The following is a 56,426-nucleotide window of genomic DNA, read 5'->3' as shown; positions in this document are numbered from 1 at the left end:
ATGTTGACCCCCGTGCGGCCGGGGATGTTGTAGAGGATGACGGGCAGCGGCGAGTGCTCCGAGACGGTGCGGAAGTGCTGGTAGAGCCCCTCCTGCGAGGGTTTGTTGTAGTAGGGCGTCACGCTCAGGATGGCGTCGGCGCCCCGCAGGTCGAATTCGCGCAGCTGGTCGAGCACCTCCGAGGTGGAGTTGCCGCCGCAGCCCATCACCAGCGGCACGCGGCCGCGGATGTGGTCGGTGATGTACATGGCGATGACGGCCCGTTCGGGCATGTAGAGCGTCGGCGTCTCGGCCGTGGTGCCCAGGGCCACGATGTAGTCGACGCCCCCCTCGATGACGTAGTCGAGCATGCGGGCCAGAGCCTGGTAGTCCACCCGTCTGTCGGGCGTAAAGGGGGTTATCATGGCGGCGCCTGCGCCGGCCAGTTTGTTCTGTAACATGGTTTGTTCGCTGTTTAGGGTTTATGGTTTGCGGGCCTCGGACCGGTTACCGGTCGTGCCCCTGTTCATGGTGCTGATGGTTGTCTGCGGCCGAGCCGCTGGGCCGGAGCCGCCGCCCCGGTTGAGTTCGGCTGGAGCCGCGCCCCGGGAGTGTTCGGTCGGAGCTGCCGTCCGGAAACATTCGGCCGGAGCCGTCGCGGAAGTGCCGCCCCGGAGCCGCCGCATCCCGGAAGTGCCGCCCCGGAGCCGCCGCATCCCGGAAGCGTTGGGCCGGAGCCGCCGCGGGAGTGTTGGGCCGGACCCGCCGCGCCTCAGAAGAGTTCGCCCTGCCGCGCCGCGCCGTCGCTGCCGGGTCTCGCTCCGGCGTCGGGTGCCGCGCCTGCCTCGGGCTTCGGTTCTGCTTCGGGTTTCGCGCCTGCCTCGGGCTTCGCACCGGTTTCGGCCTGCTCCCCGGTCGGGCTGGCTGCCGGTTCCGTTTCGGTCGGAGTCTCCTCCGCCGCTTCGGGTGCCGCGCTTGTTTCGGGGGCCGCTCCTTCCTTGGGCTCTGCTCCTGCTTCGGGCACTGCCTCGGGCGAGTCGGCCTCGGCCAGCATGGCGTCGAACTCCTCCTCGGAGATTATCTTCAACCCCAGCTTCTCGGCCTTCTTGAGCTTCGCCGGGCCCATCTTCTCGCCCGCCACGATGTAGTCGACGTTGGCCGAGACGGCCGAGAGGTTGCGCCCGCCGTGCAGCTCGATGAGCTCCTTCAGCTCGTCGCGGCTGTGGTTCAGGAAACGTCCCGAGATGACGAAGCTCTTGCCCGCCAGACGGTTCGAGGCGAGCGTGCGGGCCCGGGCCTCCAGCTGCACCCCGGCTCTGCGCAGGCGGTCGATGATGCGCAGGTTCTCCTCGTCGGCGAAGTATTCGCGGATGGCGTCGGCGATGCGGCCGCCCACCTCGTCGGCCTCGACCAGCTCCTCGCGCGAGGCCTTCATCACGGCGTCGAGCGAACCGAAGTGGCCCGCCAGATACTTGGCCGTCGTCTCGCCCACGAAGCGGATGCCCAGCGCGAAGAGCACCCGCGCGAAGGGCACCTCCGTCGAGCGGCGGATGGAGCGGATGATGTTCTCGGCCGACCGCTCGCCCAGCCGCGGCAGCGGGGCCAGCTGTTCGGCGCGCAGGTCGTAGAGGTCGGCGACGTTGCGCACCAGCGCGTTGTCGTAGAGCAGCTCGACGGTCTCCTCGCCCAGCCCCTCGATGTCCATCGCCTTGCGGCCGATGAAGTGGATGATGCGGCCGAGAATCTGCGGGCGGCAGCCGTCCGCATTGGGGCAGTAGTGCTTCGCCTCGCCCTCGTAGCGCACCAGCGGCGTGTGGCAGACGGGGCACTCGGTGATGTAGGTGAAGGGGCGGCTGTCGGCCGGGCGCATCGAGAGCTCGACGCCCGTGATTTTCGGGATAATCTCGCCCCCCTTCTCGACATAGACCATGTCGCCCGGGCGGATGTCGAGCAGCGCCATCTGCTCGGCGTTGTGGAGCGTCGCCCGGCGGACCGTGGTGCCGGCCAGCAGCACCGGTTCGAGGTTGGCCACCGGCGTGATGGCCCCCGTGCGCCCCACCTGGAAGTCGACGCTTGTGAGCCGCGTGAGGGCCTGCTCGGCCTTGAACTTGTAGGCGACGGCCCACTTCGGCGCCTTGGCCGTGAAGCCCAGCTGGCGCCGAAGGGCGAAGTCGTTGACCTTGATGACCACGCCGTCGGTCGGGAAGGGCAGCTCGCGCCGCGCCGTATCCCAGTGGTCGATGAAGGCGTCGACCTCGGCCCGCGTGTGGCAGATGCGCATCGCGTCGGATACCTTGAAGCCCCACGTGCGCGCCTGCTGCAGGCTCTCCCAGTGGTTCGTGAAGGGGAGGTTGTCGCCCGCCAGCTGGTAGAGCGTGCAGTCCAGCCCGCGGTGGGCCACCACCGACGAGGCCTGCTGCTTGAGCGTCCCGGCCGCCGCATTGCGCGGATTGGCCAGCAGCGGCTCGCCCGCCGCCTCGCGCTCGGCGTTCAGCCGGTCGAACGAGGCGTAGGGCATCAGCACCTCGCCGCGGATTTCGAACAGCTCGGGCCACCCCTCGCCGTGCAGATGCAGCGGCACGGAGCGGATGGTGCGGACGTTGGCCGTCACGTCGTCGCCCTCGACACCGTCGCCGCGCGTCGCGGCCAGCACCAGCGCGCCGTGTTCGTAGGTGAGCGAGATGGCCGTGCCGTCGAACTTCAGCTCGCAGACCAGGTCGGCGGCCCCCACCTCCCGCTCGATGCGGTCGATGAACTCGTGCAGCTCGTCGAGCGAGTAGGTGTTGCCCAGCGAGAGCATCGGGAAGCGGTGGCGGACGGTCCGAAAGTCGGAGGTCAGGTCGCTGCCCACGCGCACCGACGGCGAGTTGGGGTCGGCATACTGGGGATACTCCCGCTCGAGGTCGATGAGCTCGCGCATCATCGTGTCGAACTCGAAGTCGGAGATTTCGGGGGCGTTTTCGACGTAATATTTATAGTTGTGGCGGTCGAGCTCCCGGCGGAGCTCCTCGATTCGTTCCTGGGGTGTCATCGTGTTTGTCCGTTTGCCGCCCGGTGCCGAGTGGGGCGGGGCGGCGGCCCGTCGCGGCGGCGCCGTCCGGCGAAGAGGCCGGCGCGGGCAGCCCGTGGGGGCATTAAATATATGTATTGTTGTGTAAAGGTACGCAATTTGTTCAGAACATCATCGAAATTCGAAAAAAATGCAATAAAAAATATTCCGGGGTGGTGCGGTTTGCAAATTTTGCGTATACTTGCAGAAAATTTTTACACGTTAGTTTTACGCTGTACCATGACCAAACAGAATAGCACGAAGAAACATATCGTTGCGAGTCTCCACAACCTCAGCCCCGAACTTCAGGAAGCCGTGCGGGAGAAGTATCCCCTCGGATTCACCGACGCCATGATGCGTGTCGACAAGCCCAACGGCGACTTCTTCTACGCCGTACCGTTCGATACGGACGAGGTTGCCTATCTGGTGAAAATCGACGTGAAGGTCGACGACCACGCCCAGGATGACGACGACAAGGACTACTACGACGACGAAATCAAGGGCGCCGACGAGATTCAGGACGACGGCGGCTCGGAGGGGCTCGAAGAGACCGACGACGATATCGACATCTGACCTGTAAAAGACTCAATTTCAACAACATCATCATAGAACATGCGCCGTGCCCTTTCATCGCTTCTCGTGCTGCTCTGCACCTCGTGCGGACTGCTCGATGACGGGTACGACGACGCGGCGCGGACCGAATACCTGCGCTTTACCGACCCCGCCTTCGAGCGCTACTGCCTCGAGACGCTCGACCTGAACGACGACGGGCGCATCTCGCGCTACGAGGCCGAGCGCATCGTGCGGATGGACTGCTCGGGGTGCGGCATCGCCTCGCTCGACGAAATCTCCGACTTCCGCAACCTGCAGCGGCTCGACTGCAGCGACAACGACCTCACGCGGCTCGACCTCTCGTCGTGCCCGCGGCTCGTGGAGGTCAACTGTGCCCGCAACCGCATCTCGTGGCTCGATGTCGAGCGGCTCGCGATACTTGCGACGCTCGACTGCAGCGGCAACCTGCTCTCCTCGCTCGATTTGAGGGGCGATACGGCCCTCTCGACGCTCGTCTGCGGCGGCAACGCCCTGCGGACGCTCGACGTGAGCGGCTGCTCTACCGTCATGGAGCGGGTCGATACGCAGTCGAGTCCCGAGCTGGAGACGCTCTACGTAAGCTCGACGCAGGAGATTCGCCAGTTGCAGGTGGACGGCCATACTGACGTGGTGGTGCTGTGACCCCGGCGGCGGAGGGGGCGAGCAGCAGGGACGGCAAGTTCCGGGCTGCGGACGGCCGAGACCCCGGACGGCTGAGAACTGTGACCCCGGCGGCTGAGAACTGTGACCCGGGCGGCGGGCGGAGGCTTTCACGGGGGGCTACCCGGACGGCTGAGATTCCGGCGGCCAGGCGGCTGAGCCCCGACCGGCGGGCGGCTGAGCGGCTGAGGCTCCGGATGGCGGAGGCTTTCACGGCTGTGACCCCCGACCGACGGGCAGACCGAAATCGAAGGCAGGCGGGCTGTTGCAGGAGGACATGCTGCCGGAAGTCTCCCGCAAAAGAGACGGGCTCCCGGAGTGCGGAGCCGTTGTCGTGCGGCAGGGTGTATCGGACGAGCATCCCGGAGCAGAAGCCCGTAGAGTAGCAGAGTAGTGTAGCAGAAATAGAAGTGAACGGACCGAGGTCCGTTTTTTTTGTGCCCGTATGTGTTCGGGCGGCGGCGCACCTTCCCCTCGGAACACTTTTTTTGCGTCCTGGCGGCGGGCGCATCTTCCCTTCGGAACACTTTTTTTGCGACCCGGCGGCGGGTCCGTCCCGTCTGCACCTCTGAACTCCCCGTCCCGCCCCTATCCCGCGCCGCTGAACACGCTGGCCCTCTCCCGGTTGGGGCCCCGGAAACCTCCCCCGAAGGGCCGCAACACGCCCCCGAAAGCCCTTTTCGGGGCCATTTGTCGAAAAGTCGCCCCCGGAGTTGGGTATTTCGTGGAATATTTCGTACCTTTGGATGCAAATGAATGCAAAAAATGTCTTTTGCAGCCAATAACATAATTCGGATATCATGAAAAAAGTAGACGTCATTCTCGGCCTGCAGTGGGGCGACGAGGGTAAAGGCAAGGTTGTGGACGTGCTGACGCCCCACTATGAGGTGGTGGCGCGTTTCCAGGGCGGACCCAACGCCGGTCACACGCTGGAATTCAACGGCGAGAAATACGTACTGAGGTCGATTCCCTCGGGCATCTTCCAGGGCGGAAAGACCAACATCATCGGCAACGGCGTAGTGCTCGACGCCGTTCTTTTTCGTGCCGAAGCCGAGGAGCTGGCCCGCAGCGGCCACGACCTCACGCGGCAGCTCTGCATCTCGAAGAAGGCGCATCTGATTCTGCCGACGCACCGGATTCTCGACGCGGCCTACGAGGCTGCCAAGGGCAGCTCGAAAATCGGCACCACCGGTAAGGGCATCGGCCCGACCTATACGGACAAGGTGAGCCGCAACGGCATGCGCGTGGGCGACCTGCTGAGCCCCGACTTCCGCGCGATTTACGCCCGCGCAAAGGCACGCCACGAGCAGATTCTCCGCTCGCTGAACTATTCGTACGACATCACGGAGCTCGAGGCGCAGTGGTTCGAGGCGGTCGAGTACCTCAAGCGCTTCCGCATCATCGACAGCGAGTATGAAATCAACGCGCTGCTCGACAACGACAAGGCCATTCTGGCCGAGGGCGCCCAGGGCACGCTGCTCGACGTCGACTTCGGCTCCTATCCCTTCGTCACCTCCTCCAATACGGTCTGCGCCGGCGTCTGCACCGGTCTGGGCGTCGCTCCCCGCCGCATCGGCGAGGTCTACGGCATCTTCAAGGCCTACTGCACCCGTGTCGGAAGCGGCCCCTTCCCCACGGAGCTCTTCGACCAGACGGGCGAGCAGCTCTGCTCCATCGGCCACGAGTTCGGCGCCGTCACGGGCCGCCGCCGCCGCTGCGGATGGCTCGACCTGGTGGCACTCAAGTATTCGATTATGATTAACGGCGTCACGCAGCTCATCATGATGAAGTCCGACGTGATGAACGACTTCGATACCGTGAAGGTGGCCGTCGCCTACGAAATCGGCGGCGAGCGCACGACGCGCTTCCCCTTCGAGACCGAGGCCGACATCAAGCCCGTCTACCGCGAATTCCCGGGCTGGAAGTCCGACCTGCGCAAGGTGACCCGCTACGAGGAGTTCCCCGAGGCGTTCCGCAACTACGTCGAGTTCATCGAGCAGCAGACGGGCGTCCCCGTGAAGATTATCTCGATTGGCCCCGACCGCGGCGAGACCATCGTCCGTTAGCATCGACCCCGACGCCGCGCGGCGGCCGTTTCGTGAAGAGGCGGCCGCCGCACGGTGACCGACCGCAATGAAAGAACCGAAAACAAATCTTACAACAGATAGACAACCTATGAAACAACCGCTTAAAATCGTTGTGCTGGCAAAGCAGGTACCCGATACCCGCAATGTGGGCAAGGATGCGATGACCCCCGAAGGAACGGTCAACCGCGCTGCGCTGCCGGCCATCTTCAACCCGGAGGACCTCAATGCACTCGAAATGGCGCTCAATCTGAAGGACCGCATGCCGGGTGCTACGGTGCACATCCTCACGATGGGCCCGCAGCGTGCCGCCGACATCATCCGCGACGCGATGTTCCGCGGTGCCGACGGAGGATACCTGCTCTCGGGCCGCGAGTTCGCCGGCTCGGATACGCTGGCCACCTCCTACGCCCTCTCGTGCGCGCTGCGCAAGATTGGTCCCGACGTCATCTTCGCCGGCCGTCAGGCCATCGACGGCGATACGGCCCAGGTAGGCCCCCAGGTGGCCGAGAAGCTCGGCCTGCCGCAGGTGACCTATGCCGAGCAGATTGTCGAGGTCAAGGAGCAGTCGCTGGTTATCAAGCGCCGCATCACGGGCGGCATCGAGGTGGTCGAGTGTCCCGTTCCGGCCGTCATCACGGTCAACGAGTCGGCCGCCGAGTGCCGTCCGCGCAATGCCAAGCGCGTGATGAAGTACAAGGGTGCGCTCGCCGCATCGGAGATTGCCGCCGCTCCCGAATCGGCCGCCGCACGGCGCGCACAGGAGCATGACTACCTCCGCATCACGGAGTGGGGTGCCGCCGCCGTCGAGCCCGACATGCAGCAGCTCGGTCTGCAGGGCTCGCCCACGAAGGTCAAGAAAATCGAGAACGTCGTCTTCGCAGCCAAGGAGGCCAAGCGCCTGACGGCCGCCGACGAGGACATTAACTCCCTGATGGTCGAACTTATTGCGAGCCACACGCTCGGTTAATCCGGATTGAAAGAGATGAACAACATATTCGTATACATCGAGACCGAGAAAGGCGTTGTGGCCGACGTGAGTCTCGAACTGCTGACCAAAGGCCGTGAACTGGCCGCGACGCTCGGCGTGAAGCTCGAGGCGGTCGTCATCGGTGAAAATCTTGCCGGCATGGAGAAGGAGCTGGCACGCTACGGCGCCGACACCGTATGGGTGGCCGACGACAAGGAGCTGGCCCCCTTCCGCACGCTGCCCCATACGGCCGTCATGTGCGGCCTCATCGAACAGGAGAAGCCCCAGATTGTCCTCTTCGGCGCCACCTGCATCGGCCGCGACTTCGCTCCGCGCGTCTCGTCGGCGCTGCACAGCGGTCTGACGGCCGACTGCACGCAGCTGGTCATCGGCGACCACCGCGACGCCAAGAGCGGCAAGGAGTACAAGAACCTGCTCTACCAGATTCGTCCCGCCTTCGGCGGCAACATCATCGCCACGATTGTCAACCCGGACCACCGTCCGCAGATGGCCACCGTGCGCGAGGGCGTCATGCGCAAGGAGTACGCCGCACACCCCGCCGCCGGCGAGGTGAAGTTCATCGACTGGAAGCGCTATGTCAAGGACAGCGACCTGGCGGTGAAGATTGTCGAGCGTCAGATTGAGGAGCGCAAGATTGACATCAAGGGTGCCAACATCATCGTGGCCGGCGGCTACGGCATGGGCTCGAAGGAGAACTTCCGTCTGGTGCACGAGCTGGCCGAGGTGCTGGGCGCCGAGGTGGGCGCCAGCCGTGCGGCCGTCGATGCCGGCTTCACGGAGCCCGAACGGCAGGTGGGCCAGACCGGCGTCACGGTGCGTCCGAAGCTCTACATCGCCTGCGGCATTTCGGGCCAGATTCAGCATACGGCCGGCATGGACCAGTCGTCGATGGTCATCTCCATCAACACCGACCCCGAGGCTCCCATCAACAAGATTGCCGACTATGCGATTGTGGGCGACGTGAACGAGATTATCCCCAAGATGATTAAGTACTACAAACAAAATTCGAAGTAATGGCTAATTTCTTTTCAGATAACAAGGATTTGCAGTTCCACCTCCAGCATCCGATGATGCGCAAGATTGTGGAGCTCAAGGAGCGCGGATTTGCCGAGAAGGACCTCTACGACTATGCGCCGCAGGATTTCGACGACGCGATGGACTCCTACCGCCGGGTGCTCGAAATCGCCGGCGAGGTCTGCGGCGAGGTCATTGCTCCGAATGCCGAGGGCGTCGACCACGAAGGTCCCCGCGTGGTGAACGACCATGTGGAGTATGCCTCGGGTACGGTCGAGAACCTCAAGGCGATTGTCGATGCCGGACTGAGCGGCCTGACGCTCCCGCGCAAGTACGACGGTCTGAACTTCCCGCTGGTCTGCTTCGTGATGGCCAACGAGATGGTGGCGCGCGCCGACGCCGGATTCGAGAACATCTGGGGTCTGCAGGACTGCGCCGAGACGCTCAACGAGTTCGCCTCGGAGGAGCTCAAGCAGAAGTATCTGCCGTGGGTATCGGCCGGCGCCACCTGCGCCATGGACCTCACGGAGCCCGATGCCGGTTCGGACCTGGGCGCCGTCATGCTGAAGGCCACCTGGTCGGAGGAGCGCCAGACGTGGCTGCTCAACGGCGTGAAGCGCTTCATCACCAACGGTGACGGCGACATCTCGCTCGTGCTGGCCCGCACCGAGGAGGGTACGACCGACGCACGCGGTCTGTCGATGCTCGTCTACGACAAGCGCGACGGCGGCGTGAAGGTGCGCCGCATCGAGAACAAGATGGGTATCAAGGGTTCGCCCACCTGCGAGCTGGTCTTCACGAACGCTCCGGCGCAGCTGGTCGGCGACCGCAAGATGGGTCTTATCAAGTACGTGATGTCGCTGATGAACGCCGCCCGTCTGGGTATCGGCGCGCAGTCGGTCGGCACGTGCGAGGCGGCCTACCGCGAGGCGCTGAAGTATGCCCACGAGCGTGAGCAGTTCGGCAAGCCGATTGTCAAGTTCGCCGCCGTGGCCGAGATGCTCTCCAACATGAAGGCCAAGCTGCAGGGCGCCCGCGCGCTGCTCTACGAGACCACGCGCTTCGTCGAAATCTACAAGCAGTACACCCACATCTCGCACGAGCGTCCGCTCGAGGGCGCGGAGCGTCAGGAGATGAAGTTCTACAACCGCCTGGCCGACGGCTTCACGCCGCTGGTGAAGCTCTTCTCGTCGGAGTATGCCAACCAGCTGGCCTACGACGCGATTCAGATTCACGGCGGTTCGGGCTTCATGAAGGATTATCCCTGCGAGCGTCTCTACCGCGATGCGCGCATCATGAACATCTACGAGGGCACCTCGCAGCTGCAGGTCGTGGCGGCCATCAACGCCGTGACGAAGGGCACCTTCATGGAGCAGATTGAGCGCTATGCCGCCGCCGAGTATTCGGAGGCGATGCAGCCGATTGTGGCCCGTCTGGCCGAGCTGAAGGGCCGTCTGGCCGAGATGATTGCCCACGTCGAGGAGGGTGAGAAGCAGGCTGCCGGCTTCAAGGACTTCCATGCCCGCCGTCTGGTCGAGACCGCCGGACATATCATCATCACCTACCTGCTGGCCCGTCAGGCCGGCGAGTCGGAGGAGTATGTCAACTCGGCCCGCATCTATGCGAAGCTGGCCGACGGCAAGGTTTCCGAGGCATATGACTACGTGATGAAGTCCGATGTGAGCGACGTGGAGCTCTTCCACGCCGTCGAGCAGGATTGCTGATAGGGTCGTTGACCGCAAAAGAGAGCGGGCCGGCTGCGCAGTGCAGCCGGCCCGCTTCGTTTTTCCCGCCGGTGGGCGGGGCCGGGCCCTTGTTCTCGGGTCGGAACCGTTGTTTGTCCGCCGGTGGGCGGAGCGCCGGGGCCCTTTCCCGGATGGAGCGGGGCGCCGGGGCCCTTGTTTTCGGGTCGGGCCGTCGTTTTCCCGCCGGTGGGGCGGGGGGACGTCCTCTCCACCCGGGCCCCGTTCAGGCGACCGATTCCGGTACGGCCGTGATGCAGCGGTCGGGGTTGAAGATGTTGAGGTTGAGGCGGTCCATGACGAACTTCAGCGCCAGCTGCGCCTTGACCGAGTTGCCCGAGGCGTCGAGCGGCGGCGCAAACGAGGCGATGCCCATGACCCCCGGAATAACCCCCACGATGCCTCCGCCGACTCCCGACTTGGCGGGCAGCCCCGTGGTGTAGAGCCAGTCGCCCGTATGCTCGTAGAAGCCCACGGTGGCCATCAGCGAGACGATTTTCGGGGTGAGCTCCGTGCGGAAGATTTGCTTGCGCGTCACCGGGTTGCGGCCGCCGAAGGCTATCGTCGCACCCAGAATCGAGAGCTGACGCGCCGTGATGCCGAGCGAGCACTGCCGCGTGTAGAGGTCGAGCGACATCTCGGGGTCGTCGTAGATGCGGTTGTAGTTCCTGAGCAGCCAGGTGATGGAGCGGTTGTTGAAGTTGGTGGCCGACTCCGAGCGGTAGAGCTCGTCGATGAGCGTCACCTCGGAGCCCGCAAGCCCCTCGATGAAGTCGACGATGGCCTTCCACTTCCCCTCGGCATCGCCCACGGGCTTGACCATCGAGCAGGCGCTGATGGCGCCGGCGTTGACCAGCGGCGTCGAGGGGTGGTCCTTCTCGAGCAGGATGGCGATGATGGAGTTGAAGGGGAGGCCCGTGGCGTCGGCGCCGATGCGGTTCATCACCTTCTGGGGCCCGTACTGCTCCATGACGAGCAGCGCCGTGGGCACCTTCGAGACCGATTCGATGCCGAAGGCGCAGTCGGTGTCGCCCACGGTGATGACCTCGCCGTCGGGCAGGCAGGCCGAGATGCCGAAGAGCTCCGAGGGAACCTTCGCCAGGTAGGGGATGTAGTCCGCATTCTTGCCCGAGTTGGTCTCGCGGGTGCATTCGTAGGCCTGCTGCAGCGCGTTGCGGACGGTGGTTTTGTCGATTCGATGTAACATGGTGGTAACGTGTGTGTTGGTTATTGTTTCGGGGTGTGGCCGCCCTTGTTTCCCGCGGCGGAGGAGCCGGTCGGGGCGGACGGCGTGCTCTTCGGAGCGGCGGAGGGGGCCTTCGGAGCCGTTGGTGCGGCAGCCGGAGCGGCTTTCGAGGCCGGGGCTGCGGCAGGGGTTGCGGTCGAAGTGGTCCTCGGGGCGGTCGCTGCGGCCGGAGCGGCTTTCGAAGTCGTTGCGGCGGCCTCCCAGTGGAAGGGCGCGAAGTCGGCCGCGGCCTGCGGGTCACGCCACGAGGGCTTGCGCAGGGCGTAAATCACGAAGGGTGCCGCCACCACCACGATGCAGCCGACGATGAGCACCGAGTACCAGACGGCGCTGCTTCCCGTCTGAATCTGGGCGGGCGGGATGAAGCTCAGCACGAAGGCGAGCAGCGCACCGCAGAAGCCGAGTGCCCCGAGCAGCCACATCAGGCCGTTGCCCCGGCCCAGACGGAACGGGCGCGGCGTGTCGCGGAGCTTGTAGCGCAGCACGATGGCTGCCGAGAACATCAGCATGTACATGATGAGGTAGAGCAGCACGGTGAGCTGCGAGAGAATCTGGTAGAAGGACTGCACCGAGGGCATGACGACGAAGAGCAGCGCCAGCAGCGTGACCACGCCTCCCTGCACGAGCAGGATGTTGCGCTGCACGCCGATGCGGTTGGCCTTCTGGAAGAAGGGGGGCAGGTAGCCCGCCTTGCCCACGGCGTAGATACCCTTCGAGGGGCCGGCCACCCAGGTGAGCACGCCGGCCAGCACGCCGAACATCAGCGCCACGGCGATGACGGGCGAGGCCCACGACATGTGCAGGTAGCGGAAGTAGTTGTCGAAGCCGATGAGCAGCGACTGCGTCAGGCTGATGTCCTTGGCCGGGATGATGAAGCCCAGCGAGAAGGTGCCCAGCACGAAGATGCAGACCGTGATGAGCGAGCCGATGATGATGGCGCGCGGGTAGTTGCGCGACGGATTGCGCACCTCCATCACGTGGATGCCCATCATCTCCATGCCGGCGTAGAAGAGGAAGATGCCGCTGGCGAGCACCAGGTTGTCGAGCTTCGTCAGGTCGGGGAAGAAGCCCTGCGACATGTCCATGTTGTTGTGGCCGCCCGAGGCGATGTAGACGATGCCCAGCACGATGAGCAGTCCGGCGGGGATGATGGTGCCTATCATGCCGCCCCACTTGCTGATTTTGCCCACCCAGTCGAGCCCCTTGAGCGAGATGAAGGTGGCCAGCCAGTAGATGGCCAGCACGATGACCAGCGTGAAGAGCTTGTTCGAGGCGAGCGTCATGTCGTGGGCCTCGTTGACCCCGATGAAGGCAATCGAGACCGCCCCGAAGGTGAGCACCGTGGGGTACCAGATGGTCGATTCAATCCATTGCAGCCAGATGGCCAGAAAGCCCGTCCGTGCGCCGTAGGCTTCGCCCACCCAGCGGAAGACGCCGCCCTGCTTGTCGGCGAACATGGCGGCCAGCTCGGCGGCCACGAGCGCCGTGGGGATGAGGAAGACGATGGCGGCAAAGAGGTAGTAGAAGGCCGAAGAGGGTCCGTAGACCGCCTCGGCAGGGAGTCCGCGCAGGCTGACGACCGCCGTCACGTTCATGATGGCCAGCGTCATGACACTCAGCTTGAACCCCGTACCCGATGTTTTTTTTGCATCCATAGAATTTCGGTTCTTTTGTGAATTTGACGCTTGCGCCAGGTGCAACTACCGTGCAAAAAACGTCGCCGCACGCTTTTTGCCCCCTCCGTGCGCGGAAAGTTGCCGGAAAAGACCTATATTTGTTTCTCACAAGAACGTTACACAGCCATGAACATGAAGACGTCGCTGAAGATGCTCCTCCTTGCGGCCGTGGCCGCCCTCGCCCTCTCGTGCGGCGGCCGCCGCGCACGGCAACAGCAGCAGGCCGTGGCCGAAGCCGCCGCCGGGATGAAGGTCTTCCTTCCCCCCATCGCCCCCTCGGGCCTCGCCCCCGCCGAGCAGCGCGACTACCTGCGGTGCCACTACTGGGACCGCTTCGACTTCTCGGACACGCTCTTCGTCCACAAGGCCGACACGCTCTCGATGCTTGAGGCCTTCGCCTCCTACGTCTCGCTGCTCTCGGAACATCCGACGGACGGTGCGCCGATGGATTCGCTCATGCGCCGCGCTTCGGCCTCGGCACCCATGCTGCGCTACTTCTCGATGCTGGCCGAGCGGGTGCTGCGCGACCCCAACTCGCCGCTGCGCAACGGCGAGTTCTACATCCCGGTGCTCCGCGCGCAGCTTGCGAGCCCCTATCTGGACCAGTACGAGAAGCTGGGGCCCGAGTACGACCTGCAGATAGCGCTGCAGAACCGCCTCGGGCAGCCGGCCAACGACTTCCGCTATACGCTCGCCTCGGGTGCCACGGGGCGCCTCTACGACATCCGCGCGGAGTATGTGCTGCTCTTCATCAACAATCCGGGCTGTCCGATGTGCCGTCAGATTCGCGAGGCGATAGTCTCCTCGCCGATGCTCTCCGAGATGCAGGAGCGTGGTCGGCTGAAGGTGCTGGCGCTCTATCCCGACGAGGATTTGGCCGAGTGGCGCGCCTACCGCGACCAGATTCCCGCCGCGTGGATTAACGGCTACGACGACGGCTGCGTCATCCGCGAGACGGGGAGCTACGACCTGGAGGCCATTCCGGCGCTCTACCTGCTCGACAGCCGCAAGCGCGTGCTGGTGAAGGATTCGACCGACGTACCCTACATCGAGGAGGTCATCGACCGCCGCGAATAGGCGGGACTTCCCCGGGCGGCGAGGACGGCTCCCGGGCGGCACGAATAGGTGGGGCTCGCTGCGAATCGGTCCGCCTCCGCAGACCCTCTCCGGTTGCCGCGGACAGAACCCCTGCCGGTCGCCGCGGACAGAACCCCTGCCGGGCGGCGCGGACAGGTTCCCGGACGGCGAGGATAGGTCTCTCGGGCCTCCGCGAACACCCCGGCCCGTCTTGGACCGCCCCCGGTCGCCGCGGCTGGCTTCCCCGGTCGCCGCGGACACTCTCCCCGGGCGGCGCGCACAGACCCTCGGGCGGCACGAACACCTCCCTCCGCCGCGGCGCCCCCCGTTCCCGACCGCTGCGAACACCCCCGGGCAACCCCTCCGGGCTCGGCTATAGACACGGCTTATCGCTCCATAAAAAAAGACAATAGGTCTTTTATAGGATTTCCGCAAAGAATTCTTACCTTTGTCGTGCAAACCAATGCAAACAGTTCCAAAATTACAAACACACTAACTTAACATCGATACAGTTATGGCAAAGAAATGGCGTTGTACCGTATGTGGATATATCCACGAAGGTCCCGAGGCACCCGAGCAGTGCCCGCTCTGCAAGGCAGGCAAGGATAAGTTCGTAGAGGTCGTAGAGGAGGAGGGCAACCTCGACTTCGTGACCGTTCACAAGCTGGGCGACGGCAAGGGTGCCAGCCCCGAGCTCTGGGAGGGTCTCCAGAACCACTTCATGGGCGAGTGCACTGAGGTGGGCATGTACCTGGCCATGAGCCGTCAGGCCGACCGTGAGGGCTATCCCGAAATCGCCGAGGCCTACAAGCGCTACGCATGGGAGGAGGCCGAGCACGCTTCGAAGTTCGCCGAGCTGATTGGCGAGGTGGTATGGGATACGAAGACCAACCTCTACAAGCGCATGAACGCCGAGTGCGGTGCCTGCGAGGACAAGATGCGTCTGGCCCGTCTGGCCAAGGAGCAGAACCTCGATGCCGTACACGACACGGTTCACGAGATGGCCAAGGACGAGGCTCGTCACGGCAAGGGCTTCGAGGGTCTCTACAAGCGCTACTTCGGCAAATAGTCGACCGAGACGCCCTCAGGGGTGTTGAACAAAAAACCGATACCGGTTATCCGGTATCGGTTTTTTTTGTGCGCGGCGGCGAGGAAGGGGCTCCGGCGGCTGCTCACGGTGGCAGCGGCGGGGAGGCGTGGCTGCGGCTGGACGGGACGTGGTCCCGGCGCGGGTGCTTTCAACCGCGGGCGGCTCCCGGCCCCCGGCACTCCTACTCCCGACGCAGTGCGTCGCCGAGGCGGCTGAGAAGCGCGACCTTAGAGGCGAGCCACTCGTAGCCGCTGCGGGCGGCTCGCGCCACCTCGTAGACCGTTTCGGCACGGGCGCGCAGCCGCTCCACCTCCTCGCGGAGCGCCGCCAGGTAGACTACCGCCGCCATGAGGGCGAAGAAGCCTCCCAGAATCAGCGTCGAGGCGATGAACGACCCCGTGAGGAGCGAGAGCCCCACCACGGCGGCCGTGAGCAGAAGCAGCAGCGCCAGGATGGCTGTCGTGACGAAGAGCAGCACGACGAGCAGCAGGCGCCCGCTGCCTCTCCCCGTCTCCGGCGCGCCGCCCGGCGTGCGGTGCCTTTCTTGCGCTTCCATCGGCAACGAGGGGTCGGTTAGTCGTCGCACTTGCAGCGCGCCTGCTCGATTTGCTCCTCGACCTCGTTGAGCTTCTCCTTCATGCGGTCGATTTCGTCGCCGAGCGACTCCTTGATTTTGCGGCGCAGTTCGGGACCCGACTGCGGCGTGAAGAGCATCGTGAGGGCCGAGCCGATAATCAGGCCGCCCACCAGCGATACGATGGCAATACCGGTGTTTTTCATGGTTGCTTGTTTTTTTGGTTTGACTCGGCATGAACTCTTGCAAAGTCCGCGCCAAAGGCGTATCTTTGGTCTACGATGGAGACAAACCTGCATGCGGCCTTTACGGGCCATCGCACCTACGACGGGCGGGGCGACGCCGCGCTTCGGGCGCTGCTCGACGCGATGTACGCCCGCGGATTCCGCACCTTTCTGAGCGGCATGGCCGTGGGTTTCGACCTGGCGGCGGCCGAGGCGGTGCTCGCGTTGCGGAGCCGCTGTTCCGACGTGCGTCTGGTGGCCGTTATCCCCTTTGCGGGGCAGGAGCGCTTCTCCGCGCCCCGCGACCGGGCTCGCTATGCGGAGACGGTCGCCCGGGCCGACGAGCGGGTGGTGCTCCGTCCGGCCTACGGCCCCGGCTGCTACCGGGTGCGCAACGACTTTCTGGTGGAGCATGCCGACGAGGTGGTGGCCTGGTACGACGGCAGCACGGGCGGCACCCGCTATACGGTCGGCCGCGCCCTGCGCCTCGGCCTTCGGGTCCGCAACCTCTGCCCCGAGGGCCCCGTCCTGTCCGCGCCGGCGCCCGCGCCTGTGCCGACGCTCTTCTGAGCCCCACGGCGATTTGTTTCCCCCCCCCTCGCCCTTCACGTCCTTCTGTCCCCGCGCCTGCACCTGCGCCTGCACCCGGCTTACACCGACGCTCTTCTGAGCCCTGCAGCGACACTTTTCTGAGCCCCGCATCGGCACTCTTCTGACCCCACGCCCCGCGCCCGCGCCCGCGCCTGCACCTGCACCTGCACCTGCACTGACACTCTTCTGCGCCCCCGCACCTGCACTGACACTCTTCTAACCCCGTGCACCTTCGCGCCCGCCGATACCCCCGCGTCGGCTCCTCTTCGCTCCTTCGCTCCTCTTCGCTCCTTCGCTCCTCTTCGCTCCTTCGCCCCGCATCCCGCACCCTGCACCTCCGTACCCGCGCACCGCGTTTCTGTGGAGGCTGCCCGTGGCGCGCCGGCTCCTGCCACTGCATGATTTCTGTCGCTGATGCCCTCGTTTTTTTGGAAATCGTACGCTTTTCGCTATCTTTGTCTTGAAATGATATTTGCCGCTGTTCGCCCGTAACTGAAAACGACCAATTAGATGTATGTCGGGGAACGGATGTTGCGGATACACTCCGTTTGGGGTGTGTTCCCATGTTCTGTTGCGATACATACGGGTGCTTGGTCGTACCTCAGTTAGTCGGAGCGGGAGCGGGGATGCACCTTTTTTATTGTGCATACGCGGATATCTTGTGGCTGATTGACATGCGATAAGCCCAGGCGGCCTCTTCTGGCGTGCTCTGCCGATTTCTCCTGACTGAAAACGACCTGTACATTCAACCGTATGTAGAGAACGGACGGCGGTTCCTCCCTCCCGGGGGCATCATCCGCGTTCTTCACGACGACGAAGAAACCTGCGGATGCATCCACTCCGTCGCCCCGGGAACAGAGGATTCCGAAAATCTGCAAGAGAGTAGGAGCAATTCAAAACAAACCCAAACAACATGAAAAAGTTTTTGATGTGTGCGGCCGCACTGCTGATGGCCGTGACGGCGGTCTCGGCTCAGACGCCCGAGGAGAAGGAGGCTTCGGCCAAGCGGGTCGAGCAGTTGAAGAGCGAGGCCCCCAAGGCCTGCGGCGTGGCTGAAATCGACGACGCTGCCAAAACGGCCGAGACGGTGGCTGCCGCCACGGTCGAGGTGGCCGACTTTACGGCCCTGCTCGACGGTGCGACCCCCAGCGCCGAGCAGATTCTGCGGGCAACCGAGCTGCTGCAGCGCATCGAGGGGACCTCGGGTGAGCTGAAGCAGCTGACTGAAGCGTTGGGCAAGGCGACCTCGTCGCTCAAGTCGCTCAAGAACCCCATGAAGGTGAAGTCGGCGACCCGCTCGGTCTCCTATGTGAAGACCGTGCTCGAGAATGCAACGCCCGAGCTGCCCTACCAGGCGAAGCTCCTCGGAGCAATCGTCTCGGGGAAGTAGCCCCTCCGCACGGCATCAAGCAGAAAGCCCCGGCCGAATGCATCGGCCGGGGCTTTTGTGCAAAGCAACCGGATGGATTACTTCCAGTTGAGAATCTTGTAGAAGTCGTACTCCTCGGGGTTGGCGACATACTTCTTCGCTGCCTCGTAGTCCTTCGGCTCGATGGCGTTGAGGATGTTGTCCACTACCGACTTGAACTTGTCCGAGGTGATGTCGACCAGACGGGGCGGAATCTTGCCCGTCGTCGGGTCCTGAAGGTCCTTCAGGTAGAGCGGCGATACGTTGCCCTCCGAATCCACATAGACCATGCAGCCGGTCTTGCCCTCCGAGTAGAGCTTGTGTACGCCGATACCCAGCTCCGAGCAGTAGGTCAGGTCGTAGGCAATCGGGGTCTGGCAGCGGATTTCGTAACCCAGCTCCACGGGACGGCTCTTCACCTTGATGCCCAGGGCCTTGAGCTTGTTCTCAATCATCTCGTTGAAGATGTGGGCCTTCGAAACCTTGCCCAGCTCGGGGTGTCCGTGCTCGTCGTAGGTGAAGTGAACGCCGCTCTTGCGGATTTCCTCGTTCGACAGTGCGTGGAATACGCCCTCCGAGATGATGGCGGCGCCGTAGTCCATGCCCATAATCTTGCGCTTGATAATCGACGAGATGACCAGGTTGACAATCTTCTCGACCGTGATTTCGGTCTTGTTGAACATCTCGGGGATGACAATCATCGGGTAGTGGCAGGCCTCGCCGATACCGAATGCGAGGTGGCCGGCCGAACGACCCATGGCAGCCAGTACGAACCAGTTGCCGCTCGTGCGGGCGTCGACATAGACGGCGCGGCCGATGACGGCACCCTTGTCCTTGGCCGACTCGTAACCGAAGGTCGGCGTGCCGTTGGGCAGCGGCAGGTCGTTGTCGATGGTCTTCGGAACGTGGATGTTGGCGATGGGGTACTTCTTGGCCTCGAGGAACTTGGCGATGCGGTTTGCCGTCGATGCGGTGTCGTCGCCGCCCACCGTTACGAGCAGCTTCACGTTGTTGTCGGTGAAGAACTTGAGGTTGAAGTTATTCTCGAAATCGGCATCCGTGGGCTTGAAACGGCTCATCTGCAGGAACGAACCGCCCTGGTTGAAGATACCGTCGGCCATGGGATAGTCGATGTCCACCGTGCGGGGCGAGGGGTTGAACAGTCCCGTATAACCCTCGTGGAGGCCGATTACACGATAACCCTTGCGCAGGAACGTCTTGGCGACGCTGCCTACGACGGTGTTCATGCCGGGAGCCGGTCCGCCGCCGGTCAGAATAGCGATTGCTTCTTTCATGGTTTTTTGGTTTTTATTGTGAATTAACCGTTATGGTCTGCTCTGTATTGGCGGCCCAAAATTACGATTATTTTTTCAAACGGGCAAAAAGAGTGTGCGAAAACTCGCGTGCGTGCGCGCAGCGCGCGTGTACGTGAGAAGAGGAGCGGCGGGGCGTGCCCGGGGGGGGGGGTGGCTCTTTGTCTCTTTTTCACATCTCCGCGCCCCCGAGACCCGACTCTGGCTCCTTTACACATTTCCGAGCCCCCGACCATACATTCTTCACCTTGTCTCTACATGTCCCTNCCCGGGGGGGGAGGGTGAAGGCGACATGCCCGGGGCCCGGGCGGCGGGTGCAAAAACAAAAACGGGCGCAAAACGCAAAAAAAACAGGCGCAAAACGCAAAAAAAAACAGGCGCAAAACGCAAAGGCGCAAAAAAAGAGAAGCGGCGTTCCGCTTCTCCCATACTGTGCCGGATGGACTCCGGGTGTTCCGATATGTCGGTTTGTGTTGTGTCGTTGTGGAATCGGACGCGCGGCTTAGCCGATGACCTTCACGTTGACGGCCTGCTCGCCCTTGGTGCCGTTGCCGAGCTCGAACTCCACCTTCTGGCCTTCGTTGAGCGACTTGAAGCCCTCCGACAAAATGCCCGAGAAGTGAACGAAAACCTCCTTGCCGTTCTCGGCGATAATGAATCCGTAGCCTTTCTTGCTATCGAACCATTTTACTGTTCCTGTCATAAAATTGCGGATTAAGTGTTAATGTGTTTTGCAAAGAAACGGAAAAAACGGTGGTTTTCAAAACTTTTTACGCTATATTTTCGTATCAGGAATCAATTTTGTATATTTGTTCCTGACATTGGAACCAACAGAATGAATATGAATCGCAAAATCAATCTGACGCTGCTGGCACTGCTGGGCTTCTCGACGGGCTGCTCGTCGGTGAAAAATACCCCGCGTGAGGGCAAGGCGGAGCAGGAGCCCGTGACCGAGGAGCAGACGCCCGCCATCCAGGTGATGTACGGCGTACGCCAGCCCGTCGGCCCCGAATTCGTGAACAAGGCCTATCCCCTCGAGGAGACCGATTCGCTCGGAAGCGCCGCACAGCCCGCAGCCGGTCAGCCGGCCGAATCCGCTGCCGAACCTGCCGCCGAATCCGCCGCAGATGGGCAGAAGTAATCCAATCCATGAGCGGAAACTGTAAACCGAGCCTGCGCAAACGCCTCGGGCTTCGCCTCTTCGCATCGCTGCACGACCGCTCGGTGGCCGAGCACAAGCTGCGTACGCTCTTCTGGGAGTGCACGTTGCGCTGCAACCTCGCCTGCCGGCACTGCGGCAGCGACTGCCGGGTCGACCCCGGGGTGCGCGACATGCCGCTCGAGGACTTCCTGCGCGTGCTCGACGAGGAGGTGACGCCGCATGTCGACCCGCGGCAGGTGCTCGTGATATTCTCGGGCGGCGAGGTGCTCGTCCGCGAGGATTTGGAGCGTGCCGGCGCCGAGGTGACGCGCCGCGGATATCCGTGGGGCATGGTCACCAACGGCATGGCGCTCACCCCCGAGCGGTTGGACAGCCTGCTCCGTGCGGGGCTGCGCTCCGTCTCGGTGAGCCTCGACGGATTCGAGCAGACGCACAACTACATCCGCCGCAATCCGCTCAGCTATGCGCGTGCGCTCGACGCCGCGCGCCGCATCGCCCGCGTGCCGGGGCTGGCCTACGACGTCATCACCTGCGTCACGGGGCCGCTGGTACCCCGCCTCGAGGAGTTCAAGGAGATGCTCATCGCCGAGGGCATCCGCTACTGGCGGATTTTCTCGATTTTCCCGATGGGGCGCGCCAAGGAGGACCCCACGCTGCGGGTGAGCGACGAGGAGTTCCGCGAGGTGCTGGAGTTCATCCGCCGCACGCGCCGCGAGGGGCGCATCGAGGTGAGCTACGCCTGCGAGGGATTTCTGGGCAACTACGAGATGGAGGTGCGCGACCACTTCTACCTCTGTGCGGCCGGAGTTTCGGTGGCCTCGATACGGGTCGACGGCTCCATTTCGGGCTGCACGAGCATCCGCGCCAACTTCCACCAGGGCAACATCTACCGCGACCGCTTCTGGGATGTGTGGCAGAACCGCTTCGAGCCCTTCCGCGACCGCGCGTGGGCGCGTCGCGGGGAGTGCGCCTCCTGTTCGATGTTCCGCTACTGCCTGGGCGGGGGCATGCACCTGCACGACGACAACGGCGACCTGCTCTATTGCCACTACCACCGGCTTCCGGGAACGACGCGGTAGCGGGCAGCGGCCGACCGACCGCCGGGGGAGCATCTGAGGAAGGGGCGCACCGACCCGGGGAGGTTCTTCGGCCCGGGGAGCGTACCGGAAGGCGTGACCATCCGGTCCGAGGGCGCGCCGGTTGAGAGGCCTGCCTGTGGAAGCGTGTGCTGGCGGGGACGTTTTTTTTGGTCGGAGAGTGCACCGGACGACGAGACCATCCGGCCCGGGGGCGCACCGGACGGAGCGATTTTTCGGTTCGGGGATGCCGGCCGGGGCAGTTTTTTCGGCTTGGGGAGCGTACCGGACGGGGCATTTTTTTTCGGCCTATGTGCGCCGAACGGGTTGTTTTTTGGACCGGGGCGCATCAGTGGGCGAAACCATCCGGCCCGAGGGTAAGCGCGCAAAAGAATTAAAGGCCAAGCAGGGAGAAAGTCCCGCTGAAAAAGAGTAAAAAGCTCCGGAGTTCGACTCCGGAGCTTTTTTTGTTGCATGTCGGCGGCCTGCAGCGTTGCCTCAAGTCGAAACGTGATAGGGGCGTGGCTCGGATTTGCGGCCTTTCCCCTGTCTGGAGGCGGCCTGTTCCCTGCTGGCTGCAATAACGAAAAAGAGGTTATCGAAGTTCGATAACCTCTTTCCGTGTCGGGGAGACTGGATTCGAACCAGCGACCTCCAACTCCCGAAGCTGGCGCGCTAACCGGACTGCGCTACACCCCGAACAGAGCTCGTTTTATCTTTAAGAGCGCACAAAGATACGTCTAAAATCCGAATCGGCAAAATAATTTTCAAAAAAAATGCATCCGCCCGTCAACTTGCCCCCGCCGTGCGGGCCGCTCTGCGGTTGGAGGGAGGGACGTGCGAGCCGTTCCGGGTCGCTCCGCCGCCGGGTGCAAGGCGTGTGGGAGTGCGATTCGTGCGCGCACATCGTGCGCGTGCGTCCAGTGGCGTACCTCGCGTGCGCATGCGGGCGCGTCGAGCCAGAGACCTGCCCTGTCGGACAGCTCCGGATATGCCTTGCCCCCGGCAATCTCAATCACCAGTCGTCGGATTGCTGCTCGTCGTCGCTTTTGAGGATGAACGAGTTCGAGAACGAGTAGTCGAAGACCTCGCAGGCGAACTGCCGGGCCCTGGCGCCCCGGCTTCAATTCATAGATGAGCGTCCCGGAGAACTTCTCGCCGTTTCTGAAGAAAATCGGCAGGGAGAAAAGCCTCGGCTCCGGCTCCATCGTCGCATAGTTCAGCAGGACATTTTCGACCCGCCCGACAATCATCGTGGAGTCGTTCCGCTGGATGTCGCTGAATATCCCCGAGGCGATGATGCGGTCGCGCATTGCGGAGGGGGTACCCCGGTATTCGACCACGCGCTGCCAGTAGAAGTTGTGCGGTTCGATGTGCGCTTGGGCAAAGGCTCCTCCGGATGCGAAGAGCGCCGCCGCGAGGATGAGTGTTGCTGAAAGTCTTTTCATTGGAGTATCAGTCTGTTATGCTTTTTTTCGTAAAATGTGGAATCATCGGGCGCAAATCGTTCGTATCTTTCGGAATCAAACGGCCGCTGCGCCTGCCCGTGCAGGGCCTTCGGCATGCGCCGTCATGGCTGTCGGCGGTCTTGCCGCAGCCGGCATGAAGCGCTTCCATCCGTTTTTTGTACTTTTGTCATAACCGGGAAGTTATCCGTTCATTATTCTTTTGTAGTCCGGGTCTGTTTCGTCAACCTCTGGAAGATATACTTTCCCGTAGAATTTTAGTTCATCTCTGTCGTTTCTGAATTGGCCGATGAACCCACGACATTGCATAACCGGATTTTCGGGATTGGCCTTCATCAGCAGTTTGTGCCAGAACCTGTTCAAGTCTCGGTCAAGGTAGCCAGCGAGTCTCCCGCGTCCGTTGTAAATCTCAACGGCGTATTTGTCCTCTTTGACCTCTTTGGTCGCTTTCAGGTAGAAATTTTCGGAGTATCCGATGTCCTTTTTGGAAAGGTCCCGGTGGTTGGTCCCGATAATTTTGTATTCGACCTCGTCGTCTTCGGGCTTGACATCATCGAACAGGGTCTCTCCCTGTTCTGTTGTGTATCCGTATTCTTCGGGGTTCACGTCCGATTCATTGCTTGTTGTGGCGGAATTTCCTTGATAGTAGCCCCTTCTCTGGTGACGTTTTATCAGCCTGGAGACATTGATGGCAACGACAATAATGCAAAATACGAGGAAGAGATAAAATAGGTTCCCGCTGCTTGATTCCGGGGCAATAGGAGTTGCTTGTAAAATGGGTATCATTATAGTCTGTTTTTTGAGTTCCGGCCCTTGACCCGGCAGCGGCGAGGGCGTCCGGATGATGACTGGCCCGCTCGTTCGGAAGGGGCGGTCTGCGTATCTTCGGCTGGTGCTCATCCATGCATTCCTGGCTTGGGCAGGTCTCGTTTCGTATGCGCATCGCCCGACCCGTCGCATACAAAATACGGGGTAGCGGAGATTTCGAACGGGTCAAAGATTTACAAAAATCGGACAAAAACAAACGACGGATGAATTTTAAGCGACGGAAGCCCGAAAACGCCTTCGGATGGCGCATGCGGGGTTTCACCTGTTTTGAAGTACGATGACTATGGAGGGATGGATTAAGATACACCGCGGGCTGCTCGACTGGGAGTGGTATTCCGACACGAACTGTGTGCGGCTGGCGCTGCACCTGCTCCTGAAGGCGAATTTTCAGACCCGTCGCTGGCGGGGAATCACCGTCGAGCGGGGGCAGCTCGTCACGAGCCGCGCTGCGCTGGCCCGCGAAACGGGACTCTCGGAGCGTGAGGTGCGGACGGCTGTTTCGAAACTCGAGCGGTCGGATTTTCTGACCTGCCGGGCGACCAGCTCCTACACGGTCGTAACGATTTGCAATTACGAACGATATCAGTCTACGGACAGCACGGAGCGACCAGCCGTCGGACCGGCTGATGACCGGGCGAAGACCAGCTGCCGACCAACTCCCGACCAGCGAGCGACCACAACGGAAGAAAGTAAGAAGGAAAGAAGTAATAAGAAGGAAAGAAGGAAGAGCACACACACGGTAAGTTCAGAAGAAAAGGGGGTTGCAGGGGGAAAACCGGCCGGGCCGTCGGCGGAGCTGACCGGGCCGTCGGGGGAGTTGACCGGGGCGGCCGATGTGCTGCTGTCATGGATAGGGGAGCGCTTCCCGCAGGTAGCCGCGATGGAGGAGCCCTTCACGCGGCAGCAGCTGGTGTGGATGCTCCGCAAGTACGACGTCGAGGACATCCGGCGCCTGGTGGCTGCGATGGACAACAAGGGGGCGTGGAAGAACCGGAGCGCCTTCTGCACCTTCACCTCCTACGCCGCCCGGGACCATGAGCTGCTGACGCGGCGGCAGGCGGAGGCCGCATGCGGACGTTTGTACACCTACCAGCAGATGGTGCAGCTACTCCCGACGAACGGGGGCAACTACCGTGCGGAGGATTTCGAGACGGTGCAGACGCCGCAGGGGGTTCGGTGGCGCATCCGCACGCGGCGAGACTGACCGCCCGGGGGATGCGGGGCTTCCGGGTGGCGGAGGTTCTGCGGCGGCAGAGGGAGCGCGGCGGGTCTGCCGGGCCTCGGGTCGGCTAAGGCTTCTGCGGCGGCGAGGTTCCGGGGTGGCGAGGTTTTCGGGACGTTGGAGGAAGAGCGGCGGGGCGGCGGTGGTTTCGGGGCAACTAAGGCTTCAGCGGCGGCGGGGTTCCGGAGAGCGGAGGGCGCGCGGCGGGTCCCCCGGGTTGGTGGTGACACGGATTGGTGGTGACACGGATTGGTGGTGGCTCGGGTCGCGAGGGCTCTGCGGCGGTGGGGGCTCCCGGGTCGATGGTGCTTCGGGGCGTCTGTTTCCCGGAGGCGTGTGGAGGAGGTTCTTTGACGTGATTGAGGCCGCGCAGGCGAGCTATACGCAAGCGGGCGGAAATCGGCTTTTGCGGGGAGCCTGCCTTGATGCAGCCGGGAAATCCGGCTTTTGCGGGGGCCAATCCTAATGCAGCCGGGAAATCCGGCTTTTGCGGGGGCCAATCCTAATGCAGCCGGAAAATCCGGCTTTTGCGGGGGCCAATCCTAATGCAGCCGGAAAATCCGGCTTTTGCGGGGACCAATCCTAATGCAGCCGGAAAATCTCCGATTTTGCGTGTAAATTGTGTGCCTCCGGCCCCAATAAACAACCACCTGCGTTGCCGCAAGTGGTTGATTGTCAATAGTCGGGGAGACTGGATTCGAACCAGCGACCCCCTGCTCCCAAAGCAGGTGCGCTAACCGGACTGCGCTACACCCCGTCTGTTCCCTCCTTCCGTTACTGCCGCCGTCGCTGCAGGTTGGCGGCGCCGTTTGCGTTCCAAAACAGCCAAAACCGTCTGCTGCATTATGCCGCTGCCAACCGCTGCCGACTGCTGGCCCGTCGTTGCCGACCGTCGACCGTCGCCACTGGCCCCTCGCTGCCGCCCGCCCTGGCGGGCCGGGCATCTTTCGGAAGTCCGGGGTGCAAAGATAACGGCTTTTTCGGTGCCCACCAACTTTTCGCTTCGAAATCTTTCTCCGGCCCGAAGGGTCATCACCGCCGAAGGAACCGCCGCCCGGAGGACTGCCGCCCGGAAGCCCGCAGAATCGCCGCACTCCCGCTGCCGCGGAGGCATCACGCCCGGAGGGGCATCACCGCCGAAGGAACCGCCCGCTCTCAGGTATTGCGTCCGGAGGAGCATCGCACTTCTGCAGCAGACCGTCGAAACTGCCAGCCCGTCGAAGTTGCCCGCTATCGCGTCAGACCGTCGAGGCGGCACGCTATCGCAGCGGCCCGTCGCGTCTGCCCGCTATCGCAGCAGACCGTCGAACAGGTGGCTGAAATCCTCGTGCGGCGCCGGCTTGTAGACCTGGAAGCCCAGCGCGCGGGCCGCCGTGACGTTGCGCTCCGAGTCGTCGATGAAGAGCGTCCGGGCGGGCTCCATGCCGCTGTCGGCAATCATCTTGCGGAAGATGGCCTCCGAGGGCTTCAGCTCGCGGAGCTCGTAGGAGAGGTAGACCCGGTCGAAGAGCCGCTCCATCGGGCAGCCCGCCTCGGCGAACATGCGGCGAATCAGCTCCATCGACGAGGGGTTGTTGTTCGAGAGGACGTAGGTCCTCACGCCGCGGCGGCGCAGCGCCTCGATGAGGCGGACCTTGGCGGCCGGCACGCCGACCAGAAACTCGCCGTAGGCCTCGCCAATCTGGCGGTCGGTCACCTCGCGGCGGCCGCTGGCGGCGCGCATCCGCTCGCACGCCTCGTGGAACGTGATGAGGCCGTGCTCCATCTCGCCAATCATCGCCGCCGGGTGGTAGGGGTTGATGAGTTCGGCAATCTGCGGCATGCCGAGGCGTCGGAAGGCGTCGATGCAGCGCTCGGCGTCGAGGTCGACCAGCACGCCGCCGAGGTCGAAGACCACGCTGTCAATCTCCTCCATGGGGTGCGGCGCTGTTTGGGGTATCGTTGGGGTATTCAAGGTGTCGTTATTTCTGGAATTTCATGGTAAATCGCCGGATTGGGCGGATGAGGCACATCGGCAGCAGCTTGCAGAGGGGTATCCAGAGCCGGTTCCACCAGTCGGGGACCGTGCAGCGCTGCCCGTGCCAGAGGGCCCACAGCCCGCGCCGGGCACAGCAGTCGGCCGAAATCAGCACGCCCATGCGCAGCCCGATGCGCTGCCAGCGCGGCGTGAGGCCGTAGAGGTCGGTCGCCACGCCGGCCGGGCAGACGGCCGTCACGCGGATGCCCGCCTCGCGGACCTCCTTGGCGAAGGCGACCGAGAAGCACTTCAGGTAGGCCTTCGAGGCGCTGTAGAGCGTCAGCCCCGGGAAGGGCATCCACAGCGAGTAGGAGGCCATGTTGAGGATGTGGAAGCGGCGCCGCGGGGCCGGCGAAGTTGCCGGTGCGGTGCCGGTGGTAGTCGGCGCGGAACCTGCCGCCGCACTTGCCGCCGGTGCCGAGCCTTTTGCCGCCGGCGCGGAGCAGGTCTCCGGTGCATCGCCGGTGGTTGCCGGTTCGTTGCCGGTTGCCGCCGGTGCATCGCCCTCCGGCGTCGGCTCCATTGCGTTGTCTCCCTCCTGCCCGGGCTCCGCCGCAAAGCCGTTGCGGGCGGCCATCTCGCGGGCGACGAGGCGGCAGAGCTGCGTGGCCGTGAGGCAGTGGAGCATGATGACGCGCTCGATGCGCTCGGCCGGCGTGCGGATGATGTCGCGGAACGAGAAGATGCCCGCATTGTTGATGAGCACGTCGACGGCGATGCCGGCCGCACGCAGCCTGTCGTAGAGCTCCTGCGCCGCCTCGGCGCGGGCCAGGTCGCAGGAGATGATGCGCACCTCGGCGGCGTCGAGCGCCCGGAGCTCGGCGCGCACGCACTCGAGCTTGCGCAGGTCGTTGCCCACCAGCACGAGCCGGTAGCCCAGCCGGGCGAGCCGCAGCGCGAAGCAGCGCCCGATGCCCGAACCGGCCCCGGTGACCAGCGCCCAGGCGCTGCCCTTGGTTACCTCTCCCCGTTTCATGGCAGTTTGGCGAGCTCTTCGACGATTTTGCGCGGCAGGTTGTCGCAATGCTTGCAGCACTTCATGTCGACGGAGTACATCCGCGCGATGCAGTAGTTGCGGTGGTCGCACTCGCTGCGCGTCGAGGCGTCGCCCGCACGCAGTTTGTTGACGAAGGCCGGGTCGTTGACCAGTGCGCGGGCCATCTGCACCAGCTCGAAGCCGGCCCCCAGCGCCCGCTCGATGCCCTCGCGGCTGACCAGTCCGCCCACGTAGACGAGCGGGCACTTCAGCGCGGCGCGGAACTTCACGGCATCCTCCAGGAAGTAGCACTCCTCGAAGGGGAACTGCCGAATCATGTAGGGGCCGCACCAGCGGATGAAGTAGCGGAGCCACCAGGGGGAGTAGTAGCTCATCGTATAGAGCGGGATGAGGCCGCGCATGACGGCCATCGGCGCCTTCGAGACGAAGCCCCCCGAGAGGACGATGCCGTTGACGCCGAAGCGCTCGATTTCGCGGGCGATTTCGATGCTTTCGGGAATCTCGATGCCCCCCTTGAAGCCGTCGTACATGTTGTGCTTGACCAGCACGGCCATGTTGCGGCGTGCGGCCGCCTCCATCACCTCGGTCAGGCACATGCGCATGAAGCGCATGCGGTTCTCGAGCGAGCCGCCGTATTCGTCGCGGCGGTGGTTCGTATAGGGCGAGAGGAACTGCGAAATGAGGTATCCGTGGCCGGCGTGCACCTCCACCGAGTCGAATCCGGCATCGGCCGCCGTGTGGACGGCGCGGCCGAAGTCGCGCGCCACCTCCTCGATTTCGCTCCGGCGCATTCCCCGCACGGGGGTGTAGGCGTAGAGGTTGAAGCCCGTCGAGGCGCCGATGGGTATCTGCCCGGCGGTGGAGTAGTGGGTCATGTTGCCGCAGTGGCCGATTTGGATGCCGGCGGCGGCACCCTCGGCGTGGATGGCGTCGGTGATGTCGCGCAGCGCGGGGACAATCGCCGGGCGCAGCCACAGCTGCTTGTTGAACGAGAGGCCGCTGCGGCTGACGGCCGCATAGGCCAGCGTGGTCATGCCGATGCCGCCGCGCGCCACGCTCACGTGGTACTGCTTGAGCTGCTCGGTGGGGCCGAAGTCCTTGCCCATCGACTCGAAGGCGGCCGAACGGATGGTCCGGTTGCGGAGCGTCACGGGGCCCAGCTTATAGGGGGTGAAGAGTTTGGATTCCATCGTGGAAGCTGTTTTGGGTTCGTGTCAGTAGATGAAGGGGATGATGCGCTTGCGGCCCAGGCGGGTGAACTCCTCGCCGAACTCCTGCTCGTAGCGGCGGTAGAGCGACGCCGAGCGGGGGGCCAGGTTGGCGAAGGTCCACCAGGCGAAGACGGCGCCGGCCCATGACCACGAGGCGATGGCGAAGCCCGTCCATTCGAGCAGCTCGCCGAAGTAGTTGGCCGACGAGACGTAACGGAACATGCCGCCGTGCGGGATGTAGTGGCGCGTGTCGCCCGGACGGCGCAGGTGGCGGATGATGTAGTCCGAGTGGAGGTTGATGGCCATGCCGGCCACGAAGAGCGCTCCGCCCACGTAGATGAAGGGGCGCGAGAACCACCCGTCGTAGTAGCCCTCGGGCGAGACGTAGAAAATCCATCCGCCCTGCATCAGGGCGTTGAGCGTGTTGAAGAGCATCCCCATGAGGACGATGCCCAGCGGCATCTTCGACTTGCCGCGCATGAGCAGCGGGAAGATGAACGAGCGCTGGAAGTAGTGCGCCTCGAAGAGCAGGAAGAGGACGAGCGGCGCGGCCTCCCACATCCTCGGCGAGAGGGCCCACAGGACGGCCATGGCGATGAAGACGGGCGACTCCATGAGCACCCATCCGACCTTGTTCGGAACGGGAGGTCCGTAGCGGGGGTTGAACAGATAGCCGTACCCCGCCTCGAAGAAGTGCAGGGCGATGAAGACAATCAGGGCCAGGAAGGCCATGACGAGCAGGAAGATGTTGAAGGCTGCGGTCATGCGCAAAAGGGTATTTTCGGAGCCGTAAAGTTACGAAACAATTCGCATCGGGACAACCCGCTCCGTCGCTTTTGTTCATCGAAAGGGAGCCGCTCGTCGCCCGATGTGGCATAATTCGTGCACCGGAACGGGCGTCAACCAACAAAACTCGAAGAACATGTTTATGAAAGGAAACAGACACGACGAATCCCCGGTCGAAATCTTCGGCACGAAGGAGATGCGCTCGCCGGCGCCCACGGAGTTCATCCCCAAGGAGCGCACGGCCCCCGAAGTGGCCTACCAGCTGGTCAAGGACGAGACCTTCTCGCAGACGCAGCCGCGCCTGAATCTGGCCACCTTCGTCACCACCTACATGGACGACTACGCCACGCGGCTGATGAACGAGGCCATCAACGTCAACTACATCGACGAGACGGAGTATCCGCGCATCGCCGTGATGAGCGGCCGCTGCATCAACATCATCGCCAACCTGTGGAACACGCCCGAGAAGGGTCCGTGGAAGACCGGAGCGCTGGGCATCGGCTCGTCGGAGGCCTGCATGCTGGGCGGCGTGGCGGCGTGGCTGCGGTGGCGCAAGCGCCGCCAGCAGGCCCACAAGCCCTGCGACCGGCCCAATCTGGTGATGAGCGCCGCCTATCAGGTGGTGTGGGAGAAGTTCTGCCAGCTGTGGCAGATTGAGCTGCGCACGGTGCCTCTGACGCCCCAGTCGCCGACGCTCGACGTCGACCGCGCGCTGGAGCTCTGCGACGAGAACACGATTTGCGTGGTGCCCATCATGGGCGTTACGTGGTCGGGGCTGGACGACGACGTCGAGGCGCTCGACAAGGCGCTCGACGCCTTCAACCGCCGCACGGGCTACGAGATTCCGATTCACGTCGACGCCGCCTCGGGCGGTTTTCTGCTCCCGTTCCTCAATCCGCACAAGCGGTGGGACTTCCGCCTCAAGTGGGTTTGCTCCATCTCGACCTCGGGCCACAAGTTCGGCCTGGTCTATCCGGGTCTGGGGTGGACCGTCTGGCGCGACCGCAGCTACCTGCCCGACGAGATGGCCTTCTCGGTCAACTACCTCGGCGCCGAAATCACGCAGGTGGGGCTCAACTTCTCGCGTCCCGCGGCGCAGGTGCTTGGCCAGTACTACAACTTCATCCGTCTGGGCTTCGAGGGCTACCGCGAGGTGCAGCAGAACTCGCTCGACGTGGCGCGCTACTGCCATCAGGCCATCGGCCGCATGAAGTGCTTCGCCAACTATTCGGACGAGGTGACCAACCCGATTTTCATCTGGCACCTCGACCCCGACTATGAGAAGAGGGCGCGCTGGACGCTCTTCGACCTGCAGGCGGCGCTGCAGCAGAGCGGCTGGATGGTGCCCGCCTACACGATGCCGCGCGACATCGAGCAGATGATTGTCATGCGCATCGTCGTGCGTCAGGGCATGTCGCGCGACATGGCCGACATGCTGCTGGCCGACATCCGCAATGCGGTGGCGGAGTTCGAGAAGCTGGAGTACCCGACCCAGTCGCGCCTGAAGTTCGAGCGCAACGAGCACCAGGCGAGCCGCATCTTCACCCACACGGGCCACTGCCGTTCGGCGCAGTGCCACGCGCAGGATGCACCTGCGGCCGAAGGCGCGCATGCCGGCAAGGGGTCGGCGCAGCGCGAAGCCGTTCACGAGAAGGCGTAGCGCCGCCGCATTCCGCCTCCGGCCGCCGGTTCCCCGAATGAACCTTTTTCCCCGAACCGCGGCCGGGAGGACGGAGCGGCGGTGAGGCCGGGGCCGCCCGGGGTTGTTCGGCTCCGGCCCCTTCTCGCCGGACGGCAGGACTTGCCGGGGTGGGGTATGGCTGCCCGTTCGGCGCCCTGCGGCGGGCGTTTCGCAGCCCGTTCCGGCGCCACGGTTTGCCGACACCTTTTCGCCGACGTCCTTTTATCGGCGTCCTTTTATCGGCGGCCTTTTGCCGAAGGCCTTTTTCGGCGGCCCGTCCCGGCGCCACGGTTTGCCGACACCTTTTTGCCGACGTTCTTTTTTCGGCGGCCCGTCCCTTCGGGGCGGCGCCGCTTTTTTTTGTGCCCGACGGAACGGTCCGCTCTGCCCCCCTCTCCGCTCTGTCCCCTCTCCGCTCTGTCCCCTCTCCGCTCTGTCCCCTCTCCGCTCTGTCCCCTCTCCGCTCTGTCCCCTCTCCGCTCTGTCCCCTCTCCGCTCCGTCCCGTTCCGTTCCGTTCCCGTCCCGTTCCTGTCCCGTTCCAGTCCCCGTCCCTGTCCCTGCCCCTGTCCCTGTCCCTGTCCCTGTCCCTGTCCCGTTCCTGTCTCCGTCCCCTCTTTTGGCGGGGCGCCGCTTTGCCGCTTTTTTTTCGGTCCGAGGGTTGGAAAACCGGGAAAATTGTTTAGATTTGTGATATCAAAATAATATCATCATGAAAAACGACAACTTTGTCTATTCCGGTTGGAAGACGCGCGGTCTTCCCATGCTGCTTGTGACGCTGGCGCTGCTCGGCGTCGGCATCTGGCTGGTAATCGAGGGCGGCATCCGGCTCGACGCGCAGCTGAGCGGTGGCGGCGGCCTGCTCGCTGCGGGCATCGTGCTCTGCCTCGCGGCGGCGCTTTCGTCGGGCGGCTTCATGCTGCTCGAACCCAACGAGGCGCGGGTGATGCTCTTCTTCGGCCAATACCGCGGAACCTTCTACGAGACAGGCTACTGGTGGGTCAACCCCTTCCTCTCGGCCAAGCAGATTTCGCTGCGGCTCCGCAACCTCAATGCCGAGCCCATCAAGGTCAACGACAAGTGCGGTAACCCCGTCATGATAGGTCTCGTGCTCGTCTGGCGCATCAAACGCGATGAGGTCTACCGCTCGGTCTTCGAGATTGACGCGGCCCCCGCAACGCCCGGCGGCAACGTCTCTGCAGCGGCGCGGATGACGGTGCTGGACCGCTTCGTCGGGGTGCAGAGCGATGCGGCGCTGCGCCAGGTGGCCGGGCTCTATGCCTATGACAATACGGGCGTTGAGGCGGGTGAGCTCACGCTCCGCTCCAACAGCGAGGAGATTAACGCGCAGCTCGAGCAGACGTTGAACGACCGCCTGGCGATGGCCGGCATCGAGGTGGTCGAGGCGCGCATCAACTACCTGGCCTACGCCCCCGAGATTGCCGCCGTCATGTTGCGCCGCCAGCAGGCCGACGCCATCATCTCGGCCCGCGAGAAGATTGTCGAGGGGGCCGTCACGATGGTGCGCATGGCCCTCGAGCGCCTTTCCGAAGAGGAGGTGGTCGAGCTGGACGAGGAGCGCAAGGCCGCCATGGTCTCGAACCTGCTCGTGGTGCTCTGCGCCGATGAGGCGGCTCAGCCCGTGGTCAATGCAGGGACGCTGCATCATTGAGTAAGGTAACGATGTCCAAGAGTCAGGATACCAGAAGTTTCGTGCTGCGTGTCGATGCCGCGGCGATGGAGGCGCTCGAAGCGTGGGCCGACGACGAGTTCCGCAGCATCAACGGCCAGCTGCAGTGGATTCTTGCCGACGCCCTGCGCCGCAGCGGGCGGCTGCCCGGGCGGCGGCGTGCGCGGAGCGGCCGCGGCGTTGCGCCGGAGGAAGTTGCGCCGGTTGAGGCCGCGCCGGAGGGAGCTGCGCCGGAGGGGGCCGCTTCGGACGGGTCGGTGTCGGCCCGTGCCGGAGCGGAAGGAGCCGGAGCAAACAGTGCCGCGCCGGAGGGGACTGCGTCGGTTGAGGCTGCATTGGAGAAACCCGCGCCGGCCGGGACAGGCACGGAAAACGCCGTGCCGGAGGGAACCTGTCCGGCTGCGGACAAGGCAAAAAGCGAGGCAAAAAACGAGACCCAAAGAAGCAATAGATGAAGAGTCGTGAATCATATGGCGCTTTTGCGCCGGAGCGCATACGGGCCTTCGTGCGCAGCCGCCTGTGGTTGGCCCTGCCGGCCGTTGCGGGGGTGGGCTTCGGCTGCTTGTGGCTCTATCGGCGCTATGTCGAGGGGCTTCCGGCCGGCGATGCCGTCCTCAAGGGGGCCTTCTATGCGCTGACGCTCGCCCTTTGCTGGGCCATCGGCATCTGGGGCGCAACGGCCCCCGAGGTCGAATCCGACCGCGAGGAGGCTCCGCGCGGTGCATCGCGGCGCGCCTTGATGTTCTGTGTGCTGCTCCTTGTGGCGCTGGTCTGCCTGCGTCCGGTGCTGGCGTGGGCCGCGGGTGAACTCTCGCCCGTGCAGGGAGGCTTCTCCCTCCTGCTGCGGCTGCTGGCGGCTGGGGCCGTGCTGCTGCCCATGTGGCTGCACGAGCGGTTGAAGTGACGCGCCGCAGAGGCCGACAAGAGCCATAGAAGCCGACAAACCCGGCCGAGGGCTGAGAGCCGCTGCCGAGGGCTGAGAGCTGCTGCCGAGGGCTGACAAACCCGGCAAGAGGGCTGGAAAAATGGCCGAGAGGGCTGGGAAATACGGCCGAGAGGCTGACAACCACGGCCGTGGGCTGAGAAACCCGGCAAGAGGGCTGGAAAATACAGCCGAAAGGCTGACAAACACAAAAGGAGGGCGTTCCGTGCGGAACGCCCTCCTTTGTTGTGTGGGTTGGACGGTGCGGCTCAGTTGACCTTGCGAATCGTGCCGCTCCATACCGAGCGAATCGTGTTCTTCGGGTCGGCGTCGTCCTTCATCTCGTACTGGATTTCGACCTTGCCATCCTCCAGCTCGGTGATTTCGATGGTGCCCTCCGTTGCGGGTGCGCCGATGTACTGGCTGGCGCTGAAGTCGTAGTAGAGGTAGGGCCACGTACCGCGCTTGACGGCAAACTCCTGGTATCCGGGGATGAACTCGCCGGCCTGTGGATTGTCGGGGTCCTTCGGCGTGGTGTAGGTGCCGGCAATCGAGGTGGCACCCTCGGCGGCCAGCACGTCGAGCTGGAAGGCCTCGTCGGTGGTGTTGTTGTCTACCAGAATCTCGAACTCGGTGGCTCCCTCGAAGTAGCTCGTGTAGGTCCACACGCGGCACTCCGAAGCATCATCCGGATTGAAGAGCACGGTCTTGTCCTCGTGCAGGATGCTCAGCCAGTCGCCCGCAGGCTTCTCGGGTGCGTTGTCGATGAAGTTGACATCGCCCATCGGATAGGTGCCCTTGATGGAGACACCCTCGGGCGTGGTGACGTCGACGATGAACTCATACTGGCTGCCCGAGCGCTTCACCTCGATGGTGCCCTCCTGAGCGAAGCCAATCAGCGGCGTCTCTTCGAGCGACTCGACCTGCTGGAGGTAGGTGCCGTAGTAGTAGACGTAGCCCATCAGGTTGAAGGTCGAGCCCTGGGTGAAGGTCATCGGCGAGACGTAGTCGTTGCTCGGCGAGTAGACGCCCTCGGCCAGCACCATCTCCTCCTTGCTCGAAAGGGGCTTCGAGAGCAGGTCGATGGTCAGCTGGTGGCCGTGTGCCAGGTAACCGCCCTCGACGGTGCCCTCCTGGAGCCTGATGGTGTAGCGGTCGCTCTCGTCGCCGGTGTACTCCCAGGTGGCCGAAGCCGAGGTGAAGGTGACATTGACCGGTTCGCGGATGACCGGTGCGCCGCCCGACGGGTCGGTGCGGTCGACGAAGGCGAGCTCACCCTCGTAGGTGAATGCGAAGTTCTCCTCCTCGGTGCCCACCACGAAGGTGCCCTCGATGAGGTATCTCTTCTGCGTGTGGAGAACCGTGATTTCGCCCTCGACGGGCTTGCGGTAGGCGATGGTGCCGTCCTGCTTCTTTTCGCGGGCCCACGTGTAGTCGGGGTTGGCCGTGCCGGTGGTTGCACCGCTCTTGAGCGTATAGGTGCCCTCGGGCAGTCGGGCTGCCGAGGCGTCCTGGCTGGCCTGGCCGTAGAGGTCGAGGTAGAGGATGATGCCCGGTTCGGTGGGAACCTGTTCGCCCTGGTCGTCGATTTCGAAGGGAACGTTGCTCAGTCCGATGTAGTAGTTGGCCGAGCCGTCGCTGCCCGTGCCGCCCTGATAGGTGGCGTCGGTGACGGTCGTCAGCGTGAAGGTGTCACCCGTCGAGGGTTCGGGGTCGGGCTCGCCCTGCGTCTCGCTCACGCAGCGCACCGAACATCCGGCCGCACGGTTCGAGCTGCTCTGCGGATTGAGGTAGGCGGCCAGGAAGTTGAGGATGTAGGAGTACTGCTCCTGCGTGGCGGTCGAGGTCCAGTAGGAGGCCTGTCCGCCCACGAAGCTCCAGGTGCCCGATGCGGCGCCGCGGTTGCCGGCGGCGGGGTAGTAGCCCAGCAGTGCGTGGCGGCGTCCGAAGGCGGCCTCGTCGTAGATGAAGTTGGCCTCGTTGGCGAAGAGGTCGGTGGCTGCCGTTCCCGAGGCGTCATAGACCGTGATGTCGTTCAGGTCGTTCCATCCGGCGCCCGACGGGAAGGGGTCCTTGCGTCCCCACTGGTAGACGAAGCCCTTGGCCGAGCCCGTCTCGTCGTAGTCGTCGCTCAGGGCGCCCAGGTTGCGCGTCATCCAACTCAGTCCGTTGAGCTTCGGAGCCTGCGACGAGGGGTCGTAGTCCGTCACCCAGATGTGCCAGCTCCAGAGTATCCTGCCGTCGGCGTCGCGGACGGCGATGAGGGCGTTGCCCTGCCCTTCACCGGCCGTGAAGTGGACGCGGCCCTCCTCGAGGCGGACGTCGGAGAGCAGCGCGGGGGCATCCTGCCACAGCAGTGCGGCCGACGAGGGGGAGAGCTTCGTGGCGGCGAACGGTTCGGTCGATACGCCGTTGCCCATTACGGTGGCGTCGAACGAATATGCGCCGGCGCCGTGCACCAGATAGCTGTTGGCGCATCCCGCAGCGCTCAGGTCGCTGCCGGTCGTTGCAGGGGGTGGTGTGGGGTTGGTTTCATCGTTCTTGCATCCGGTTGCAAACATCAGCGCAACCGAACACATCAGCAGCAGAAGTTGTTTCATGGAATAAGATTTTTAAGGGGTTTTGATGGGGTGAAAAAAACGTCGGACCGAACCCTGACGGGCATTGATTTCTTCGGCTCGTCGTTCTTTTGGGTCTTGCGGGTCTTGTGAGTCTTGCTTGCTCTCTCTCGGTTCTCTCTTCGGCTCTCGGCCGGCTCTTTCTCGGCTCTCTTGCTCTCTCTTCAGTCTCTCGGGTTTTGATGACGAAAAAATAAATACGCCGACGTTTGCAAATATTTTAATATGAAAATGCGTGTTATTAATAATATTTTTTATCGTCGGGGTCTGCCCGTTTTGGGGGGGTCGAAGTGCAGACATTCTGGTTTCGAGTGCTTTCGACCACTCTGCTGCAACCCTTGCGTTCTGTTCCGTGCTTACGGTGCGGCGGCCCGGAAGAGCGGGCAGCGGAGGTCGTACCGGTCGTGCCGGTCGTGCCGGTCGTGCCGGTCGGGCCGCGGAGGGGCGGGGCGGAGGTTTTGGGCGGTCGGGCCGGGCGGTGGATGGAGAGGCCGGACGCGGAGGAACAGGTCGGTTGAGTCGGGGGCGGCGGAGGTCGTGTCGGGCCTGCTGTTCCGTGCGGCCGTGCCGTGCGGCGGAGGCGTGTCGGATGGAGGGGCCGGGTTGGCTGTCTCGGGTGGTCGCGCAGAACGGCGGAGGTTGTGTCGGACGGTCGCGTTGGGCGGCGGAGGTGTCGGGCGGTGGAGGTCACGTTGGACGGAGGATGGAGAGACCGAACGGGGATGGGCCGGGGGGCGTGGGCGACCTCCTCTGCCGCATGCGTGCCGTTGGAGCGTGCCCGTGTCCGTGCCCGTGTCCGTGCCTTCCCGCAAATCGGATGTCCGCCGCGGAAAAACGGCGCCGAAACTTGTCTTTGCCCGCACGAAAGCGTATCTTTGAGGGTCACTAATGCATCCTGTCCTATGAAAAAGATTGTCGTCTTTACGGGAGCCGGCGTGAGCGCCGACAGCGGGCTGGCCACCTTCCGCGACTCCGACGGCCTGTGGGCCAACTACCGCATCGAGGAGGTCTGCACCCCCGAAGCGCTGGCGCGCGACCGGGCCAAGGTCATCGGCTTCTACAACATGCGCCGCCGCGAGCTGCTCGAAAAGCAGCCCAATGCCGGCCACTACGCCATTGCCGAGCTGGAGCGCGACTTTGCGGTCGAGGTGGTGACGCAGAACGTCGACAACTTCCACGAACGGGCCGGTTCGACCCATGTGACCCACCTCCACGGCGAGCTGATGAAGCTCCGCTCGGAGCGCAACCCCGACCTCATCGTGCCGATTGAAGGGTGGGAGCAGCCGCTCGACGCCAAGGCGCCGGACGGTGCGCTGCTGCGTCCCCACATCGTCTTCTTCGGCGAGCCGGTCCCGATGTTCGAACGGGCCGTCGAGCTGGTGCGCGGGGCCGACGTGCTGATTGTCGCCGGCACCTCGCTTGCGGTCTATCCCGCCGCCTCGCTCGTGCGCTACGTGCGGCCCGAGGTTCCGGTCTATCTGGTCGACCCGGGCAATCCCGACACGGCGTGGATTCGCAATCCGCTGACCCACATCCGCGAGCGTTCGGCCGTCGGCATGCCACGTCTGGTCCGCGAGCTGCGCGAGGCGGAGCATGCCCGGCAGGCAGGGAAGTAGTTGCGCGTCCCTCTGCGGCGGCCCGGCGGGGGGCATAATTGCGCGTCCGTCGGCGGTCCGTCCAGCCGGAGTGTATGCCCGGACGCAGCCCGATGGGATGGCCCGGCAGGCGAGGGAGCCCGCTGAAACCATTCGCCCGCGGCTCGGAAGAGGGGAGCAATAGCGCGTCCGCCCGCGGCCCGGAAAAGGCAGCCCGTCGGAGCTTACCCGGTGACGCTGCGGCCCGGCGGGTGGGGGAGTCGTTGTGCGCCTCGTCAGTGGTCCGGGAGGCGGCGCCCGCAAAACTCGTCCGCCCGCGGCCCGGCCGGAGTGCATGCCCGGAGGCAACCGCCGGCCCCAACCCCTTCCGTGGCAGACCGTCGGGGCTTACCCGGTGGCGCTGCGGTTCGGCAGGCGGGGGAGTAATTACGTGTCCGTCTGTGGCCCGGCAGGGTAGCTCGAAGGGGCGACCCGGCGGGGAAATGCAGTCCGGGACGTCGGCCCGGCATTATCTCTTCGCCCGCGGCCCCGCGAAGGCGGCTCGGCAAAGGCAGCCCGGCGAAGGCGGCCCGGAGGGGTTTACCCGGTGGCGCTGCGGTCCGAGGGTGGAAGAGTAATCGTAGTCAGTCTGGGACCTGTGGGGGTGTGCCCGTCTGCGGTCCGGCCAGAGTGCATGCCCGGAGGCAACCGCCGGCCCCAACCCCTTCTGCGGCAGCCCGTCAGGGAGCGCACGGCCGTGGCCCATGGAGCGGATTCCTCGGAGCGCTCCCCCGCAAAAATCGCACGGCGGGCATGGCTTTTGCCCTCACCTTCGCTATCTTTGCGGCCGGAACGGGCGGGGCCTCTCCGTCCGCCTCTAAATCTGCACACACCATGACCGTCTCTTTCGTCATCGAGATGCTCGGCACGCTGGCCTTCGCCATCAGCGGCATCCGGCTCGCTTCGGCCAAGAAGTTCGACTGGTTCGGCGCCTACGTCGTGGGCTTCACCACGGCCATTGGCGGCGGAACGCTGCGCGACGTGATGCTCTCGACAACCCCCTTCTGGATGCTTGACAGCGTCTATCTGGTCGTCACGGCCATCGCCCTGGGCATCGTCATCGCGCTGGGGCGCTACCTCATCCGGCTCAACAACACCTTCTTCGTCTTCGACGCCATCGGCCTGGGGCTCTTCACGGTCGTCGGCATCGAGAAGACCCTCGCGGCCGGCTTCCCGCTCTGGGTGGCCGTCATCATGGGCACCATCACCGGCGCCGCGGGCGGCGTGCTGCGCGACATCCTGATTAACGAGGTGCCGCTGATTTTCCGCAAGGAAATCTATGCGCTGGCCTGCGTCTTCGGCGGCGTGGTCTTCTGGCTCTGCGGCCACCTCGGCATCGGCGGCGCCGCGCTGCAGGTCATCACCGCCGTGGCGGTCATCGCGGCCCGCATCGTGGCCGTCTACTTCGGGCTGAAGCTCCCGACGCTCCGCGCCTCCGGCTCCCAGGAGCCGTAGGGGAGGCCGCAGCTCCCATCCGCTGACAGAGAAAAGAGCGGGAAGGCCGTCGCCTTCCCGCTCTTTTCGTTTTGCAGACACCGCCCCGCCGGGAGGCGTGCCGCCTATTTCCCGCCCTCGGCCGCCTTGTCGGCAAAGTAGAGGTCCAGCAGCTCCTTGGCCGCCACGAACGACGAGATGCGCGCGTCGAGCACCCGCTGCTCGTAGTCGCCGATGCGGCTCTCGATGGCCGGGTCCTGGTAAAAGGAGTTGCGCAGCGCCTCGTTGATGGATTCGTACATCCAGTACTTGTTCTGCCGGTTGCGGTTGTGCTGGAAGTAGCCGTTGCGCTCGGTGTGGTCGAGGAACTCCTCGACCCCCTTCCACACCTCCTCGAGCCCCGTGCCGTCGACCGACGAGCAGGTGTAGACCTGGGGCCGCCACTGCGACTCGGGTACGGGGAAGAGGCGCAGCGCGCTCTGGAACTGGGTCTTGGCCAGCTCGGCCTTGTGGACGTTCTCGCCGTCGGCCTTGGTGATGACCATCATGTCGGCCATCTCCATGATGCCGCGCTTGATGCCCTGCAGCTCGTCGCCGGCGCCCGAAATCTGCAGCAGCATGAACATGTCGACCATCGAGTGGACGGCCGTTTCGGACTGCCCGACGCCCACCGTCTCGATGAAAATCACGTCGAAGCCCGCCGCCTCGCACAGTACGATGGTCTCGCGCGTCTTGCGTGCCACGCCGCCCAGCGAACCGGCCGAGGGCGAGGGGCGGATGAAGACGTCGGGGTTGTGGCAGATGCTCTCCATGCGGGTCTTGTCGCCCAGAATCGAGCCGCCGCTCCGCTCCGACGAGGGGTCGATGGCCAGCACCGCCAGCTTGTGGCGCAGCGAGGTGACCATGTTGCCGATGGCCTCGATGAAGGTCGACTTGCCGGCGCCCGGGACGCCCGTGATGCCGATGCGCACCGACTTGCCGGCGTGGGGCAGGCAGCGTTCGATGATTTCCTGCGCCTGGGCGTAGTGCTTCGGGTTGCTCGACTCGACGAGCGTGATGGCCCGCGAGAGAATCGTGATGTCGCCGCGCAGGATGCCCTCGACGTATTCGTCGGTGGTCAGCACGCGCTTCTTGCGCCGTGTGAAGTAGGGATTTATGATGGGCTGGTCTTCAACACCTTCGGCTACGTTGAGCGCGCTGTCGTGATGAGCGTCGCAGTACTCCTTCTCGTAGTGGTTTATTTTGGTGAATGACATGCGGTTGTGTTTTATTAATAGGTATGTGAGATTGCGTTCCGTCAGAGGTTCCGGTCGATGTCTTCCGGCGTCAGCTGCAGCGTGTTGCCCAGCCACAGCACGCGGTTGCGGGCGTTGGTGAGCACCCCGAAGGGGACATAGTCGACCTCGAAGGCCGAGTAGTTCTGCCCCGAGGGGTCGAAACCCACGCCGGTGAACTCCGAGACGTAGGGTGCCAGCCGCTCCGCGACCGCTTCGGGCGCTTCGCGGGTGACGATGATGACCCGCAGACGCCTGTCGGCATGGCGGACCAGCTCGCGCAGCCGGTCGAGCGAGGCGAGCCCCGAGGGGTTCGACGAGTGGTAGAATTCGATATAGGTGAGCGGAGCCGACGCAGGCTTGCTGTCGGCGAGCCATGTGGCGATTCGGAGCTCGGGGGCGCGCTTACCGATGAGGATGCGCTGCGCGTGCGCCGCGTTGCACCATGCCAGCGGAAGCAGCAGACAGAGGAGTAGGAATTTTTTCATGGCCTGCGGGTTTATCCGCAAGCGAAGATACGAATTATTTGTCAGATGGAAGCACATTCGGCGAATATCTTGCGAAAATCGGGCCGCGGCGCATCCCGGGAGGGGCTTTCTATGTTCGGGCCGCGGGGTATCCCGTGCGGGGGGTATATGTTCGGGCCGGTCGCATCCCCCGGACGGAGCCCCTGTTCCGGCGTGGAGCCTCTCTTCCGGCGGGCCCGGCATCGGGTCGGTGCGGACCGTTGGGAGCGACGAGGGTCGGCGTGGACCCTCTGTTCAGGCGGGGCCGGTCGCATCTTCGTACGGGTCGCTGCCGTTTCCGGACGGGCCGGTCGCATCCCCCGGACGCAAGGCCTCCCATCTTCGCGCGCAGCGCCCTCCGGAAGGGGCCCGATGCTCCGTTTTCGGACTCTTTTTGTCCTTTTCTGCAGCGTCCCGCCGCGCCGGAACCGACGCCGTTTGCAAATCCGCGGTTTCGCCGCTCGGGAAAAGCGAAAAAGTTGTTTTTTTATTTTTACTTTATAATTAAAGATGTATCTTTGTGTTCGCAAAATAACACTTAGTCGGAACAGATTTGCAACGAAATAACCTACTTAAATTTATTTAGCTATGAAAGTATCTCACATCGAGCATCTCGGCATCGCAGTGAAGAGCCTGGATGAAGCAATTCCCTACTGGGAGAACGTAATCGGTCTGAAGTGCTATGCCATCGAGGAGGTGCCCGACCAGAAGGTTCGTACGGCATTCTTCATGCTCGGCCAGACGAAGATTGAGCTGCTGGAGCCCACTTCGGAGGAGTCGACCATCGCCAAGTTCATCGAGAACCGCGGCATCGGCATCCACCACATGGCGCTTGCCTGCGAGAACATCGAGGAGCAGCTCGCCGACGCCGAGGCTCACGGCATCCGTCTGATTGACAAGACTCCGCGCAAGGGCGCCGAGGGCATGGCCATCGCCTTCCTGCACCCGAAGTCGACGCAGGGCATCCTCACCGAGCTGTGCGAGAATAAGAACAAATAACGACAGACGACCCGACGTTTGCGGCTCGTGTCGCCCCTCCGGACAGCGCCCGTGCGTTGCCGCACCCCGCTTCGGCGGGGTTTTCCCGGGAACGGAGGCAGGGTCGCCGGAAGGTCGCAGGAAAGTTGAAAACAACAAATCAAGCATCATATCTTTATGAGTGAAATTCAGAACAAAATCAACCAGCTCATCGAGAACCGCGAGAAGGCGCGTATGGGAGGTGGTCAGAAGCGTATCGATGCGCAGCATGCCAAGGGCAAGTATACGGCGCGCGAGCGTATTCAGATGCTGCTCGACGAGGGCAGCTTCGAAGAGTTCGACATGTTCGTGACGCATCGCTGCTACGACTTCGGCATGGACAAGAGCCACACGTTCGGCGACGGCGTGGTAACGGGTTACGGTACCATCGACGGCCGTCTGGTCTATGTCTTCGCACAGGACTTCACCGTGACGGCGGGTTCGCTCTCGCTCTCGATGTCGGACAAAATCTGCAAGGTGATGGACATGGCCATGCGCAACGGCGCACCCTGCATCGGCATCAACGACTCGGGCGGCGCACGCATCCAGGAGGGTGTCAACGCACTGGCCGGCTATGCCAACATCTTCCAGCGCAACGTGATGGCTTCGGGCGTCATTCCCCAGATTTCGGCCATCTTCGGCCCCTGCGCCGGCGGTGCCGTATATTCGCCCGCGCTGACCGACTTCATCATCATGAAGAAGGAGACCTCGAACATGTTCCTCACGGGCCCGAAGGTCGTCAAGACGGTGACGGGCGAGGACGTGACGCAGGAGCAGCTGGGCGGTGCGCTCATGCACACCACCAAGTCCGGCGTGGCCCAGTTCGCCGTGGATACCGAGGAGGAGGGCATCGGCCTGATTCGCAAGCTGCTCTCCTACATGCCGCAGAACAACATGGAGGATGCCCCGCTGACGGTCTGCACCGACAAGATTACGCGTCTGGAGGATTCGCTCAACGAGATTATCCCCGACAACGCCAACAAGCCCTACGACATGTCGGAGGTCATCCGCGCCATCGTCGACAACGGCGAGTACCTGGAGTCGGCAGCCGGTTATGCCAAGAACATCATCACCTGCTTCGCCCGCTTCAACGGCCAGTCGGTCGGCATCATCGCCAACCAGCCGAAGTTCATGGCCGGCGTGCTCGACATCAACGCCAGCCGCAAGGCCGCCCGTTTCGTACGCTTCTGCGACGCCTTCAACATTCCGCTGGTGACGCTGGTCGACGTTCCGGGCTTCCTGCCGGGTACGACCCAGGAGTACGGCGGTGTGATTACCCACGGTGCAAAGCTGCTCTTCGCCTACTGCGAGGCTACGGTTCCCAAGATTACCGTCACGCTGCGCAAGGCCTACGGAGGCGCCTACATCGTCATGTCGTCGAAGCACATCCGCGGTGACGTCAACTACGCATGGCCGACGGCCGAAATCGCCGTGATGGGTGCCAGCGGTGCCGTCGAGGTGCTCTACGGCAAGGAGCTCAAGGAGCTTGCCGACAAGCCCGAGGAGAAGGCAGCCTTCATCGCCGAGAAGGAGAAGGAGTACAACGACAAGTTCTCGAACCCCTACAACGCTGCCCGCTACGGCTACATCGACGACGTCATCGAGCCGCGCAACACGCGTTTCCGCATCATCCGTGCGCTGCAGTCGCTCGCTACGAAGCGTCTGCAGAACCCGCCCAAGAAACATTCGAACATTCCTCTGTAATGTCATCCGTACCTGTCATGAACGTATTAGCAATTGAATGGAGCTGGTCGGAGATTCTTTGGGTCTCGCTCATCGGATTCTGCCTGGTGGTGGTCATGCTGCTGCTGCTGGTAGGAATCATGAAAATCTTCGGTAACATCTTCACCGCCAAGCGGGCCAAGCAGCCCGCCGCCGAGGTGGAGGTCGAGGAAGAGGTGATTGCAGCCATCGCAACGGCTCTCCGAATCTATCGCGGCGCCCTGCACGACAAGGAGTCGGAGGTGCTGACGATTATGAGTATCAAGCGGGCCTACTCGCCCTGGAACTCGAAAATTCACGGATTAACCCAGATGCCAGACAGAAAATAACTTTTAGAAAGCAATGAAAGATTACTCTTTGAAAATCAACGGACATAACTACGCCGTGCAGATTGACGACGTCAACGAGTCCTCGACGTTGGCCCATGTTGTAGTCAACGGCGTGGAGTATGAGGTCGAAATCGAGGGCGCCAAGGCCTCCAAGACGACCAAGCCGCAGGTGGCTCCGGCTCCCAAGTCGGCCAACAGCGCGATGATTACGCCCGCAACGGCTGCTCCCTCGCCCCGTCTGAGCGCATCGGCACCCAGCACGGGCTACGCTGTGAAGAGCCCGCTGCCCGGTACGGTGCTCGCCATCAAGGTCAAGGTGGGCGACCGCGTCACCACGGGTCAGACGCTGCTTGTACTCGAGGCCATGAAGATGGAGAACAACATCGACGCCGACCGCGGCGGTGTTGTGAAGGAAATCTCCGTACAGCAGGGCGCTACGGTAATGGAGGGCGATAACCTGATTGTAATCGAATAGGCGCTATGTGGAATTTCCTGACCTCGAACTCCAGTTTCGTCTGGGACAGTCTGCGTGACTTTGCCGGCTCGACCGGTATCGCAGCGCTGTTCGATACGATGGGTTGGGGCAATGTGGCGATGATTTGCGTGGCCTTCTTCCTGCTCTACCTGGCCATTAAACACAAATTCGAGCCGCTGCTGCTGCTGACCATCGCCTTCGGCATGCTGCTGACGAACCTCCCCGATGCCAACATGTACCACACGTCGCTCTTTGCGGGCGGTCATGTACACTGGGAGAACTTCGTGGCGGAGGCCGGACTGCTCGACTACCTCTACCTGGGCGTCAAGCTCGGTATCTATCCCTGCCTCATCTTCGTGGGCGTGGGTGCCATGACCGACTTCGGTCCGCTGATTGCCAATCCCAAGAGTTTCATGCTGGGTGCGGCCGCTCAGATTGGCATCTTCCTCACCTTCATCGGCGCCTATGCGCTGGGCTTCGCCCCAAACGAGGCCGCTTCGATTGGCATCATCGGCGGTGCGGACGGTCCTACGGCCATCTACCTCACCTCGATGCTCGCCCCCGAGCTGCTGGGCCCGATTGCCGTTGCGGCCTACTCCTACATGGCCCTCGTGCCGGTGATTCAGCCCCCCATCATGCGGGCGCTCACCACGAAGAAGGACCGTGCCATCAAGATGCGCCAGCTGCGCCCCGTGTCGAAGACCGAGAAGATTCTCTTCCCGCTCATCATCACGGTCATCATTGCCCTGCTGCTGCCCAGCGCTGCGCCGCTGATTGGCTCGCTCATGCTCGGTAACCTGATGAAGGAGTGCGGCGTGGTGGACCGTCTGAGCAAGACCGTTCAGAACGAGCTGATGAACATCGTCGTGATTTTCCTCGGCCTGACGGTAGGCGCCACGGCTACGGCCGAAGCCTTCCTGAACTTCCGTACGCTGGGTATCCTGGTGCTGGGTGTCGTAGCCTTCGGCTTCGGTACGGCGGGCGGCGTTCTGCTGGCCAAGTTCATGAACCTCTTCAGCAAGGAGGAGAACAAAATCAACCCGCTGATTGGTTCGGCCGGTGTTTCGGCGGTTCCGATGGCTGCCCGCGTCTCGCAGATTGAGGGGCAGAAGGAGGACCCGAGCAACTACCTGCTGATGCACGCCATGGGTCCCAACGTGGCCGGCGTCGTCGGTTCGGCCGTTGCAGCCGGTATCCTGCTCTCGTTCCTCGGATAGGCGCACGACGCCATCCCGATGCAAAAGGGCTCTCCCCACGCGGGGAGGGCCCTTTTTGCGTGGCTGAGGGGTTGCGGAGGCTGCGTGGCTGCGTGGTTGCGAGGTTGCGGGGTTGTGAGGTTGCGTGGTTGCGGGCGTGCGGAGGCGGCGGGGCATCTCCGAAGTGCAGGCGGGCCGGAGGGAGGGGACGCTCCGGCGGCGGAGCAACAGACCGAAGCGGAGAGGTGCCCTGAGGGGAGGAGAGGCTGGAAAGTCGCCCGGTGGCCGGACTGGTCGGGCCGGAGCGGGTCGGAGCGGGTCGGAGCGGAGAGCCAGAAGCGGGAACATCCCTCGGACGGGGTGGCGGTCCGCCAACGCCCCCTGCGAGGCGCCCCCTGCGAGGCACCCCCCCCAGACCCCCCCCCCCCCCCCCCCCCGCCCCCGGGCCCCCATTTTTTTTTTTCGCCGCCGCAATCCCGTCTGCACAAGGCCCCAAGCCCCTTTCCGAACACTTTCCGCACCCCGAACGCAGCGCTTTCACCGCCGTTCTGTTGCTTTTCATGGATTATTTTTTTATTTTTGCATCAATTGGAAAATAATGAACTTAAATGCCGAAGTTGTATGACAACAAGGTCGATGTGCTGAAAAAACCCGATTGGCTGAAGATTCGCCTTCACCGCACGGCCCAATACGCCGAAGTGCAGCGCATCGTCCGGGAACATGGACTGCATACGATTTGCAGCAGCGGACTCTGCCCCAACAAGGCCGAGTGCTGGAGCCGTCGTACGGCTACCTTCATGATTCTGGGCGACATCTGCACGCGGGGCTGCCGTTTCTGCGCCACCCGGACCGGACATCCGGCACCGCCCGACCCCTCCGAACCGCAGCAGGTTGCGGAGAGCGTGCGGCTCATGCAGCTGAGGTATGTCGTCGTTACCTCCGTCACACGGGACGACCTGCCGGACGGCGGAGCCCAACACTGGGCCCGCACCGTCGAGGCCATCCGCAAGGAGGTGCCCGGCGCCGCAATTGAGCTCCTTATTCCCGATTTGGATGCGCAGGCCGAACATCTGGCCACCATCGTCGCATCCGGGCCCGACATCATCGGGCACAACATCGAAACCGTCGAACGACTTACTCCCGTCGTACGCTCGCGGGCACGTTACCGTACGAGCCTCGAAACGTTGCGCATCCTTGCCCGGCAGGGGGCCACGACCAAGAGCGGACTGATGGTAGGACTTGGCGAGAGCGATGGTGAAGTATTGCAGACCCTGCGCGATTTGCGCGATGTGGGTGTGAAGATTGTAACGCTTGGTCAGTACCTTCGACCGACGCTGGAGCATTACCCCGTAGCGGCGTACGTAACTCCCCAAAAATTCGAATGGTACAGACTTCAAGCGCTGGAGATGGGATTCAGCTACTGCGCGAGCGCGCCGTTGGTGCGGTCGTCGTATCTGGCTGAGGAGGCACTCCGCAGTGTGAAAAGTTTGTAGCGATGAGACTCCGTTTGCGCGACCTCGGGTCGATGGACTACGGCCGCTGCTGGGACCTCCAGCGGCAGTTCTTCGACGCCCTGCTCGCAGCAAAGGGTGCAGCCCGCAGCGCCGCGGCAGCCGAACAGGCCAAAGCCGCCGGAGGGCAGCACGCCACAGCAGCAGAACAGGCCAAAGCCGCAGAAGGGCAGCACGCCGGAGCCGCAGAAGGGCAGCATGCCGGGGACGCAGAAGAGGCCGGAGCGGAATCGCTGGCCGGAGCTGCCGCAACAATGCCGCAGGCCGGGGCCGCCAAAGCAGTCGAGGCTGGCGCAGAGGATGTCGGCACGCTGCTGCTGGTCGAGCATCCGCCGGTCTATACGCTGGGCAAGAGCGGCCATGCCGAGAACCTGCTCGTCGGGCGCGAAATGCTCGAGCGGCTCGGGGCGCAGTTCTACCACATCGACCGCGGAGGCGACATCACCTTCCACGGTCCGGGACAGCTGGTCGTCTATCCGATTCTCGACCTCGAGCGGCTGGGCATCGGGCTGCGCGCCTACATCGAGGCGCTCGAGGAGTGCGTCATCCGCGTGGCGGCGCACTACGGCCTCCGCACGGGTCGCATCGCCGGCGCTTCGGGCGTCTGGCTCGGAGCCGGCACCGACTACGGAGCCGCCCCGGCAGCCGCAACAGCAACGGAGGCCGCAGCAACAACAACCGAAGGCGCAGCGACCGCAACGGAGGACGCAGCAACCGCAACGGAGGACGCAGCAACCGCAAAAGAGGACGCAGCGGAGGGAGCCGCCCGGTGCATCGGCACGGCGGCCGACGGCCCGACGCGCAAGCTCTGCGCAATAGGAGTGCGCTCGTCCCGTTATATAACCATGCACGGCTTCGCGCTCAACGTATCGACCGACCTGAGGTGGTTCGAGCGCATCAATCCGTGCGGATTCCGCGACCGGGGCGCCACGTCGCTCGAGCGCGAAACCGGCCGCACGATTGCGATGGAGGAGGTCAAAGCCCTCGTCGCGAAGAGCTTAAGTGAGATATTGAATGTTGAAATATATAAATAACAGAACGTATGCCCATGGAAAAACGATGGGTAGTGAAACCGCAGGGAGACCCCGCGACGGTAGCGATGCTCGCATCGGCGCTGAAGCTCTCTCCCGTGCTGGCGAATCTACTCGTACAGAGAGGCATAGACACACTTGAGAAGGCTGAGAAGTTCTTCAAACCGAGCCTGGCCGACCTCCATGACCCCTTCCTGATGAAGGACATGGACAAGGCGGTCGCGCGCGTCGAGCAGGCCGTCCGCAACCACGAGAAAATCATGGTCTACGGCGACTACGACGTCGACGGCTGCACGGCCGTGGCGCTGGTCTACAAATTCCTCCGCCACATCGGACACAAGAACCTGACGTTCTACATTCCCGACCGGTATACCGAAGGCTACGGCATATCCATCAAGGGAATCGACCATGCGGCCCGCAAGGGCGTAGGACTCATCATCGCGTTGGACTGTGGCATCAAAGCCACGGAAAAAGTAGTCTATGCGAAGCAGAAAGGCGTGGATTTCATCATCTGCGACCACCATCTCCCGGCCGACGAAATACCGCAGGCCGTGGCTGTACTGGACCCCAAGCGGGTCGACTGCACCTACCCCTTCGACGAGCTGTCGGGCTGCGGGGTGGGCTTCAAGCTGGTTCAGGCCTATGCCCAGAAGAACCACATGCCCTTCGAGCAGATTCGTCCGCTGATGGACCTGCTGGTGGTGAGCATCGCCTCGGACATCGTGCCGCTGGTAGGGGAGAACCGCATTCTGGCCCACTACGGGCTCATCAACCTCAACCGCGAACCGTCGAAGGGGCTGCTCTCGATTATCAAAATCTGCGGACTGGACAAGCACAACATCACCATCGACGACATCGTCTTCAAAATCGGGCCGCGCATCAACGCCGCCGGGCGCATGCGCATGGACGAGAACGACGAGAACGCCTCGCCCTCGGGGGGCCATGCCGCCGTCGAGCTGCTCATCGAGGGCAACGAGCGGGTGGCCCAGGAGTTCGGCAACGTCATCGACGCCTACAACCAGGACCGCAAGTCGATTGACCGCTCGGTGACGCAGGAGGCGCACGACTACATCGAGCGCAACCCCGAGCTCAAGGCGCGCAAGAGCACCGTCATCTACAACCCCAAGTGGATGAAGGGCATCGTGGGCATCGTCGCCTCGCGGCTGATTGAGACCTACTACCGCCCGACGGTGGTGCTGACGATGAGCAACGGCTTCGTGACGGGTTCGGCCCGTTCGGTGCCGGGCTTCGACCTCTACCAGGCGGTCGAGTCGTGCTCGGACCTGTTGGAGAACTTCGGCGGCCACACCTACGCCGCGGGGCTCACGATGAAGCCCGAGAATGTCGAGGAGTTCACGCGGCGGTTCAACGCCTTCGTCGAGGAGAACATCGACCCGCAGATGCTCGTCCCCCAGGTGGACATCGACAGCGAGCTGCTCTTCTCGGACATCACGCCGGCGTTCCGTGCGGCGCTCAACCGCTTCCAGCCCTTCGGGCCGGGCAACACGGCGCCGGTCTTCGTCACCTACGGGGTCATCAACCACGGCGAGGTGAAGCTGGTGGGGATGGACTGCGAGCACCTGCGCATGGACCTCATGCAGCGGCAGAAGCCCAACACGACGATGCAAACCATCGCCTTCCAGCAGCCGACGCACTACGAGTGGTGCCGTTCGGGGCGTCCCATCGACGTCTGCTACCAGATTGTCGAGAACCACTACCGGGGCAACGTCACCACGCAGCTGCGCATCAAGGACATCAAGCCGGTGCTCAACCGATAGGGGAGAGCGCCGCCGGAGCCTCCGACAGAAGCGGACAAAACGGGAGCCGACCTCATGGTGAGGTCGGCTCTCGTTTTCGATAGATGCCGCCCGGGCGTACCGGCAGGGGAGTATCCCGCAGCCGCCCGGACACGCCGCCGGGTTGCGGCTGCAAAGCAGGGGCAACCATTTCAGCTACCGCGCAACGCAGCGCCATCCGGCAGCCCCGGCAATCACTCCGGCCACAGCTTCGGCCCCCGGGCATCGCGCAACGCGCAACGCAGCGCCGTCCCGGTCTTCCGGCAGCTCCTCAACACAGCGTCCCCGGGCCGCTCCGACCGCCCCGGTGCCCCGGCTCAGAGGCGGATGATGCGGCTGCTGTCGTCGGCCTCGGGCAGCGGCGCCGGCACGAAGTCCGAATAGCCGATGGCCAGCGCGCAGAGCGGTTCGCACCCCTCGGGAATGGGGAGGAACGTCCGCAGATAGTCGGCCGCCGACTCCCCCTGAGGCTCCGCCTTGAGGCGGGGACGTCCGTCGATGTGGACCCAGCACGAGGCGAGCCCCTCGTCGACGCAGGCCAGGTGGAGCACCGTCGCCGAGATGGCGGCATTGATGCGCCACAGGTCGCTGCAGGCCGTGTCGCCCAGCACGACGATGGCCAGCGGCGCCCCCTTCATGAAGGCCGAGCCGTAGTCGCGCATCGAGGCCATGCGGGCCACCACCTCGGGGTCGTCGACCACGAGCAGCCGCGTCGAGCGCGAATTGCGCGACGAGGGGGCTCCGAGGGTCTCGGCAAGCAGCCGGTCGACCACCTCGGAGGGCACGGCCGTGGGCGCGAACTTGCGCACGCTGCGGCGTTTTTCGAGCAAAGTCTTGAATTCCATGGTATCTGTTCTCTTTTACGGGTTCGTTCACACAAATGTAGCGATTTTTTCCGTATATTTGGACATTGTACGTGCGCCCTGCCGGGGTCCCGACGCCCGGGCCGACAACCGGAAGGACCCGCAAAGGACACCGGAGGAGCCCAAACGGAGCACCGGAAATGCCCGGGCCGGCACTGGAAAAGCCCGTAAAGAGAACCGGAGGAGCCCGGAAGGAGCCACCCGGCGCCCGCACCCAAAACACATGCAGCCATGGAACAGACAAGCATCACCATTGCCCTGATTTACGATTTCGACGGCACGCTCTCGCCCGGCAACATGCAAGAGTATGACTTCATTCCGGCCGTGGGCAAGAGCAACAAGGAGTTCTGGTCGGAGGCCAACTCGCTGGCCGAGGAGCAGGATGCCGACATGGTGCTCACCTACATGGCCCGCATGATTCAGGAGGCGAAGTCCAAGGGGCTCTCGCTGCGCCGCGAGGCCTTCCAGGAGTCGGGGCGGCGCGTCTCGCTCTATCCGGGCGTGCGCGACTGGTTCGGCCGCATCAACCGCTACGGCGAGCGGCACGGCGTGCGCATCCTCCACTACATCAACTCCTCGGGGCTCAAGGAGATTATCGAGGGAACGGAAATCGCCCACGAGTTCCGCAAAATCTACGCCTGCTCGTTCCTCTACGACGTCGACGGCATCGCCTACTGGCCCGCCGTGGCGGTCAACTATACCAACAAGACGCAGTTCATCTTCAAAATCAACAAGGGGGTCGAGTCGGTCTTCGACTCGAAGCTGGTCAACCGCTACATCCCCGAGAACGAGCGTCCGGTCCCCTTCAAGCGGATGATATACGTGGGCGACGGCACCACCGACATCCCCTGCATGCGGCTGGTCAAGAGCTCGGGGGGCCACTCCATCGCGGTCTACAACCCCGAGCAGAAGGGAGCTCGGCGCGAGCTGGGCTCGCTCATCCACGACAACCGCGTGAGCCACGTCTGCCCGGCCGACTATACGGAGGGGTCGGAGATGGACATTCTGGTGAAGACCATCATCGACAAGATTGTGGTGGACCACCGCCTCGAGCAGCTCGAAGTGGTCAAGTAAGCCATGAAAAGCCCCACGCCCGACATATCCGCCGCCCCGGAAACGGAACCGACACCGGCCCCGGCCGCCAAATCCGCCGCCCAGGAACCGACCCCGACCATCCGACCGTCCGCCCCGGCCCTGTCCGCCCGGGAAACAGCCCCGGCCGCAAACACCTCGGCACCGAGCGTTAAATCCGCCGCCCCGGCTACCCGGGAGACAGCACCGGCTGCAAATGCCCCGGCCAGCGCTTCCGCTCCGGCCAACTCCCCGGTCCCGGCGGCGCCTTCGGACCCGGCAGCGCCCTCCAACCCCGCAGCTCCCGCAGCGCCCCCAGCTCCGGCAACCCCCGCAACGCCCGACACGCCCCTCTTCCGCTCCGACCTCTCGCTCGGCAGGCTCCGGCTGCGGCTGGCCGCACGCTGGCTCCGCAGCGTGGGGTGGTTCCTCCCGGTGGTGCTCCTCTTCGCGGCGGGCATCGCCGCCCTCTTCTTCGCCGTAGCCGCCGCACACCCCCTCTGGGCCGCCCTCATCGCCGCCGCCCTTGTGGTGCGCTTCCAGCTCACGCGCCGCGACACGCTGCTGATGAACCTCCTGCTGCGCCGCCCGCGCCTCGGGGCGTGGTACGACTGCCACCTGCTGCTGCTGCCCGCCTCGCTGCTGCTCCTCGCCGCCGGCCACCCCTGGCACGCCCTGGTTCTCCAGGCCGCCGCACCGACGGCCGCCCTGCTTCCCCGCCGCGGCGCCGCCCTGCGCCACCGCAGCCTGCTGCGCATCGGCTGGCTCGGCTGGTCGCCCGAGTGGTGCGCCACGCTGCGCCGCCACCGCATCGCCACGCTCCTGCTGGCCCTCGGGGCGCTCCTTCTGGCCGCCGTCCCCTACTGGAGCTTCATCTACCTGGGCTTCACGGCACTGGCCGCCGTCGAGTGCTACACCCGCAACGAACCCCTCGCCCTGCTGCTCCTCCCCGAGCTGGAGAGCGGCCGCCTGCTGGCCCGCAAGGTCTTCGAGGCGCTGCGCAACTACCTCCTCGCCACGGCCCCCTTCGCCCTCGCCGCCGCACTCCTGCACCCCCGCGCAGCCTGGGTCGCAGCCCTCTGGCTCGCCTTCTCGACGCTCGTGCTGCTCTACGCCGTGCTGGCCAAATACGCCCTCTACGACCCCGACGAGCCGCGCCCCGTCGCCTCGACGGTCATGCTCTTCGGCCTCATCGGCTTCCTGCTGCCGCCGCTGCTGCCCGTCTCGCTCGTGCTGCTTGTCCGCTACGGCCTGCGCGCCGAGCGCAACCTCAACCGTTACCTCCATGATTACAGTCGATAACCTCACCGTACGCCTCGGCGGACGCGACATCCTCCGCGGCCTCAACATGCACCTCACCCAGGGTGCCATCCACGGCATCGCCGGCATCAACGGCGCCGGCAAGACCACGCTGCTGCGCACCCTCTACGGGCTGCTGCGCCCCGCGTCGGGCTCCGTGAGCCGCAACGGCCGCCCGCTCAACCGCCGCGAAATGGTGCTGCTCGAGACCGAGGTGCCCCTCTACGAGGGGATGACCGGCCGCGACCTGCTGGAGCTGACGGCCCACTACCACCCCTCGTCGGACCCCGAGCCCTACATCCGCCTCTTCGCCCTGCCGGCCGACGAGCCCGTCGAACGGTTGTCGACCGGCATGAAGCGCAAGCTGGCCCTCGCCTCGGTGCTCATGCAGCGCAAGGAGGTGGTGCTGCTCGACGAACCCTTCAACGGGCTCGACATGGAGAGCCTCTACGCCGCCCGGCAGCTGCTCGCGCGGCGCCGCGCCGAGGGGGCCACGCTTCTGGTCACCTCCCACCTGATGGAGCCGCTCGCGGAGCTCTGCGACGACCTCTACGTCCTCGACGGGGCGACGGTCGCCGCCCGCTACGACCGTGCGGAGTTCCCGCGCGCCATGCGCGAGCTGGAGTACATCTTCCGCCGCCGCTACGAGGCCGAATTTGCCGAAAAATAGTTACCTTTGTACCCCGAACCACTGACAGCGATGAAAATACTCTTTGCAACCAACAATGCCCACAAGCTCAAGGAGGTGCAGGCCGTCCTGGGCCCCACGTTCGAGCTTGTGACGCCGCACGACTGCGGCGTTGACGAGGAGATTCCCGAGGAGCAGCCGACGCTCGAGGGCAACGCCTCGCAGAAGGCCCACTACCTCCACGCACGCACGGGCCTCGACTGCTTTGCCGACGACACGGGGCTCGAGGTCGAGGCGCTGGGGGGCGCCCCGGGGGTCCACTCGGCGCGCTACGCCACCGACGGCCACGACTTCGCGGCCAACAACCGCCTGCTGCTCCGCAACCTCGAGGGGCAGACGAACCGCCGGGCGCGCTTCCGCACGGTCATCTCGCTGCTCCTCGGCGGCGAGGAGCACCTCTTCGAGGGGGTGGTCCAGGGGCGCATCATCGACCACGAGCAGGGGAGCGAGGGGTTCGGCTACGACCCGCTCTTCATCCCCGACGGCTACGACCGCACCTTCGCCCAGATGACCACCGAGCAGAAGAACGCCGTCTCGCACCGCGCCCGCGCGGTCCGCAAACTGGCCGACTACTTGCATTCCATCGAAAAATAGGGTATCTTAGCGCCCCCTTCGCGCCCCTGAGGCGCGGCGGCGGGGGCACACGCACGTACGTAAGAGAGAAGAAGACATGGAAGAGAAACGGTATCTGAAGCAGGAGCGCTACGACGCCGAGCGGCTCGAGCAGCTCAAACACCACTATGCCGAGATTCTGCGCCTGCTGGGCGAGGACCCGGCGCGCGAAGGACTCGTCATGACCCCCGAACGGGTGGCCAAGGCGATGTCGTTCCTCACGCAGGGCTACGAGGCCGACCCGCTGGAGATTATCCGTTCGGCCACCTTCCGCGAGGAGTACAAGCAGATGGTGCTGGTCAAGGATATCGAGCTCTATTCGCTCTGCGAGCACCACATGCTCCCCTTCTACGGCCGCGCGCACGTGGCCTACATCCCCAACGGCTACATCACGGGGCTCTCGAAGATTGCCCGCGTGGTGGAGTGCTTTGCGCGGCGGCTGCAGGTCCAGGAGCGGCTGACGGTGCAGATACGCGACTGCATCCAGGAGGCGCTCCACCCGATGGGGGTTGCGGTGGTCATCGAGGCGAGCCACATGTGCATGCAGATGCGGGGGGTCGAGAAGCAGGGCTCGGCGACGACGACCTCGGCCTTCACGGGCATCTTCCTTTCGGACCACCGCACGCGCGAGGAGTTCATGACCCTTATCTCGCACCGCTACAGATAGCGGGGGGGGCAGAAGGGCAGCGGAGGCGGCAGGACGACCAAGAGCCGAGGCGGCGAGGACCGCAGTTCGGCGGCCCGGACGGCGGCAGAACGGCGGCAGAACGGCGGCAGAACGGCGGCAGAACGGCGGCAGAACGACCGGGGCGGCCCGGTTTATCCGCAGATTCCTTATCATAAAAAAATCCGGAGAGCGACATGCGCCCTCCGGATTTTTTTGCTTCCAGCCGCCGCTTCCATCGCCCATCTTCCATCCTTTTCCCGCCCGTCTGCTGCTTTCCCCGCCGCACACCGGCACGCCCCTCCGATTCAGCCTCTTTCC

General features: G+C 64.0%; 50 protein-coding genes and 2 tRNA genes (1 of these 52 running past the window's edge). 32 read left to right on the top strand and 20 right to left on the bottom strand.

Translation table 11 applies throughout. The annotated features are described in order from the left end of the window. Together dapA and ligA are read right to left on the bottom strand one after the other, a co-directional pair. Window positions 1-440: the beginning of a 4-hydroxy-tetrahydrodipicolinate synthase gene (gene dapA / locus C8267_RS10360; RefSeq protein WP_106634550.1), read on the bottom strand. It extends 451 nt beyond the left edge of the window; only the first 440 of its 891 coding nucleotides appear in the window; it begins with the start codon at window positions 438-440; the stop codon falls past the left edge of the window. A gap of 311 nt (window positions 441-751) precedes the next feature. Then, the gene (ligA, locus tag C8267_RS10355; RefSeq protein WP_106634549.1) at window positions 752-3,010 is read right to left on the bottom strand and encodes an NAD-dependent DNA ligase LigA; all 2,259 of its coding nucleotides are present in this window, start codon (window positions 3,008-3,010) and stop codon (window positions 752-754) included. 258 nt (window positions 3,011-3,268) lie between these two features. Between ligA and C8267_RS10350 the strand changes: the two genes are divergently transcribed. The 6 genes from C8267_RS10350 to C8267_RS10325 all read left to right on the top strand — a co-directional run bounded on the left by C8267_RS10350 (window position 3,269) and on the right by C8267_RS10325 (window position 10,092). Continuing rightward, complete coding sequence (locus tag C8267_RS10350) at window positions 3,269-3,601, top strand: hypothetical protein (protein WP_106634548.1); 333 nt, start codon at window positions 3,269-3,271, stop codon at window positions 3,599-3,601. 39 nt (window positions 3,602-3,640) lie between these two features. Then, window positions 3,641-4,261, top strand: a complete 621-nt coding sequence (locus C8267_RS10345; protein ID WP_199792099.1) for a leucine-rich repeat domain-containing protein — start codon at window positions 3,641-3,643, stop codon at window positions 4,259-4,261. A gap of 818 nt (window positions 4,262-5,079) precedes the next feature. Next, entirely contained in the window at window positions 5,080-6,345 is a 1,266-nt protein-coding gene (locus tag C8267_RS10340; protein WP_087362445.1) for an adenylosuccinate synthase, read from the top strand. A 109-nt stretch (window positions 6,346-6,454) separates the two neighbouring features. Then, a complete protein-coding gene (locus tag C8267_RS10335; protein WP_106634547.1) occupies window positions 6,455-7,333 on the top strand; it encodes an electron transfer flavoprotein subunit beta/FixA family protein in 879 nt (292 codons plus the stop codon). A 15-nt stretch (window positions 7,334-7,348) separates the two neighbouring features. Continuing rightward, on the top strand, window positions 7,349-8,368 hold the full coding sequence (locus C8267_RS10330; RefSeq protein WP_087362447.1) for an electron transfer flavoprotein subunit alpha/FixB family protein: 1,020 nt from the start codon (window positions 7,349-7,351) through the stop codon (window positions 8,366-8,368). Next, the gene (locus tag C8267_RS10325; protein ID WP_106634546.1) at window positions 8,368-10,092 is read left to right on the top strand and encodes an acyl-CoA dehydrogenase family protein; all 1,725 of its coding nucleotides are present in this window, start codon (window positions 8,368-8,370) and stop codon (window positions 10,090-10,092) included. The genes C8267_RS10330 and C8267_RS10325 overlap by 1 nt, the downstream gene beginning before the upstream one ends. Before the next feature lie 244 nt (window positions 10,093-10,336). Here the strand turns inward: C8267_RS10325 and glsA are convergent, their stop codons facing one another. Then, window positions 10,337-11,317: a glutaminase A gene (gene glsA / locus C8267_RS10320; RefSeq protein WP_106634545.1), complete on the bottom strand. Its 981-nt coding sequence runs from the start codon at window positions 11,315-11,317 to the stop codon at window positions 10,337-10,339. 20 nt (window positions 11,318-11,337) lie between these two features. Further along, on the bottom strand, window positions 11,338-13,011 hold the full coding sequence (gene gadC, locus C8267_RS10315; RefSeq protein ID WP_106634544.1) for a putative glutamine/gamma-aminobutyrate antiporter GadC: 1,674 nt from the start codon (window positions 13,009-13,011) through the stop codon (window positions 11,338-11,340). A 147-nt stretch (window positions 13,012-13,158) separates the two neighbouring features. Between gadC and C8267_RS10310 the strand changes: the two genes are divergently transcribed. Continuing rightward, complete coding sequence (locus C8267_RS10310; protein ID WP_234025754.1) at window positions 13,159-14,109, top strand: DUF5106 domain-containing protein; 951 nt, start codon at window positions 13,159-13,161, stop codon at window positions 14,107-14,109. 514 nt (window positions 14,110-14,623) lie between these two features. Then, window positions 14,624-15,178, top strand: coding sequence for an NADH peroxidase (locus C8267_RS10305; RefSeq protein WP_087362451.1), 555 nt, complete (start codon window positions 14,624-14,626; stop codon window positions 15,176-15,178). Window positions 15,179-15,380: 202 nt separating this feature from the next. Here the strand turns inward: C8267_RS10305 and C8267_RS10300 are convergent, their stop codons facing one another. Together C8267_RS10300 and C8267_RS10295 are read right to left on the bottom strand one after the other, a co-directional pair. Next, a complete protein-coding gene (locus C8267_RS10300) occupies window positions 15,381-15,755 on the bottom strand; it encodes a hypothetical protein (protein ID WP_106634543.1) in 375 nt (124 codons plus the stop codon). Window positions 15,756-15,772: 17 nt separating this feature from the next. Further along, on the bottom strand, window positions 15,773-15,979 hold the full coding sequence (locus C8267_RS10295; RefSeq protein WP_087362453.1) for a YtxH domain-containing protein: 207 nt from the start codon (window positions 15,977-15,979) through the stop codon (window positions 15,773-15,775). 75 nt (window positions 15,980-16,054) lie between these two features. Between C8267_RS10295 and C8267_RS10290 the strand changes: the two genes are divergently transcribed. Both C8267_RS10290 and C8267_RS10280 read left to right on the top strand, forming a co-directional pair. Beyond that, entirely contained in the window at window positions 16,055-16,567 is a 513-nt protein-coding gene (locus tag C8267_RS10290; protein WP_106634542.1) for an SLOG family protein, read from the top strand. 934 nt (window positions 16,568-17,501) lie between these two features. After that, window positions 17,502-17,978, top strand: coding sequence for a hypothetical protein (locus tag C8267_RS10280; protein ID WP_143256145.1), 477 nt, complete (start codon window positions 17,502-17,504; stop codon window positions 17,976-17,978). A 77-nt stretch (window positions 17,979-18,055) separates the two neighbouring features. On the opposite strand, the gene C8267_RS10275 is transcribed toward C8267_RS10280, so the two are convergent. Further along, the gene (locus tag C8267_RS10275) at window positions 18,056-19,291 is read right to left on the bottom strand and encodes a 6-phosphofructokinase (RefSeq protein ID WP_087362456.1); all 1,236 of its coding nucleotides are present in this window, start codon (window positions 19,289-19,291) and stop codon (window positions 18,056-18,058) included. Between the two features lie 520 nt (window positions 19,292-19,811). Further along, entirely contained in the window at window positions 19,812-20,012 is a 201-nt protein-coding gene (locus C8267_RS10270; RefSeq protein WP_087362457.1) for a cold-shock protein, read from the bottom strand. 138 nt (window positions 20,013-20,150) lie between these two features. On the opposite strand from C8267_RS10270, the gene C8267_RS10265 reads away from it, so the two are divergent. Next, window positions 20,151-20,450 carry a hypothetical protein gene (locus C8267_RS10265; RefSeq protein ID WP_106634541.1) on the top strand — a complete coding sequence of 100 codons (300 nt, stop codon included), beginning with the start codon at window positions 20,151-20,153 and terminating at the stop codon, window positions 20,448-20,450. A gap of 8 nt (window positions 20,451-20,458) precedes the next feature. Continuing rightward, window positions 20,459-21,550: a TIGR04133 family radical SAM/SPASM protein gene (locus C8267_RS10260; protein WP_087362459.1), complete on the top strand. Its 1,092-nt coding sequence runs from the start codon at window positions 20,459-20,461 to the stop codon at window positions 21,548-21,550. 621 nt (window positions 21,551-22,171) lie between these two features. On the opposite strand, the gene C8267_RS10255 is transcribed toward C8267_RS10260, so the two are convergent. The 3 genes from C8267_RS10255 to C8267_RS10245 form a co-directional block, all read right to left on the bottom strand. Then, window positions 22,172-22,246 (bottom strand) — tRNA-Pro (locus tag C8267_RS10255). A 68-nt stretch (window positions 22,247-22,314) separates the two neighbouring features. Next, entirely contained in the window at window positions 22,315-22,995 is a 681-nt protein-coding gene (locus C8267_RS10250) for a hypothetical protein (RefSeq protein WP_106634540.1), read from the bottom strand. 201 nt (window positions 22,996-23,196) lie between these two features. Beyond that, window positions 23,197-23,799 carry an HIRAN domain-containing protein gene (locus C8267_RS10245; RefSeq protein WP_106634539.1) on the bottom strand — a complete coding sequence of 201 codons (603 nt, stop codon included), beginning with the start codon at window positions 23,797-23,799 and terminating at the stop codon, window positions 23,197-23,199. A gap of 325 nt (window positions 23,800-24,124) precedes the next feature. On the opposite strand from C8267_RS10245, the gene C8267_RS10240 reads away from it, so the two are divergent. Continuing rightward, window positions 24,125-25,045, top strand: a complete 921-nt coding sequence (locus C8267_RS10240; protein ID WP_158699773.1) for a hypothetical protein — start codon at window positions 24,125-24,127, stop codon at window positions 25,043-25,045. A gap of 700 nt (window positions 25,046-25,745) precedes the next feature. On the opposite strand, the gene C8267_RS10235 is transcribed toward C8267_RS10240, so the two are convergent. The 5 genes from C8267_RS10235 to C8267_RS10210 all read right to left on the bottom strand — a co-directional run bounded on the left by C8267_RS10235 (window position 25,746) and on the right by C8267_RS10210 (window position 30,053). Beyond that, window positions 25,746-25,820, bottom strand: a tRNA-Pro gene (locus C8267_RS10235). 531 nt (window positions 25,821-26,351) lie between these two features. Then, complete coding sequence (locus C8267_RS10230; RefSeq protein ID WP_106634537.1) at window positions 26,352-26,978, bottom strand: HAD family hydrolase; 627 nt, start codon at window positions 26,976-26,978, stop codon at window positions 26,352-26,354. A gap of 46 nt (window positions 26,979-27,024) precedes the next feature. Continuing rightward, window positions 27,025-28,056 (bottom strand): SDR family NAD(P)-dependent oxidoreductase, encoded by a 1,032-nt coding sequence (locus C8267_RS11090; protein WP_234025753.1) that lies wholly within the window; start codon window positions 28,054-28,056, stop codon window positions 27,025-27,027. Further along, the gene (locus tag C8267_RS10215) at window positions 28,053-29,267 is read right to left on the bottom strand and encodes an NADH:flavin oxidoreductase (protein ID WP_106634536.1); all 1,215 of its coding nucleotides are present in this window, start codon (window positions 29,265-29,267) and stop codon (window positions 28,053-28,055) included. The genes C8267_RS11090 and C8267_RS10215 overlap by 4 nt, the downstream gene beginning before the upstream one ends. Window positions 29,268-29,291: 24 nt before the next feature. After that, window positions 29,292-30,053, bottom strand: coding sequence for a DUF1295 domain-containing protein (locus tag C8267_RS10210; RefSeq protein ID WP_106634535.1), 762 nt, complete (start codon window positions 30,051-30,053; stop codon window positions 29,292-29,294). A 163-nt stretch (window positions 30,054-30,216) separates the two neighbouring features. Between C8267_RS10210 and C8267_RS10205 the strand changes: the two genes are divergently transcribed. From C8267_RS10205 to C8267_RS10185, 4 genes are all read left to right on the top strand, one after another. Then, complete coding sequence (locus C8267_RS10205) at window positions 30,217-31,734, top strand: glutamate decarboxylase (protein WP_106634534.1); 1,518 nt, start codon at window positions 30,217-30,219, stop codon at window positions 31,732-31,734. Between the two features lie 731 nt (window positions 31,735-32,465). Beyond that, entirely contained in the window at window positions 32,466-33,425 is a 960-nt protein-coding gene (locus C8267_RS10195; RefSeq protein WP_087362403.1) for an SPFH domain-containing protein, read from the top strand. Between the two features lie 11 nt (window positions 33,426-33,436). Beyond that, a complete protein-coding gene (locus C8267_RS10190) occupies window positions 33,437-33,898 on the top strand; it encodes a hypothetical protein (protein ID WP_087362402.1) in 462 nt (153 codons plus the stop codon). Next, entirely contained in the window at window positions 33,895-34,347 is a 453-nt protein-coding gene (locus C8267_RS10185) for a hypothetical protein (protein WP_106634532.1), read from the top strand. Before C8267_RS10190 ends, C8267_RS10185 begins: the two co-directional genes overlap by 4 nt. Window positions 34,348-34,634: 287 nt before the next feature. On the opposite strand, the gene C8267_RS10180 is transcribed toward C8267_RS10185, so the two are convergent. Beyond that, the gene (locus tag C8267_RS10180; protein WP_106634531.1) at window positions 34,635-36,965 is read right to left on the bottom strand and encodes a hypothetical protein; all 2,331 of its coding nucleotides are present in this window, start codon (window positions 36,963-36,965) and stop codon (window positions 34,635-34,637) included. Window positions 36,966-37,885: 920 nt separating this feature from the next. Between C8267_RS10180 and C8267_RS10175 the strand changes: the two genes are divergently transcribed. Both C8267_RS10175 and C8267_RS10170 read left to right on the top strand, forming a co-directional pair. Next, window positions 37,886-38,599, top strand: coding sequence for an SIR2 family NAD-dependent protein deacylase (locus tag C8267_RS10175; protein ID WP_106634530.1), 714 nt, complete (start codon window positions 37,886-37,888; stop codon window positions 38,597-38,599). A gap of 852 nt (window positions 38,600-39,451) precedes the next feature. After that, window positions 39,452-40,072 carry a trimeric intracellular cation channel family protein gene (locus C8267_RS10170; RefSeq protein ID WP_087362397.1) on the top strand — a complete coding sequence of 207 codons (621 nt, stop codon included), beginning with the start codon at window positions 39,452-39,454 and terminating at the stop codon, window positions 40,070-40,072. A gap of 104 nt (window positions 40,073-40,176) precedes the next feature. Here the strand turns inward: C8267_RS10170 and meaB are convergent, their stop codons facing one another. Both meaB and C8267_RS10160 read right to left on the bottom strand, forming a co-directional pair. Beyond that, window positions 40,177-41,307 carry a methylmalonyl Co-A mutase-associated GTPase MeaB gene (meaB, locus tag C8267_RS10165; RefSeq protein ID WP_087362396.1) on the bottom strand — a complete coding sequence of 377 codons (1,131 nt, stop codon included), beginning with the start codon at window positions 41,305-41,307 and terminating at the stop codon, window positions 40,177-40,179. Window positions 41,308-41,348: 41 nt separating this feature from the next. Next, window positions 41,349-41,813 (bottom strand): hypothetical protein, encoded by a 465-nt coding sequence (locus C8267_RS10160; RefSeq protein WP_106634529.1) that lies wholly within the window; start codon window positions 41,811-41,813, stop codon window positions 41,349-41,351. A 606-nt stretch (window positions 41,814-42,419) separates the two neighbouring features. Here C8267_RS10160 and mce point away from each other — a divergent pair. From mce to recJ, 8 genes are all read left to right on the top strand, one after another. Beyond that, a complete protein-coding gene (gene mce, locus C8267_RS10155; protein WP_106634528.1) occupies window positions 42,420-42,830 on the top strand; it encodes a methylmalonyl-CoA epimerase in 411 nt (136 codons plus the stop codon). A gap of 156 nt (window positions 42,831-42,986) precedes the next feature. Next, window positions 42,987-44,552, top strand: coding sequence for an acyl-CoA carboxylase subunit beta (locus tag C8267_RS10150; protein ID WP_087362393.1), 1,566 nt, complete (start codon window positions 42,987-42,989; stop codon window positions 44,550-44,552). Window positions 44,553-44,569: 17 nt separating this feature from the next. Then, window positions 44,570-44,899, top strand: coding sequence for a hypothetical protein (locus C8267_RS10145; protein WP_234025752.1), 330 nt, complete (start codon window positions 44,570-44,572; stop codon window positions 44,897-44,899). A gap of 13 nt (window positions 44,900-44,912) precedes the next feature. Next, the gene (locus C8267_RS10140) at window positions 44,913-45,374 is read left to right on the top strand and encodes a biotin/lipoyl-containing protein (RefSeq protein ID WP_087362392.1); all 462 of its coding nucleotides are present in this window, start codon (window positions 44,913-44,915) and stop codon (window positions 45,372-45,374) included. Window positions 45,375-45,379: 5 nt separating this feature from the next. Beyond that, window positions 45,380-46,591, top strand: coding sequence for a sodium ion-translocating decarboxylase subunit beta (locus tag C8267_RS10135; RefSeq protein ID WP_106634527.1), 1,212 nt, complete (start codon window positions 45,380-45,382; stop codon window positions 46,589-46,591). 587 nt (window positions 46,592-47,178) lie between these two features. Beyond that, entirely contained in the window at window positions 47,179-48,063 is an 885-nt protein-coding gene (gene lipA / locus C8267_RS10130; RefSeq protein ID WP_087361953.1) for a lipoyl synthase, read from the top strand. Between the two features lie 272 nt (window positions 48,064-48,335). Next, window positions 48,336-49,115 (top strand): lipoyl(octanoyl) transferase LipB, encoded by a 780-nt coding sequence (lipB, locus tag C8267_RS11085; RefSeq protein WP_442778186.1) that lies wholly within the window; start codon window positions 48,336-48,338, stop codon window positions 49,113-49,115. Window positions 49,116-49,123: 8 nt separating this feature from the next. Then, window positions 49,124-50,890: a single-stranded-DNA-specific exonuclease RecJ gene (gene recJ / locus C8267_RS10115; RefSeq protein WP_234025750.1), complete on the top strand. Its 1,767-nt coding sequence runs from the start codon at window positions 49,124-49,126 to the stop codon at window positions 50,888-50,890. A 335-nt stretch (window positions 50,891-51,225) separates the two neighbouring features. Here recJ and C8267_RS10110 read toward each other — a convergent pair whose 3' ends face one another. Next, window positions 51,226-51,753, bottom strand: coding sequence for a nitroreductase family protein (locus C8267_RS10110; protein WP_106634526.1), 528 nt, complete (start codon window positions 51,751-51,753; stop codon window positions 51,226-51,228). 249 nt (window positions 51,754-52,002) lie between these two features. Here C8267_RS10110 and C8267_RS10105 point away from each other — a divergent pair, with 249 nt between their 5' ends. The 5 genes from C8267_RS10105 to folE all read left to right on the top strand — a co-directional run bounded on the left by C8267_RS10105 (window position 52,003) and on the right by folE (window position 56,108). Next, complete coding sequence (locus tag C8267_RS10105; protein ID WP_087361950.1) at window positions 52,003-52,845, top strand: HAD family hydrolase; 843 nt, start codon at window positions 52,003-52,005, stop codon at window positions 52,843-52,845. Between the two features lie 414 nt (window positions 52,846-53,259). Next, window positions 53,260-54,144 (top strand): hypothetical protein, encoded by an 885-nt coding sequence (locus C8267_RS11080; protein WP_234025749.1) that lies wholly within the window; start codon window positions 53,260-53,262, stop codon window positions 54,142-54,144. After that, on the top strand, window positions 54,128-54,811 hold the full coding sequence (locus C8267_RS10090) for an ATP-binding cassette domain-containing protein (RefSeq protein WP_087361949.1): 684 nt from the start codon (window positions 54,128-54,130) through the stop codon (window positions 54,809-54,811). The genes C8267_RS11080 and C8267_RS10090 overlap by 17 nt, the downstream gene beginning before the upstream one ends. A gap of 30 nt (window positions 54,812-54,841) precedes the next feature. Beyond that, a complete protein-coding gene (gene rdgB, locus C8267_RS10085; RefSeq protein WP_106634524.1) occupies window positions 54,842-55,423 on the top strand; it encodes an RdgB/HAM1 family non-canonical purine NTP pyrophosphatase in 582 nt (193 codons plus the stop codon). 76 nt (window positions 55,424-55,499) lie between these two features. After that, window positions 55,500-56,108, top strand: coding sequence for a GTP cyclohydrolase I FolE (gene folE / locus C8267_RS10080; protein ID WP_106634523.1), 609 nt, complete (start codon window positions 55,500-55,502; stop codon window positions 56,106-56,108). Window positions 56,109-56,426: the final 318 nt, after the last annotated feature.

This window comes from Alistipes sp. Marseille-P5061 (genome assembly GCF_900290115.1).
Lineage (GTDB): Bacteria > Bacteroidota > Bacteroidia > Bacteroidales > Rikenellaceae > Alistipes > Alistipes excrementigallinarum.
This window is presented reverse-complemented; position numbering and strand designations above follow the sequence as displayed.

Excerpts from the sequence above, each read along its gene's own strand:
- ligA (WP_106634549.1), bottom strand. The coding sequence starts at position 3,010 with ATGACACCCCAGGAACGAATCGAGGAGCTCCGCCGGGAGCTCGACCGC.
- C8267_RS10350 (WP_106634548.1), top strand. The coding sequence starts at position 3,269 with ATGACCAAACAGAATAGCACGAAGAAACATATCGTTGCGAGTCTCCAC.
- C8267_RS10345 (WP_199792099.1), top strand. The coding sequence starts at position 3,641 with ATGCGCCGTGCCCTTTCATCGCTTCTCGTGCTGCTCTGCACCTCGTGC.
- C8267_RS10340 (WP_087362445.1), top strand. The coding sequence starts at position 5,080 with ATGAAAAAAGTAGACGTCATTCTCGGCCTGCAGTGGGGCGACGAGGGT.
- C8267_RS10335 (WP_106634547.1), top strand. The coding sequence starts at position 6,455 with ATGAAACAACCGCTTAAAATCGTTGTGCTGGCAAAGCAGGTACCCGAT.
- C8267_RS10330 (WP_087362447.1), top strand. The coding sequence starts at position 7,349 with ATGAACAACATATTCGTATACATCGAGACCGAGAAAGGCGTTGTGGCC.
- C8267_RS10325 (WP_106634546.1), top strand. The coding sequence starts at position 8,368 with ATGGCTAATTTCTTTTCAGATAACAAGGATTTGCAGTTCCACCTCCAG.
- glsA (WP_106634545.1), bottom strand. The coding sequence starts at position 11,317 with ATGTTACATCGAATCGACAAAACCACCGTCCGCAACGCGCTGCAGCAG.
- gadC (WP_106634544.1), bottom strand. The coding sequence starts at position 13,011 with ATGGATGCAAAAAAAACATCGGGTACGGGGTTCAAGCTGAGTGTCATG.
- C8267_RS10310 (WP_234025754.1), top strand. The coding sequence starts at position 13,159 with ATGAACATGAAGACGTCGCTGAAGATGCTCCTCCTTGCGGCCGTGGCC.
- C8267_RS10305 (WP_087362451.1), top strand. The coding sequence starts at position 14,624 with ATGGCAAAGAAATGGCGTTGTACCGTATGTGGATATATCCACGAAGGT.
- C8267_RS10300 (WP_106634543.1), bottom strand. The coding sequence starts at position 15,755 with ATGGAAGCGCAAGAAAGGCACCGCACGCCGGGCGGCGCGCCGGAGACG.
- C8267_RS10295 (WP_087362453.1), bottom strand. The coding sequence starts at position 15,979 with ATGAAAAACACCGGTATTGCCATCGTATCGCTGGTGGGCGGCCTGATT.
- C8267_RS10290 (WP_106634542.1), top strand. The coding sequence starts at position 16,055 with ATGGAGACAAACCTGCATGCGGCCTTTACGGGCCATCGCACCTACGAC.
- C8267_RS10280 (WP_143256145.1), top strand. The coding sequence starts at position 17,502 with ATGAAAAAGTTTTTGATGTGTGCGGCCGCACTGCTGATGGCCGTGACG.
- C8267_RS10275 (WP_087362456.1), bottom strand. The coding sequence starts at position 19,291 with ATGAAAGAAGCAATCGCTATTCTGACCGGCGGCGGACCGGCTCCCGGC.
- C8267_RS10270 (WP_087362457.1), bottom strand. The coding sequence starts at position 20,012 with ATGACAGGAACAGTAAAATGGTTCGATAGCAAGAAAGGCTACGGATTC.
- C8267_RS10265 (WP_106634541.1), top strand. The coding sequence starts at position 20,151 with ATGAATCGCAAAATCAATCTGACGCTGCTGGCACTGCTGGGCTTCTCG.
- C8267_RS10260 (WP_087362459.1), top strand. The coding sequence starts at position 20,459 with ATGAGCGGAAACTGTAAACCGAGCCTGCGCAAACGCCTCGGGCTTCGC.
- C8267_RS10250 (WP_106634540.1), bottom strand. The coding sequence starts at position 22,995 with ATGAAAAGACTTTCAGCAACACTCATCCTCGCGGCGGCGCTCTTCGCA.
- C8267_RS10245 (WP_106634539.1), bottom strand. The coding sequence starts at position 23,799 with ATGATACCCATTTTACAAGCAACTCCTATTGCCCCGGAATCAAGCAGC.
- C8267_RS10240 (WP_158699773.1), top strand. The coding sequence starts at position 24,125 with ATGGAGGGATGGATTAAGATACACCGCGGGCTGCTCGACTGGGAGTGG.
- C8267_RS10230 (WP_106634537.1), bottom strand. The coding sequence starts at position 26,978 with ATGGAGGAGATTGACAGCGTGGTCTTCGACCTCGGCGGCGTGCTGGTC.
- C8267_RS11090 (WP_234025753.1), bottom strand. The coding sequence starts at position 28,056 with ATGAAACGGGGAGAGGTAACCAAGGGCAGCGCCTGGGCGCTGGTCACC.
- C8267_RS10215 (WP_106634536.1), bottom strand. The coding sequence starts at position 29,267 with ATGGAATCCAAACTCTTCACCCCCTATAAGCTGGGCCCCGTGACGCTC.
- C8267_RS10210 (WP_106634535.1), bottom strand. The coding sequence starts at position 30,053 with ATGACCGCAGCCTTCAACATCTTCCTGCTCGTCATGGCCTTCCTGGCC.
- C8267_RS10205 (WP_106634534.1), top strand. The coding sequence starts at position 30,217 with ATGAAAGGAAACAGACACGACGAATCCCCGGTCGAAATCTTCGGCACG.
- C8267_RS10195 (WP_087362403.1), top strand. The coding sequence starts at position 32,466 with ATGAAAAACGACAACTTTGTCTATTCCGGTTGGAAGACGCGCGGTCTT.
- C8267_RS10190 (WP_087362402.1), top strand. The coding sequence starts at position 33,437 with ATGTCCAAGAGTCAGGATACCAGAAGTTTCGTGCTGCGTGTCGATGCC.
- C8267_RS10185 (WP_106634532.1), top strand. The coding sequence starts at position 33,895 with ATGAAGAGTCGTGAATCATATGGCGCTTTTGCGCCGGAGCGCATACGG.
- C8267_RS10180 (WP_106634531.1), bottom strand. The coding sequence starts at position 36,965 with ATGAAACAACTTCTGCTGCTGATGTGTTCGGTTGCGCTGATGTTTGCA.
- C8267_RS10175 (WP_106634530.1), top strand. The coding sequence starts at position 37,886 with ATGAAAAAGATTGTCGTCTTTACGGGAGCCGGCGTGAGCGCCGACAGC.
- C8267_RS10170 (WP_087362397.1), top strand. The coding sequence starts at position 39,452 with ATGACCGTCTCTTTCGTCATCGAGATGCTCGGCACGCTGGCCTTCGCC.
- meaB (WP_087362396.1), bottom strand. The coding sequence starts at position 41,307 with ATGTCATTCACCAAAATAAACCACTACGAGAAGGAGTACTGCGACGCT.
- C8267_RS10160 (WP_106634529.1), bottom strand. The coding sequence starts at position 41,813 with ATGAAAAAATTCCTACTCCTCTGTCTGCTGCTTCCGCTGGCATGGTGC.
- mce (WP_106634528.1), top strand. The coding sequence starts at position 42,420 with ATGAAAGTATCTCACATCGAGCATCTCGGCATCGCAGTGAAGAGCCTG.
- C8267_RS10150 (WP_087362393.1), top strand. The coding sequence starts at position 42,987 with ATGAGTGAAATTCAGAACAAAATCAACCAGCTCATCGAGAACCGCGAG.
- C8267_RS10145 (WP_234025752.1), top strand. The coding sequence starts at position 44,570 with ATGAACGTATTAGCAATTGAATGGAGCTGGTCGGAGATTCTTTGGGTC.
- C8267_RS10140 (WP_087362392.1), top strand. The coding sequence starts at position 44,913 with ATGAAAGATTACTCTTTGAAAATCAACGGACATAACTACGCCGTGCAG.
- C8267_RS10135 (WP_106634527.1), top strand. The coding sequence starts at position 45,380 with ATGTGGAATTTCCTGACCTCGAACTCCAGTTTCGTCTGGGACAGTCTG.
- lipA (WP_087361953.1), top strand. The coding sequence starts at position 47,179 with ATGCCGAAGTTGTATGACAACAAGGTCGATGTGCTGAAAAAACCCGAT.
- lipB (WP_442778186.1), top strand. The coding sequence starts at position 48,336 with ATGCCGCAGGCCGGGGCCGCCAAAGCAGTCGAGGCTGGCGCAGAGGAT.
- recJ (WP_234025750.1), top strand. The coding sequence starts at position 49,124 with ATGCCCATGGAAAAACGATGGGTAGTGAAACCGCAGGGAGACCCCGCG.
- C8267_RS10110 (WP_106634526.1), bottom strand. The coding sequence starts at position 51,753 with ATGGAATTCAAGACTTTGCTCGAAAAACGCCGCAGCGTGCGCAAGTTC.
- C8267_RS10105 (WP_087361950.1), top strand. The coding sequence starts at position 52,003 with ATGGAACAGACAAGCATCACCATTGCCCTGATTTACGATTTCGACGGC.
- C8267_RS10090 (WP_087361949.1), top strand. The coding sequence starts at position 54,128 with ATGATTACAGTCGATAACCTCACCGTACGCCTCGGCGGACGCGACATC.
- rdgB (WP_106634524.1), top strand. The coding sequence starts at position 54,842 with ATGAAAATACTCTTTGCAACCAACAATGCCCACAAGCTCAAGGAGGTG.
- folE (WP_106634523.1), top strand. The coding sequence starts at position 55,500 with ATGGAAGAGAAACGGTATCTGAAGCAGGAGCGCTACGACGCCGAGCGG.